Origin of the sequence: Phreatobacter sp. (assembly GCF_022843985.1) — a bacterium.
GTDB lineage: Bacteria > Pseudomonadota > Alphaproteobacteria > Rhizobiales > Phreatobacteraceae > Phreatobacter.
Map to the genome: position 1 here is coordinate 55294 of NZ_JALHMP010000014.1, position 53441 is coordinate 108734.

Consider the following 53441-nt stretch of genomic DNA (forward strand, 5'->3'; position numbering starts at 1 on the left):
GTCCCACGGCGCGGTCCCCGCTCATGTCTTCGGCGAGTAGTCGCGACCCTTGACCAGGCGCGTCGGGCTGTAGGTCATCACCGTCTCGCCGCGCTGGTTGACCACACGGTTGACCGTCTTGACGATGCCGCGACCCGGCTTGCGGGTGGCGCGGGACTCGACCACCTCGCATTCGACATGGATCGTGTCGCCGGCGAAGGTCGGAGCCTCGACATTGAGTTCCATGCCAAGGAAGGAGAGGCCGACGCCCTGGACCACGGTCTGCATCAGCAGGCCCTCGGCGAAGGAATAGACCAGCGCGCCGGGGCACAGGCGCTTGCCGGCGAAGAGCGATTCCTCCTCCAGATATTCGAGGTTGGTGAAGAGCACCTCGACCATGCCGGTGACGCCGACGAAGAGCGTGATGTCGGCTTCGGTGACCGTCCGCCCGATGGTGCGGAACTTCAAGCCGACCGGCGTGTCTTCCCAGCGCAGGCCCAGGCCCACCGTCTTCATCTCGTCCGCCATGGTCTTCTCCCGATCTTTCCCGGCTGTTGCCGAGGTGCTAGTTCACAGTCCAAATTTCGTCAATACGATTAACTTCATCGTATTTGTGATAATAAAGGTCCGCCATGCCCGCCTTCATCACCATCACCCGCGAAGGGCCGACGGCGATCCTCACGTTTGACCGGCCGGGCGCCCTCAATGCCTGGCATGCCCCGATGCGGGCGGAGATCGTGGACGGGCTCGCCGCTCTCGACGCCGATCCGGATGTCAGGGTGGTCATCGTCACGGGTGCGGGCCCCCGCGCCTTCGGTGCCGGCCAGGATCGCGACGAGCCCACCCCCGCCGATGCGGAGATCGAGGCCTGGGTCGCCGGCTGGGGCAGGTTTTTCGTGACCTTCCGGGCCCTGTCCAAGCCGACAATCGCGGCGCTGAACGGCGTCGCCGCGGGCTCCGCCTTCCAGGTGGCGCTGCTCTGCGACTTCCGCGTCGGCCATGATGGCGTTCGCATGGGACAACCCGAGATCCGCGCGGGGATCGCGTCGAGTTCGGGCCCCTGGATCATCGGCTCCGCCCTCGGTCTGGCCGTTGCGACCGACCTCTGCCTTACCGGCCGCATGATGGCGGCGGCGGAATGCCGGCGCCTCGGCCTGTTCAACCGCGAGGCCGAACCCGGCCTGGTGGTGGCAGAGGCGCTGCGCCTCGCCGAAGACCTCGCCGGGCTGTCGCCGCTGGCGCTGGCACTGACGCGCCAGCGGCTGAAGCGCTTCGACGAAGCGGCCTTCGTCGAGACGCTCGCGCTGTGGCCGGCCATGCTTCGCCGCATACGGCAGGCGGGCGGCTGAGCCCGTCTCGGGAGTGCCCCGGCCGTGCCGCGCCATTTCCGACAGTCTCGCGGGACCATCAGCCCATGGTGATGCCGTTGTCCTTCACCACCTTGTCCCAGCGGGCGAGCTCGGCGAGGATATACTGGCCGTAGGCCTCGGGTGTGCTGCCGAGCGGTGTCGTCTGCTGGTCGGCGAGGCGCGACAGGAATTCCGGGTTCTGCAACGCCTTCATCATGGCGCCATTGACCTTCTGCACCACGTCGCGCGGCGTGCCGGCCGGACCGACGATTCCCTGCCAGGCGCCGATCTCGAGATCCTGCAGGCCGAGTTCGGTGAGGGTCGGGATGTTAGGCAGCGCATCCAGACGCTTGGCGCTGGTGACGGCGAGCGGCTTGAGGCGTCCGTCCCTGATGAAGGGCAGCGAGGAATTGATCGTGTCGGTCATGAAGTGGACGCGGCCGCCGGCGAGGTCGACGAGAGCCGGGGCACTGCCGCGATAGGGCACATGGGTGACCTTGGCGCCGATACGGCCGAGGAGGAGCGCCGATCCGAGATGGGTGATCGAGCCATTGCCGGTCGAGGCATAGGACAGTTTGTCGGCGTTGGCCTTCACATAGTCCATGAACTCCTTGACGTTGTTCACCGGCATCTGCGGATGAACCTCGAGGACCATCGGCACCGTGGCGGTCAGTCCGATCGGTACGAAAGACTTCACATCGTAGTTGAGGCGCGGATAGAGGGCCGGGCTGATGGCGATCGCCGAGGTGTTGTAGAAGAGATTGTAGCCGTCCGGCGCCGAGGTGGCGATTTCCTGCGCCGCGATGTTGCTGTTGGCGCCGCCGCGGTTCTCGATGACGATGGACTGGCCGAGATGCTCGGCCATGTACTGGGCGAGCTGGCGCGCCACGATGTCGGTCGGGCCGCCGGCGGCGAAGCCGACCACCATGCGCACCGGCCGGGTCGGATAGGCGCCCTGGGCGACGGCGGGTGCGGCGAGCGACAGGCCGAGGCCGGCCGTTCCGAAGGCGAATGTGCGGCGATCAATCATGGGGTTCCTCCCGTTGGATTGGTGACTGGGATGCCGTTGGCGCTGGTCATCCGGTGGCTTTGGGGGTGGAGGCCATGTCGTGCACGCGGGCATCGACATAGGCGATCTTGTGGCGCTGGACCTTCTCGGTCTCGGTCTTGGGGATAGTCGCGGCGAATTCGACAAAGCGCGGGATCATGAAGGCCGGCAGGCGGCCGTCGAGAAAGGCGAGGATATCGGCCGGCGCGGGCGGCGCGGCCTCGGGGACGACGAGGATCTTGATCTCCTGGCCGAGGACCGCATCCTCGATGCCGACGACGGCGCAGTCGGCGACGCCCGGCATCTTGCGCAGCACCGTCTCGATCTCGACGGGCGACACCATCTCCCCGCCGCGGCGGATCAGTTCCTTGATGCGGCCATGAAAGTGCAGATAGCCGTCGGCGTCGATATGGCCGCGGTCGCCGGTATGGAACCACAGGTTGCGGCAGGCCTCTGCCATCTTGTCCGGCTGGCGCCAGTAGCCACTCAGGATGATTCCGGGCGCCCGCGGGCGCACCACGATCTCACCCTGGGCGCCGGCCGGCACTTCCTGGTCCTCGGCGTCGACGATGCGCACGTCCATGTCCGGGCGCAGACGGCCGCAGGATCCGATGCGGGTCGCGCCTTCCGTGTTGATCGAGACGAAGCCGCCGATCTCGGTCATGCCGTAGAGCTCGCGCACCGCAAAACCGAAGCGCTGCTCGACCTCGCGCCAGACTTTTTCCGGGGCGCCGCCACCGGTGCAGAAGCGCAGGCCATGGTCGCGGTCCTCGCCATGGCGCGATGCCAGGATCGACAGGATCGTGCCGACATAGGTGAAGCAGGTGGCGCGGAAGCGCCGGGCGTCGGCGAAGAAGGACGAAGCGGAGAATTTCTCGCGCAGGATCAGGGCATAGCCGACCTCGAGCGCCGACATCACCGCATACATCTGCGGGTTGGCGTGGAACAGCGGCAGGACCACCATGCAGCGGTCCCCGGGGCGAAAGCCGAGGGCCGACACGATCTCGGCACCGGCGGCCAGATAGGCGGCATGGCTGTTGACGACGCCCTTGGGCAGGCCCGTGGTCCCCGACGTGTACATCATCGTCGCGGGCGCCAGCGGCGGCAGGCTGACCGCGACCAGTGCGGATCCCGGCCTGTTCGCCATAAGCGCGGCATCGTCGGCGAGTTCCAGCAGCGGGATGCCGAGAAAGGCGCCCTGCCCCGCCGCCCCCCTGGCGGCGAGAAAGGCGCGGTCGGCGACGACGAGCTTCGCCTCCGATTGCGCGACGACATAGGCGAGGCCGTCGCCGACCAACTGGATGTTGATCGTCACCGCCACCGCCCCGGCGAGGTTGATGCCGAACCAGGCGACCAGGAAGCCGGCGCTGTTGCCGGCGATCAGCGCCACATGGTCGCCGGGCGCGATGCCACGGGCCTGCAGCGCCGCGCCGAAATGGCGGGCCGCGGCATGCACGTCGCCGAAGGACCAGTCGCCCGCATCCGTGACCACGAAGACGCGGTCGGGATGGGCTGCGGCGTTGCGGGCAAGGAGGTCGGTGATCATGGGGCGGCGAGGAAACGGGTCAGGTATTTGCCGATGGTGTTCTTGAGGATTTCCGCCGAGCCGCCGGCGATCTCATAGGCCTTGGCATCGCGCAGGAAGCGGCCGAAGGGGGCGTTCTCCATGACCCCATAGGCGCCGCAGACCTGCACGGCGAGGGAGGCGACGTCGGTGGCGACCTTGGCCGCCTTGAGCTTGGCGGCGCTGGCATAGCGGTCCTGGTCGATCCCGGCATCGAGCGCCTCGGCGGCACGGTAGACGAGAAGGCGTGCCGCCTCGATCTCGGCCAGCATGTCGGCGAAATACCACTGGATCCCCTGGAACTCGATGACGCGCTGGTCGAAGGCCTTGCGCTTGCCAACGAAGGCGAGCGCCGCGTCGAAGGCGGCCCGCGCGATGCCGATGCTGATGGCGCCGGCCAGGGTGCGCGAATAGTTGAGCGTGCCGACGGCCTGGCGGACGCCCTTGCCCTCGACGCCGATCAGCGCGTGATCGGGCAGCCGCACCCGGTCGAGCACCAGGTTGACATGCGGGCCGTTGCGCAGGCCGAAGGTCGCCGAATTGGTGCCGATATAGGACGACAGGCCATCGAGCCCCGCCGGCACGGCGAAGGTCGACACCCCGACCGGCGTCTCGGCGAGGATGATGAAGAATTCGGCGGCCGAGCCCGAAGTGATGAAGGACTTCTCGCCGGTCAGCAGCCAGCCCTCGCCGTCGCGCACCGCCTTGGTGTCGAGGCTGCGGATGTCGCTGCCGTGGTTGGCCTCGGTCAGCGCATAGGAGGACAGGAGCCCCCGGCCGAACTGCGGCAACCACTCCTCCTTCAGCGTCTCGTTGCCGAAGGTGCGGATGATGGTCTGGGCCTGGAAGATGGTGATCAGCGAGATGCCGACGGCGGCGCTGGCATAGGACACCTCCTCGAAGACCGCGGCCGCATGGCCATAGGTGAGGCCGGCGCCGCCACGCTCGACCGGCAGGGCGACGGCATTGTAGCCGGCCTTCGCCATGGCCTTCAGGATATCGCGCGGATAGACGTCGCGGCGGTCGATGTCATCGGCCTGGGGGACGATCTCCCGGCGCGCGAAATCGCGGATTCCCGCCACGTAATCCGCATCGATAGTGGCCGGCCAGAGGTCCATCCGCTCCCGTTTCCCCGATTTTTCTTGTTGCGGGCAAACTGGCAGGCCGGGAAATATTCGTCAATTTGATTTTGTTCATCACATATGCGATTTACTGCGGCGAGAGGTGCCCATGCCGAGGCCGCGCAGAGCATTCGACACCGGAGGCGTGAAATCCGCGACGCGGGTGCTGGCGCTGTTCGAACTCTTCGACCGGCTGGAACGGCCGGCCAGCGTCACCGAGATCGCCCGTGCGCTCGCCATTCCGCAGTCGAGCACCTCGATGCTGGTCAACAGCCTCATCGACCTCGGCTATCTCACCGCCCTGCCCGACCGGCGCGTGCAGCCGACACCGCGGGTCTCGATGCTCGGCCGCTGGGTCGACGGGCGCATCACCGACGGCCGCGTGACGCGGCTGATGCGGGAACTGGGCGAGGAAACCGGCGAGACCATCCTGCTTGGCATCGCCAGCGACATCCATGTCGTCTACATCGCCGTCATCCCGGCGACGCGGGCCATGCGCCTGCACATTCCCGCCGGCACGCGCCGCCCGATCGCCGCGTCCGGCATGGGCCTGATGCTGCTCTCGGCCATGGACGAGGACGAGATCGCCCGCCGGATCGCCCGGGTGAACCGCGTCGCGGAGCCGGAAGCGCCGCAAGTCGACATGGCGGCGGCCCTGGCCGAGATCGGCGCCATCCGGACGAAGGGCCATGCCCTGTCGGCGAGCCGCATCGTGCCCGGCGCCGGCATCGTCTGCATGCTGCTGCCGACGGCCGACCGGTCGCAGCCCATGGCCATCGGCATTGGCGGCCAGGCCTTCGAGGTGGTGGAGAAGGAAGCGGCCTTCGCGGCGCTGCTGCGGGGCAAGATCGCCCGCCATTTCGGCGCGACGGAAAGCGCGTGAGTCCCTGGTCGACGGGGAACTGGTGCCGGCGGAGAGGATCGAACTCCCGACCTTCGGTTTACAAAACCGCTGCACTACCGCTGTGCTACGCCGGCATGGAAGGCGTCGGCGAGACGCGTCCCTGAAGCCCGCCTTCTAGCGCCAAGGCGCGGCGATTTCAAATCGTCCCTCGGGGTTTTGTGGACGGTGGGACCGACACCCGGAACCGGCGCCTTCACGCGCAATTAACCAATCCCGCGCCTTATGGTCGCCCAAGTTCTTTGGCTTAAGCTTCCCGATCATTCGGTCGGTTCGCCTGCGCCGCGCCCCCGGGGGTTGCGCGAGACAGGCCTGCCGGCGCATTTTCGGGGGACCATGTGCCCAGGCATTTCGAGGCCCCTGCGTATGCGTAACCCGACCCGCGACCCATCCGGCCCGCCAGCCGACCGCGTCAAGCCGGGCGGGCCGCGTTTCCCGTGGCTGACAGTGCTCGCCCTGTCCGCCGGCGTCGCAGGCCTGGCCACCCTCTCGCTGCGCGGCGACAAGGGCGATGTCGCCAAGGCGGCGATCGCAACGATCGAAACCGCCGGCCTCGCCGATCCCCGCCCGGCCTTCGCCGCCCTCGGCGCCTTCGCGCCGCTCCTCGACCCGTCGCTGTCGCTCGGCGGCAAGCCGGCGACCCTTGGGCAGAACCAGCCCCTCCCCGGCCATTGGCAGCCCGCCGCTCCCGCCGTCGTGGCGCGGGCCGGTTCGGCCGAGGCGGCGCAGCCGAATGTCCTCGCCCTCGCCAGCCTGCCGGGCCGCGATGCCGGTCTTCCCACGGTCAGCAGCCTCATCCAGCCGGCACCGCTGCCGCCGGCCCGGCCGGACCCGCAGGCCGCCATCGGCCTCGACGGTCCGGACACGACCATGGTCGCGCCGCTGCCGCTACGCCGCCCCACCCAGGCGCCCGCCGCCGGCACGCCGGAGACACCGCGCACCGCCGCCCGGCGCGGCGAGCGCGAAACGGCCGCCGCCCCGGCCGCGCAGCCGGACGGACGGAACTTCTTCGAGCGCATCTTCGGCGCCCGCCGCGAGGCCGATGGCCCGCAGCTCGCCTATGCCCCGTCCAGCGGCGGCGCCGTGGACAGCGGCACCGGCCATGGATCTTTCGGTGGTAATCTCGGCCTGAGCTTCCCTGGCCTGTCGGCCCCGAAGCCGCCGATGGGCGTCGCGATCTATGATATCGGCTCGCGCATGGTCTACCTGCCCAATGGCGAGCGGCTGGAGGCGCAGTCCGGCCTCGGCGAGATGCGCAACGACGTGCGCTTCGCCCATGTGCGAATGCGCGGCCCCACCCCGCCTCATACCTATGACCTTGTCGAGCGCGAGGCGCTTTTCCACGGCGTGCGCGCCATCCGCCTCCACCCGGTCGGCGGCAGCCAGGCGATCCACGGCCGTGCCGGTCTCCTCGCCCACAATTACCTGCTCGGACCCAGCGGCGATTCCAACGGCTGCGTCTCGATCAAGGACTATGACCGCTTCCTGCAGGCCTATCTGCGCGGCGAGATCCGCCGGCTGGTGGTGGTTCGCAACCGTTCCGAGGCGGTGCAGGCGGTGGCGCGGGCCAACCTCCAGGTCTCCCAGCGCTGAGCGAAAGGCCAGCGGTCACATTGATGTGACAAGGGCTGGACGCCTGCGACATTCTGGCAATGTAATCGCGGGCGCATGATGGCTGCCGTGGCTGTCGTTCGACCTGCTGCCGGAGGAAAACCCATGACCAGAATCAACCGCCGCACCGCCCTCGCCGCGGGTGCCGCGACGCTCGCCGCCCCCGCCTTCCTGAGCGCGTCGACCGTGCCGCTCTTCGCCCAGGCCGCCGCTGCCGCGGCCCAGGCGCCCGGGTTCTACAAGTACAAGGTCGGCGACATCACTGTCACCGCCATCAATGACGGCTTCTTCGCCCGCCCGGTCGAGGGCTTCGTCCGCAATGCCGAACTGCCCGCCGTCCAGGAGGCCCTGGGCGCCGCCTTCCTGCCGACCAATGCCGTGCCGATCCCCTTCAATACCCTGGTGGTTGAGACCGGCGGACGACTGGTCCTGCTCGACACCGGCAACGGCAATGTCGGCGCCCCGACCTCCGGCACCTGGATGGCGAATTTCCGCGCCGCGGGCTTTGATCCCGCCAATGTCAATGCGGTGGTCATCAGCCATTTCCACGGCGACCACATCAACGGCCTCCGCCTGCGGGACGGCACCGCCGTGTTCCCCAATGCCGAGATCTCGGTCCCGGCCCCGGAATGGGCCTTCTGGATGTCGGACGAGCGCATGAATGCCGCGCCCGAGGCCATGCGCGGCGGCTTCCAGAACGCCCGCCGCGTCTTCGCGCCGATCGCCGCCAATGTGAAGCGCTTCGAGCCGGGCGCGGAAGTCGCCCCGGGCATCACCTCGGTGGCGGCCTTCGGCCATTCCCCGGGCCATACGGTCTTCGTGGTCGCGTCGGGCACGGCCAAGCTGACCTATATGGCGGATACCAGCAACCACCCCGCCCTCTTCGTGCGCAATCCCGACTGGTCGGCGGTCTTCGACATGGACGCCGATGCGGCGCGGGCCACCCGTCGGCGCCTGCTCGATATGGCGGCGAGCGAGAAGAGCCGCGTGCATTTCTATCACGCGCCCTTCCCCTCCAACGGCTTCATCGCCAAGGACGGCAACGGCTTCCAGCTCGTCCCGGCGCAGTGGACGCCGTCGATCTGACAGCGGCTCGGCTTATCAGACCTGGAGAGGCCCGCCCGACCGGCGGGCCTCTTTCGTTCGGGCGGTCCTCGCCTTCCTTGACAGCGCGCGCCGCGACAGCGCATTCATGAGGCTTCGCGACGGCGGCCGTTCCAATACGGGGCGGCCACGGGAATGCGGTGAGCGGCGAGCCGAGAGGCGCTCCGCAAGGCCGCAGCTGCCCCCGCAACTGTAAGCGGCGAGCCCTTCCCCAGATGCCACTGAGGCCGCCGGCCTCGGGAAGGCGGGACCGGGCGACGACCCGCGAGCCAGGAGACCGGCTGCCGCGACGTCACTGTCCGACCGTGCGGGATGGCGCGTTCGGGAGCGGTTCTCTCCGCTTGATCCGTGACACCGAATGTCGCGGATTCCCACGAGGTCCCTCCCCGGACTTGGTGTCTCCGCGACCCACGTGGTCCCGCGCGGAGTACCGCCATGTCGTTCTCGTCCCGTCCCTCGGCGATCCAGCGCGGTCTGCGCTCCGGCCTCCTCGCCGCCGGCGCCGTCGCCTTCTCCCTGCCCGCCCTGGCCCAGCAGCGGCCGGCGGAACTGCCGGAAATCACCGTCTTCGGCGCCAGCAACGTGCCGCTGGAGGCCCCGCGCGTCGGCGCCTCGGTCAGCGTCGTCACCGCCGAGGACATCGCCAACCAGGGTGCCGCCTCGGTTCCCGACGTGCTGCGCCTGGTGCCGGGCGTCGCCGTCAGCCAGAGCGGCACCCCGGGCGGTCTCACGCAGGTGCGCATCCGCGGCGCCGAGGCCCGCCACACCCTCGTCGTCATTGACGGCGTCGCGGTGAACGATGTGGGCAACGGGGACTTCAACTACGCCGACTTCCCCGTCGCTGACATCAAGCGCATCGAGGTCATTCGCGGCCCGCAATCAGGCCTGTACGGCTCCAACGCCCATTCCGGCGTCATCAACATCATTACGAAGTCCGGCCGCGGCCTCGCCACGCCGGAGGCCACCGTGCAGATCGAGGGCGGCTTGCTCAGAACTGCGCGCGGCTCGGCTTCAGTGCGTGGCCAGCGTGGCAACGTCTATGGCGCCCTCAACATCCAAGGCACCCTCACAGACGGCTACAATCCCTCCCGGACCGGCACCGAGCGCGATGGGTCGCATGCCGTGACGGCCAGCGGCCGCTTCGGCGCCATCCTCAGCGACATCCTCGAGGTGGACGCTAACTTCCGCGTGGCAAACCGTTCCGCCCGCTATGACGGGTTCGGCTTCCCCGCCGGCGCCGTCTTCTCGGAGCTCGTCGACCAGCCGAACCGCGCCTTCTCCGACTCGATCCAAGGGCGGATCGGCGCCACACTGAAGCTGATCGGGGGGCGCTGGACCCACAGCTTCGCGGTTACAGGCTTCCAGCAACGGCAGCGGGATTTCGATCAGTTCGGCCCCTCGTTCTCATCGACGGGCGAACGCCTCGGCGCAACCTACCGCAACGCCCTGCGCTTCGACACGCCGGGCTTTCTCGGCGCCAGCCATACGGTCGTGGCCGGCATCGACTTCCAGCGCGAGACCTACCGCTACACCGACACGTCCAACGCCGAGTGGGTCGACGGTCGGAGTCGCCAGCGCGTTGGTGTCCTCGGCGAATGGCTGATCGACCTGCCGACGGGAACATCGCTCTCCAACGCCGTGCGGCACGACTGGAACAACGCCTTCGCCAATGCCTTCACCTGGCGCAGCACCGTCTCCCAGCGCTTCGAGACGGGAACGCGGCTGCACGCGTCGGTCGGTCGCGGCTTCACCGCGCCCACCTTCTTCCAGCTCTACGGCTACACGCCTTCCTCCTTCGTGGGCAATACGAACCTGAAGCCCGAGAGTTCGCTGGGTTGGGATGCGGGCGTCGAACAGACGCTCCTGGGCGGCAAGCTGGTCGCCGACGTTACCTATTACGACACGCGGCTCAGCAACGAGTTCACGACGCTCTACCTTTCCGGGGGACGCAGCAGCTCAGTCAACGCACTGACCTCGACGCGGCGCAACGGCGTCGAGGTCACCGTGACCGCCAAGCCCGTCGGCTGGCTGTCGCTTTCCGGGACCTACACCTATTTCACCGGGCTCGACGGCAACGGCCTGCTTCCCATCCGCCGGCCGAACCACGCGGGAAGCCTCTCGGCGACCGCGCACTTCCTGGACAACAAGGCGCGGCTGACCGTCTCGGTCGTCCACAACGGCCGGATGCGCGACAGCCGCTTTGACGTAAGCTACAACCCGAGTTCGGTTTATCTCGGGTCCTATACACTCGTGGGCGCGCAACTGACTTACGACGTAAACACGAGGACCACCGTTTTCGCACGGGCCGAGAACATCCTCGGGCAGCGTTATGAAGAGATCTGGTCCTATCGCGGCGGACCGTTCCAGGCCCTCGCCGGCATGCGGGTGAAGCTCGGCGAATAGCGGGGATCTAAACCGTTTCGCATCGCAGCCTTGCCGCGCCCCCGTCGACAGGGGCGTGGCTTTCGGCCAGTCTCCGGACCTCAAGAGCGGGCGGCAAGGCCCGACATATCGGGAGGATGACATGTCGCAGCGGATCGCAATCGTCACGGGCGCCGGATCGGGCATCGGCCGGGCCTCGGCGCTGGGCCTCGCCAAGGCCGGCTATGCGGTGGCGGTGGCCGGACGGCGCCGGGACGAGCTGGAGAAGACCGTGGCCATGGCCGCCGGCGCCACGGTCATCGCCGTGCCGACCGACGTGTCGGACGAGGCCTCCGTCGCCGCCCTGTTCCAGACGGTGAAGGAGCGCTTCGGCCGTCTCGACGTGCTGTTCAACAATGCCGGCATGGGCGCCCCGGCGATCCCGATGGACCAGCTCTCGGTCGCCCAGTGGAAACAGGTCGTCGACGTCAACCTTACGGGGTCCTTCCTCTGCGCCCGCGCCGCCATGGCGATGATGCGCGCCCAGAACCCCAAGGGCGGCCGCATCATCAACAACGGCTCGATCTCGGCCTATGCGCCGCGCCCCTATTCGGCGCCCTATACCGCCACCAAACACGCCGTGCTCGGCCTCACCAAGGCGATCTCGCTGGACGGGCGCGCCGACCGCATTTCCTGCTCGCAGATCGACGTCGGCAATGCCGCCACCGAGATGACCGAGCGCATGACGGCGGGCGTGCTGCAGGCCGATTTCTCGGTGAAAGTCGAGCCGCGCATGGACGTTCGCCATGTCGCCGAGGCGGTCGTCCATATCGCCAACCTGCCGCTGGACGTGAACATCCTGACCATGACGGTGATGGCCAACGACATGCCCTTCGTCGGCCGCGGCTGAGGCGAGCGGAGGCGCAGGAAGAGCCTCACCCGCGTCAGGCCGTCTCCGCCCTCAGCCAGGCGAGATAGTCGGCGTCCCCGCCGGGGACGTCGATGACGAGGAAGGCCGGCGTGTCGTAGGAATGGGTCGCGCGGAAGTGCCGGCGCGCCGGCTCCAGCAAAGCCCGGACGGTCTTGATGATCATCACCACCTCGTCCGCCCGCTCCACCCGGCCCTGCCAGCGGTAGACCGAGCGCATCGCCGGCAGGATGTTGACGCAGGCCGCCAGCCGCCGCTCGACGAGATCGGAGCCGATCGTCTCAGCCTCGACAAGGCTTGCCGCCGTCGTATAGACCAGCACCACGTCGTCCGGCCCTTCGGTCCGCGTCATATCCACATCCCCGTTCCGATCGGTCGCCCGTCATGCCGGATCATCGACCCGACCCGAAGAAGATCGCCTTCGTCGCCTCGCCGGCGGCGGAAGCGCAGGAGGCCTGCCAGCGCCTCATCGCCCGCTACGGCAGCGTGCCGGGCGACGAGGCCGAAATGGTCGTCGCCCTCGGCGGCGACGGTCTGATGCTGCAGACGCTGCATAAATACATCTCCACCGGCAAGCCGATCTACGGGATGAACCGCGGCTCGGTCGGCTTCCTGATGAACGAATATGCCGAGGATGGCCTCGTCGAGCGCATCTGGAACGCCGAGCGCTCGTTGATCCACCCGCTGATCATGACGACCGTCGACATCCATGGCGAAAGGCAGGATGCGCTGGCGATCAACGAGGTCTCGCTGCTGCGCCAGACCTCGCAGGTGGCGAAGCTTCGCATCAGCGTCGACGGGCACGCCCGCATGGACGAGCTGATCGCCGACGGCGTGCTGATCGCCACCCCAGCCGGGTCGACGGCCTATAACCTCTCCGCCAACGGCCCGATCCTGCCGCTCAACGCCACCCTGCTCGCCCTCACGCCGATCTCGCCGTTCCGGCCCCGCCGCTGGCGCGGCGCCCTGCTGCCCGACCGGGTGGCGATGACGATCGAGGTGCTGGAATCGGCCAAGCGACCGGTCAGTGCCACGGCCGACCATTACGAGGTGCGCGACGTCGCAACGGTATCGGTGGCCATGGACCGCACCCGATCCATGATCCTGCTGCACGATCCCGGCCATTCGCTGGACGAACGGATCCTGCGCGAACAATTCGGCGCCTGAGGCGGCTGCCTGCCATCAGCCTTAACGGGGCGCTAACGCCCGTCCCGTACAGTGGTTGGCGATGATCCGCATCGACTTCAACCGGCTGCGATTCCTGGTGATCGACGACAACGCGCATATGCGCCGGATCGTCAGAACCCTGCTGCACGGCTTCGGTGCCCGCGAGGTCTACGAGGCGGAAGACGGTGCGGCCGGCCTCGAGGCCTTCACCCATTACATGCCCGATATCGTCATCACCGACTGGTCGATGCCGATCTTCGACGGCCTGGAACTGACCAGCATGATCCGCCAGCCGGGGGCCAATGCGAACCCCTATGTGGCGATCATCATGCTCACCGGCCACTCCGAGAAGAAGCGGGTGCTGGAATCGCGCGATGCCGGCGTCACCGAGTTCCTCGCCAAGCCGATCTCGGCCAAGGCGCTGTATCAGCGCATCCTCAATGTGGTGGTGAATCCGAGACCATTCATCAAAACCAAAACTTTTTTCGGACCGGACCGCCGCCGCAACCACGGTTCGAGCTATGTAGGCCCCGAGCGCCGCAAGGGCGAGAAGGCCGAGATGATCAAGGTCCAGCCGCTGCTGGACAAGACCAAGAGCTCGATGTGAGGAGGGCGGCATGACGAAGACACCAACGAAAAGCCCTGCCCGCATCGGGGCCAAGGGCGGCCTCGACGAGGCTACCGTCTCCGCCTTCGCCGACCACGAGATCGTCACCCCGAAACGCAACCTGAAGGCTTTCGGCCGCAAGGCGAAGATCAAGGTCGACGAGTTCGGCTTCGACATGGAGGCGATCGAGCGCGCCGAGGCGGCGCTGGCCGATCTTTCCTCCGAGTTCGAAGACTGGATGGCCAAGGAGGTCGAGCGGCTGTCGCGGGCCCGCGACGCGGTGGCGGCCGAGGGTCTCCATGCGGGGACGCGGGGCACCATCTATATCGCTTCCCACGACATCAAGGGCGAGGCGGCGACCTTCGGCTATCCGCTCGCCGGCCGGGTGGCGGAAAGCCTGTGTCACCTGCTCGACGGCATCGCTGACGATGCCCGCGTGCCAGCCGATCTCGTGATGCAGCATGCCGATGCGATCCGCGCCATCGTCCGCGAGAACGCCAAGGGCCACGATCACCCGCTGGCGATGGCGCTGTCGGAGCGTCTCGGCGAGGCAACGACGCAGATGCTCGTCACCATCAACGGCGCGCCGTCCATCGCGCCATAAGGCCCCTGCCCCCCGCCCCGATGAGGCCGTCCTCAGGCCGCGGCCACCATGGGGAAGGCGACGGCCTCATCCTCCAGAGCCTCGTTGCCGGCGATCAGATCGCGGGTGAAGGCGCGGGCCTCGTCGCGGGCCGCCTCGGCAGCGAAGCGGCGGAGCTGGGCGAGAAGCTGGTCGAGATCGCCGTCGGCGAGCGGCGCATAGGCCGTCAGGACCCGCTCGACCATGCGGCGGCGCAACTGGGGATGACCGCCGCGCTGGGCGCTGCCACCATCCTCGTGCCAAGCGTCGAGGGCGGCGCGGAAGGCCTGCCAGGTCGAAGCAGGCAAGCCTGCCTTGTCGTAGAGAGCACGGAAGCCGGCGCCGCGGCGGTCGTGGACGAGGCCGGAAGCCTGGCGGAGCGACAGCCCGGCGAGTTCGGCCAGCGCCTCTTCGAACAGCCGGACATTGCCAGACAGCAGCGCCCGCAGCACGAGGCCCGTGGAGAGCTGGCCGGACTGGCGCAGGTGGCGCACCAGCGGGCTCAGCCCGTCGCTGCGGCAGGCGGCAGCAATGGCCACGGTGGCCTTGTCGGAGGCTTCGCGGGCGACGCGGTTGGCGCGATCCTCCGGCAGCCAGGCACGGCCGGCGACGAAGGCGGACAGGGCCGAGGAGAGCTTGACCACCAGGGCCTGGCGCGCGCCGGGAGAGAGGTCTTCGCGGGCGAACAGCGCCTCGCGGATGTCCGGGTCCTCGCCGAAGCGCTCGATGATACGGTCGATGGAGAAGGCCGGCAGGTCGGCATTGTCGAGGGCGACCACGGCGAGGCAGGCCTCGAGGCAGCCGACCTCGGCGATGGCGGCCGCCACCGGCGCCGGCACGTGAGCGCGGCGGGCGACAGCATATTGAACCTGCGGCTCGCCGCCGCCGACGAGGTCGACCAGTTCGGCGTCGAACAGCAGGGGCGAATGGCGGGCGACGATGGCGGCGATTTCCGGCTGGTCCTGCAGCAGTCCGACGATGACCGTGTGCGGCGCCTCCTCGGAAGTGGCCAGGGCGTCGGCGAGAGCCCGGCGCACCAGCGGCGAGGGATCGTCCATGAGCATGATCATGGCGGCCTCGATCGCCGCCCTGTCATTCCCCGTGAGGTCGGAATGAAGGTAGGCCCGGGCCAGAGCCGAGGTCGCATCAGCCCGGTCGCCGGCGGCGGCAGTCTGGATCCAACGCAGGAAGTGACGAACGATCATCGGGCGCGCCTGAACCGAGGCAAGAAACTGAAAGAGGGAAGCTTTTTGCTTCCTGCCAGCAGACTAGGGCGCCCCGCTTAACAAAGCGTTCACCATGGACCTTAAGTGAAAATTGAGCCGTCGGTGTTGCTAGCGGCGCACGTCCGGGCGCAGAAACCCGGCGAGGTCAAGCGGCTGACCGCGACGCGGCTGCTGCTCCTGGAGCGGGACGAAGGGACCGCCGAGGGCAGCGCGCGCGGTGCCGGCGGGCAGGCCAACGGGGCCGTTACCCGCCGCTGGCGAGGTAAGCGCGGTGGTCAGTTGGACCTGGCGCGAGGCGCTCGCCGCATCGCGCCCGAGCGCAGTCCAGGTGGCTGCCACGAAGGCGTTGATCGGCCCGTTGCCGCCGGAGAACAGCGAGTGGAAGGGCCGTGTCGGATCGGCATTGATGCGCGGGACCGCCGACCAGGAACTCGCCTGCTCCTGGGCGCTGGTCGCCGCCGCAAGGGTCGTCTGCCCCGCGGCCGTTGCAGCCGGGGGTGCACCGGCGACCGCCGTTGACTGGCCCGAAGCCAGCACCTGATAGACCTCGGCGACCGTGCGCGGCCGGCCCTGGTCGAAGAAGATGCGGCGGTTGGCGCCAGCCGCATCCGGGAACATCAGCGCGGCGCTCGCCTGCGGATTGGCCTGGTTGGCGTTGATCAGCCGCGCCGCGCCGCCGGAACCGAGGAAATGCGCCATATAGAGTTCGCCCTCGGTGGGGTCCCGGCCCGTGGCGCTGCGCAGATCGGCGGCATTGCGGTTGGTGAAGGCGCCAGCCATCAGGGCGGCGACGGCGGGATCGTCACGCAGGGCCAGGATCTGCTGGCGCGCCGTGGGGTCAGCGACCGTCGGGCGGCCGCTGGCGTCACGGCCGATCTGCTCGGCGAAGCGGCCGAGGCCGAGATTGCGCCCCTCGTCCCGGACCATGGTGAGCCAGGTCGAATCGATGAACTGGTAGAGACCGCGGGCGCTGGAGGTCGAGGCCTGGGCGGTCGGCTGAAGGCTCGATTCGCGGCGCGCTGTGCGCAACAGGTAGTCGAAACCGGCGCCGGTCTTCTGCGCCGCCGCCTGGATGGCCGAGACAACACGGCTCACGCCGGCCTCGGTCGCCGAGGTCGGGCGGCTCTGCGGTTCGGCGGATGAGCGGAAGAGAAACATCTCGGCTATGTCCCCTGTCGGGAGGAGTCACCGGGCAGCGTCCTCCATTATGGTAAACGAATTCGTAACGACATGACCCAAGGGGATGCCTCATGACGGCCACGACCCTCATCACCGACGACAGGCGCCATCCGCGCGGCGGCATCTATTTCGACGATTTCGCCGTCGGCCAGCTCATCCGGCACCGCATCACGCGCTCGGTCACGCAGATGGACAACGTGCTGTTCTCGACGCTGACCATGAACCCGCAGCCCCTGCATATCGACCGGCAGTTCGCGGAGGCCTCCGAATGGGGCCAGCCGCTGATGAATTCGCTGTTCACCCTCGGCCTGCTCATCGGCATTTCGGTGCCGGACACGACCAATGGCACGCTCTTCGCCAATCTCGGCATGACCGACGTCAAGTTCCCCCATCCGCTCTTCGAGAACGACACGATCCATTGCGAGAGCACGGTGACGGCGACGCGCGAATCCAAATCGCGCCCGACCATGGGCGTCGTCGAGTTCCATCACCGCGCCTATAACCAGCACGACAAGCTGGTGGCGGAATGCACAAGGCAGTCCCTCGTGCTGAAGCGCGGGGCTTGAGGCCATGCGCTCGCTGCTGTTCGTGCCGGCCGATTCGGAGAAGAAGCTCGCCAAGGGGCTGGAGAGCGGCGCCGATACGCTGATCCTCGACCTTGAGGATTCTGTCGCGGCCGCCAACAAGCCGCTGGCGCGGGAGACAGCGCGCGCTTTCCTCGCAGCCCACGCGCCGCGCAAGGACCGGCCGCGACTCATGGTCAGGATCAATGCGCTCGACACCGGCCTGACCGATGCCGATCTCGACGCCGTGGTCGCGGTGCGGCCCGACGCCGTCATGCTGCCGAAATCCGAATCCGGCCGCGATGTCGCCCATCTCGACGCCAAGCTGACGGCGCGCGAGGCGCTGGCCGGCCTGCCCGAAGGCGGCATCACCATCACGGTCGTGGCGACCGAGACGGCGAAGGCGATCTTCACCCTCGGCACCTACCAGGGGGCCAGCCCCCGGCTGACCGGGCTCACCTGGGGCGCGGAGGACCTGTCGGCGGATATCGGCGCCGAGACCAACCGGGCCGAGGACGGACGCCATACCGAGCCGTTCCGACTCGCCCGCGCGCTCTGCCTGATGGGGGCCGTCGCCGCCGAGGCGCAGCCCATCGATACGGTCTTTCCCGCCTTCCGCGATCTCGACGGTCTCCGGCGTGAATGCGAGGAGGCGCGCCGCGACGGGTTCACCGCCAAGATGGCGATCCATCCGGCGCAGGTGCCGGTAATCAATGCCGTCTTCACCCCGACAGAGGCGGCCATCGCCGCGGCACGGGCGGTGGTCGCCGCCTTTGCCGCCCAGCCGGCGGCCGGCGTGGTCAATATCGGCGGCGAGATGTTCGACCGGCCGCACCTCACCCGCGCCGAGCGGCTGCTGAAACGCGCGGGGCAGTAAGCGCGGATACTGTCGCAACACTCGCAGGAATGCCCCACCCGTACCCTCGCGGCACGGGCAAAGCCCTCACTCCGCCGCCAGCACCAGATCGTCGCGGTGGATCATCTCGGCGCGGCCCTTGTAGCCGAGCACGGCCTCGATCGCCCCCGAACTCTTGCCGATGATCTGGACCGCCGCCACCGCGTCATAGGCGACGAGGCCGCGGCCGATCTCGGCGCCATCGGGCCCGCGGACCACGACGCAGTCGCCGCGCTCGAAGACACCGTCCACCCGGGCGACGCCGGCCGGCAGCAGGCTGCGTCCGAGCCGTAGCGCCCCGACCGCTCCCGCATCCAGCCAGAGGATGCCGCGCGGCTCCAGCGAACCGGCGATCCATTTCTTGCGGCTGGTGACCGGATGGGTGGGGGTGAGGAACCAGGTGCAGGGCCCGCCCGCCTCGATGCGCGCCAGCGGCGCGTCATGCTTGCCGGAGGCGATGACCATGGTGGTGCCGGCGGTGGTGGCGATCTTGCCGGCCTCGACCTTGGTGGTCATGCCGCCGCGCGACAGTTCGGAGGCCGCGCCGCCCGCCATGGCCTCGATCTCCGGCGTGATGCGCGGCACGACGGGTATCAGGACCGCGGACGGGTCCTTCTGCGGCGGGGCGGTATAGAGCCCGTCGATGTCGGAGAGCAGCACGAGACAGTCGGCGCCGACCATGGTGGCGACGCGGGCGGCAAGGCGGTCATTGTCGCCGTAGCGGATCTCGTCGGTGGCCACGGTGTCGTTCTCGTTGACCACGGGCACGGCACGCACCGCGAAGAGCGTCTCCATCGTGTTGCGGGCATTGAGGTAGCGGCGGCGTTCCTCGGTGTCGTGCAGGGTGACGAGGATCTGACCGGCGACGATGCCGTGGCGGCCGAGCACCTCCGACCAGGCCCGGGCGAGCGCGATCTGGCCGACCGAGGCCGCCGCCTGGCTCTTCTCCAGTTCCAGCGGCCCCTTGGGCAGTTTCAGGATGGTGCGCCCCAGGGCGATAGCCCCGGAGGAGACGACCAGGATGTCGGCGCCGCGGGCGGCGTGGCGGGCGAGATCGGCACCGAGCGTGTCCAGCCAGGCCTGGCGCAGCGCGCCCTTCTCCCCGTCGACGAGCAACGAGGATCCGACCTTCACGACGATGCGGCGGAAGGCAGCGAGCGCGGGCGTTGCGGCAGGAGCAGTCATCGGACCAGAAGGCAAGATCCGCCGCGGGCTACGGCGGGTCCGGGTTCTTAGACGAGGAGGACGGGGCGAGGCAATCGGGACGGCCATCAGAGCCCTTGTCCAGGCCTGTCATCCACCACGAGCCCCCACACCCGGCCTTAGGCCGACCTCTCCCCGCCGCCGGGGAGAGGTGAAGGGGGAGACGCCGCCCGTGCCCGCTCAGTTGCCGGTCGGCACCCGCTCCTCGATGCCGCGGATGTAGAAGTTCATGCCGAGGATCTGCTGGTCGGTCAGGACCCCGTTGCCGCCGCACTCCACCGTCTGGCCGTCCTGGCGCACGACCGGGCACCGGAAGGGATGCAGCGTGCCGGCCTTGATGGCGGCCTCGGTGGCCTCCGCCATGGCCTTCACGTCGGGCGGCATGTTCGTGTAGGGGGCCATCTGGACCATGCCGGTGTTCAACCCGCCCCAGACGTCGCCGGAGGCCCAATTGCCATCCAGCATGGCCTGGACCCGCTGGACGTAATAGGGGCCCCAGTCGGCGATGATCGCGGTGAGCTGCGCCTTGCCACCGAAACGGATCATGTTGGAGTTCTGGCCGAAGGCGAAGATGCCGCGCTGTTCGGCGATCTGCATGGCGGCAGGGGAATCGGTGTGCTGGGCGATGATGTCGGCGCCCTGGTCGGCGAGCGCCCGCGCGGCATCGGCCTCCCGGCCCGGATCGAACCAGGCATTGGCCCAGACGATGCGGATCTTCATGTCGGGGCGGACCGACTGGGCGCCGAGCATGAAGGAGTTGATGCCGGAGAGCACTTCGGGGATCGGGAAGGCGCCGATATAGCCGATCGTGCCGGTCTTCGACATGCGCGCGGCGATCTGGCCGAGAATGTAGCGGCCCTCGTAGAAACGGCCGGCATAGGTGGCGAGGTTGGCGGCGCGCTTGAAACCGGTGGCGTGCTCGAAGCGGACATTGGGATGGCGGCGGGCGACGCGCTCGGTCGGGTCCATGAAGCCGAAGGATGTGGTGAAGATCAGCCGGTGGCCAGTGCGGGCGAGCTGCTCGATGACACGCTCGGCGTCGGCACTGGCCACACGCTCGACGAAGGTGGTCTCGACCCTGTTGCCGAAATGGCGTTCCACCGCCTGGCGGCCGATGTCGTGCTGATAGGTCCAGCCGTGGTCGCCGACCGGACCGACATAGACGAAGCCGATCTTCAGCCGCTCCTGGGCCATGGCGATGCCGGCGCTGAAGGTGGCGCCGATGGCGGCAAGTGCGACTGCGAACAAGGTCCTGCGATTGATCCGTCGATGCATGAAGACGCCCCTTGCGACCATGGCCCATGCGGCCGTGAAAAATGAATGGTGACGCGGCCTGTTGCAGCGATCAAGCCTTTCGGGCGACATGCGACGAAACGGCTCGCGGACTCACGCCATGACTCTTTCGGCCAGCCCTGCAGACCCGCCCAGGCCCGACCGGTTCAAAGACCGGATCCGGGCTCTCTATGAAGACGAGACCGCGCAGGCCCAGCGCTTCCGCTACGGTCTCCTGGCCTTCGACGTGACCACCATCGCCTTCGTCGTGGCCACCAGTTTCCTGCCGCGCCAGGCCGCCATCGAGGTGATCGATTTCGTCATCGGCCTCGCCCTGCTGACTGATTTCAGCGCCAGACTGTGGATCGCCCGCCGGCCCTGGCGCGAGCTGTCCCACCCGCTGACCTGGGCCGACCTGATCGCCATCGTCTCCTTCCTCGCGCCGATCGTCGGCGAGGGCGGCGGCTTCCTGCGGGTGCTGCGGACGCTGCGCCTGATGCGGACCTACCAGCTGGTCAAGCAGCTGCGCGGCGACAGTGCCTTCTTCCGCAAGAACCAGGAGATCATCTTCGCGGCGACCAACCTCTGCGTCTTCATCTTCGTCATGACCGGCATCGTCTACGAGACGCAGCACCGGACCAACCCTGGCATCGCCAATTATGTGGACGCGCTCTATTTCACCGTCACCTCGCTGACGACTACAGGCTATGGCGACATCACCCTGCCGGGCACGACCGGGCGGCTGATCTCCGTGCTGATCATGATCTTCGGCGTGACGCTGTTCCTGCGCCTCGCGCAGGTGCTGTTCCGGCCGACAAAGGTGCGCTTCCCCTGCCCCACCTGCGGCCTGCAGCGGCACGAACCCGATGCCGTCCACTGCAAGGCCTGCGGCACGGTGCTGAACATCCCGAACGAGGATTGATGGCGCCTTCGTGGCGCCCCCCTGTCAGCGGCGCTCGTTGAAATTGCCGCCGCCGGGCGGGCGGGTCATCTTGAACATCTGCTCGGAGCCGACATGGAAATACTGGTCGTAGCCGCCGCGCATGACCGGATGCATCCGACCCGTGTCGACGATCCCGTCCTTGATGAAATCGTCGTTGATATAGATGCCGACGACCTGGCCGATCACCAGGTTGTAGCTGGTGACGCCTTCGAGCGAGGTCAGCGGCACGGTCTGAAGCCACTTGCATTCGAGCGCGGCGGGCGAGGCCTTGACCCGCGGCGCCTTGACATAGACCGAGGGCGCCGCCTCGATTCCGGCGAATTCCATCTCGTTCTCACCGCGTGGCAGCGGCGCCGAGGTGGCGTTCATCGCGTCGCGCAGCTCCCAGGAGACGAAGGAGCAGGTGAACTCGCCGGTCTCCTCGGCGAAGGCCAGGGCATCCTTGCGGCCGCCCGACCCGAAACAGACCATGTGCGGCTTGTCGGAAATGGCGTTGAAGAAGGAATAGGGCGAGCAATTGACCCGCCCGTCCTTGTCGATCGCGGTGATCCAGCCGATCGGACGCGGCGAGACAATGGCCTTGAAGGGATCGAAGGGCAGACCGTGATCGGCGGCGGTGACGTTGTAATGCATGGTCCTCAGCCCTCAGAGATGGGAGACGATGGCGGCCATGTCCGGCCGCGGGCGGTCGTCCGCCTTCGCTGCCGGCATGCCGATATGGACGAAGCCGGCGATCTTCTCCTCCGGCGCCAGGCCCAGATGGTCGAGGACGCGGCGGTCATAGGCCGGCCATTCGGTGACCCAGTTGCCACCGAAGCCGTGGGCCGTCGCCGCATGGAGCAGGTTGAGGCAGACGGCGCCGGCCGACAGGATCTGTTCCCATTCGGGGATCTTCGGATGCGGCGCGGCACGCGCCACCACGGCGATGCAGAGCGGCGCGCGGGTGAAGCGGCCGCGGTCGATCTCAACTTTCTTGGCCTCGACCTCGGCATCGTCGGAACGGACGAGCCGCTCGAGCACCGCGCCGAGGGCCTCGCCGGCGGCACGGTCGATGACAATGAAACGCCAGGGCGCCAGCTTGCCGTGATCGGGCACCCGTGCCGCCATCGTCAGCATGGCATGCAGGGTCGCGGAATCCGGACCCGGCGCCTGCATCAGCGCGAAGGGCGTCGAACGGCGGGTCTTGAGGTGATCGACGAGAACGGTTTCAACGGGCATGCTGATCCTCGCGGGGGGCTCGCGGCTCCCAACTAGGCACATTCCCGGCTTTCGCCAAGGGGACAAAGCGCAGGACTTGACCGCGCGCCGGCCGCGGCCCTAGCTCCCGGAGCCCGGGCGCAGCAAAAAGGCCATAATCGGACGCGAGATGAAGGACGCATGACCCTGGGCCCGAGATCCCTCCCCGCCATCATGGCCCGCGCCGCCGTAGGAGGCCTCGCGGCTGCCGGCGTTCTGGCCTTTGCCGGGGACGCCGCGGCGCAGGGATTCGAGCGCCCGCCGCTGCCGCGCATCTCGGCCTCGCCCCATTCCGACCTGCCACCGATCGTCACCGAGCCGCAGCAGCGGCGGCGGCGACACATGCCGGGCGGCGCGGCGACACCCTTCTTCACCCTGCCCGACGGGGCAACGCCCTTCGCCCCGCAACTGGGCACCTCGCCCGCCCTGATCCCGACCATGCCCGGCCTGCCCGGCAGTCCCGGCCTGCCGCCGCAATTCGCCGACCGCACCGCGGTGGCACTCGACGCCCGCTTCCGCCAGGGCGGGCAATATGTCCGCGACGGCCTGCACTGGCGCATCTTCGCCGACACGCCGGAGGCCAGCGGCGCCTTCGCGCTGGTTGCCGAATCGCGCGACCCGGCGCCGGTCTTCGCGCTGCGGCAGGGCACCTACATCCTGCATGTCGCCTTCGGGACCTTCGCCCAGACCCGCCGGCTGCGCATTGGCAGCGATCCTTATCGCGAGAGCATCGTCATCAATGCCGGGGCCGTCCGCCTCGTCGGCAAGGTCGGAGACAGCCAAATCCGCAATGCCCGGCTGTCCTTCGACATTTTCGCCGGTGGGCTGTTCGAGGGCGGCGAGCCGCGCCTGGTGCTCCGCCAGGCTCCGGCCGGCGATCTCATCGCGCTGCCCGAGGGCACCTATCACGTCGTGTCGATCTATGGCGACGCCAATGCCACGATCCGCGCCGACCTGCGCATCCGCGCCGGCCAGGTGACGGATGCGACGATCCAGCACCGGGCGGCCAATGTCAGCCTCAAGCTGGTGCAGCAGCGTCAGGGCGGCGAAGCCATCGGCAATGCCGCCTGGACAGTGCTCACCCCCGGCGGCGACGTCATCAAGGAATCGATCGGCGCCTTCCCCTCGATGGTGCTGCAGGAGGGCGAGTATCTCGCCATCGCCCGCCACGAGGGCCGCGTCTTCAACCGGCGCTTCAACGTCGAGGCTGGCAAGGATTTGAACGTCGAGGTCGTGGCACGCTGAAGCTGGGCTCTGGCCGCGCTCGCGGTTATGCCGGCCAGAGCGGCGATCCCGGCTAGACCGACCTTTCCAATCGACGCTCCTTGCGCAAAGCCTTGTCCCGGTACATGGCCTGATCGGCATTCTGGGCGGTGACAGAAAGACCCGCCTCGGGGGTGCGCATCGCCATACCGATGGACGCTCGGATGCCTGCCGCTGCCAAGGCACCGCGGACCCGCTCCACGACCGCGCCGGCGCTCTTTGCGTCGCATTCGATGCAGAGGACCATGAACTCATCGCCGCCCGTGCGCGCGACGATGTCAATGCCGCGCACGGCCGCGGAGAGGGCCCGGGCTGCAGTGCGCAGGGCGTCGTCGCCGGCGGCATGACCGGCGAGATCGTTGATGCGTTTGAGGTCGTCAAGATCGACCGCGATGACGCAGGCCGGATGGCCATATCGCCGGCAGCGGCGCTCTTCGAACTCCAGAAACTCCACCCATCCCCGGCGATTGTAGAGGGACGTCAGTTCGTCACGCCGTGCTTGATCCACCGCCCGCTCCAGACGGCGGTCCACGTCCACGGCCTTGAGTTCGGCACGGAGAAGCTCGGAGAGCAGATCAGCGACAAGGCGGATGAACTCGACCTGATCCGTGAGTCCTGGTGATTGGGGCTGCGGATCGATCGCGCAAAGGGTACCGAACAAGACGCCGTCGGAGCTCACCAGGGGGAATCCGACATAAGCGCCGATCGGAATTTGCCGTCCGACTGGCGCTCCGGCATAGGCGTCAACCGCGCTGGACTCCGGGGCGATATTCGGACCAAGTCCCTCCACCATCCGCGAACAGAAGGAGTCCGACCATTTCAGAACGGTGCCTTCTGAGAATCCGTAAGCCCGGTCTTCCGCCGTCAGGACGACCCAGTTATCACCATCGACCCGGGTGACCATCCAGAGGCCCAACCCGAACCGCTCTTGCAGGAACTGCAAGGCGCGACGGGATGCGGAGGCAAAATTCCCAGTGGTGACGTCACTTGTTTGCATGACCATACCCGCGCTCCCAAGCCCCCAGTGGCATGGCAGGATTTCGGTAATTCCTCTCCGTCGCGAAACGAGGAAACTCGTGTCTCGACGAAACTGGCCCGCCTCATTTAGTGAACTGCCGTAGCGGCAGCAACGGACATGACGGTGCCACCTTCATGGCGGCCACCATCGTCAGGAGCGACACCTTTTACGTCCCCCGCGGGGCGGCCGGGTCGGCAGCTTCCGTTGGATGGCGCAGATCCCTGAGCAGTGGCTGACCGCCCTAAGCCGCCGCATGCGCCCGCCGCACGTCCGGCGGCGTCGCCTCGTCCCTCAGTTGCGCCACCAGCGCGTCGAGGCCGAGGGTCTCCTGCGCCTGACTGCCGAAGCGGCGGACCGAGACGGTGCGCTCGGCCGCCTCCTTCTTCCCGACGGCGAGAATGACCGGGATCTTCTGCAGCGAGTGCTCGCGCACCTTGTAGGAGATCTTCTCGTTGCGGAGGTCGGCATCGCCCCTGAGCCCCGCCTTGCGGCAGGCGGCCAGGACCTCGCGGGCATAGTCGTCAGCCTCCGAGGTGATCGGGCAGACGACGACCTGTTTCGGCGCGAACCAGAACGGGAAAGCCCCGGCATAGTTCTCGATGAGGATGCCGATGAACCGCTCCATCGAGCCGCAGATGGCGCGGTGGACCATGACCGGAGGCGTCTTCTCGCCGTCGGCGCCGATATAGAAGGCGCCGAAGCGATCCGGCAGGTTGAAATCGACCTGGGTGGTGCCGCACTGCCAGTCGCGACCGATGGCGTCACGCAGCACATACTCGAATTTCGGCCCGTAAAAGGCGCCCTCGCCCGGATTGATGGCGGTCTTGATGCGGCCGCCCGACTGGTTGGCGATCTTGGCCAGCACCTTCTCCATGACGCTCTCGGCGCGGTCCCACAGCGCATCGGCGCCGACGCGCTTCTCCGGCCGGGTGGAGAGCTTCACGACGATCTCGTCGAAGCCGAAATCGGCATAGGTGGTCAGGATCAGCTCGTTGATCCGGATGCATTCCGCCTCGAGCTGGGCATCGGTGCAGAAGACGTGGGCGTCGTCCTGGGTGAAGCCGCGCACGCGCATCAGGCCATGGAGCGCGCCGGAGGGTTCGTAGCGGTGAACTGCGCCAAATTCCGCAAGTTTCATAGGGAGATCACGGTAGGACTTCAGACCGTGCTTGAAGATCTGCACGTGGCCCGGGCAGTTCATCGGCTTGATGGCGAACCAGCGCTTGTCCTCGGCATCGTCGCCGGCCGACTGCGCCGTAAACATGTTTTCTCGGTACCAGCCCCAGTGGCCGGACGTCTCCCACAGCGACTTGTCGAGGAGCTGCGGCGCATTGACCTCGTCATAGCCGTGTTCGGCGAGGCGACGGCGCATATAGGCTACCAGGGTCTGGAACATCGACCAGCCCTTGGGGTGCCAGAACACGACACCGGGGCCCTCCTCCTGGAAGTGGAAGAGGTCCATCTCCCGGCCGAGGCGGCGATGGTCGCGCTTCTCGGCCTCCTCGAGCATGGTCAGATAGGTCTTCAGCTCCTCGTCGGTGCGGAAGGCTGTGGCATAGATGCGGGTCAGCATGGGATTGCTGGAATCGCCGCGCCAATAGGCCCCGGCGACCTTCATGAGCTTGAAGGAATTGCCGATCTGGCCGGTCGAGGCCATGTGCGGGCCGCGGCAGAGGTCGAACCAGCCGCCCTGGTCATAGAGCCTGATCTGCTGGTCGGCGGGAATAGCCTCGACCAGCTCGACCTTGAAGGCTTCGCCCTTGTCGCGGAAGATCTGCTTGGCCTCGTCGCGGGAGACGATGCGCTTGGTGAAGGGCCGGTTGGCCGCGATGATCTTGCGCATCTCGGCTTCGATCGCCGCGAAATCCTCCGGGGTGAAGGGCTCGTTGCGGAAGAAATCGTAATAGAAGCCGTTCTCGATGACCGGGCCGATGGTCACCTGGGTGCCCGGCCAGAGCTTCTGCACCGCCTCGGCCATGACGTGGGCAGCGTCATGGCGGATGAGCTCCAGCGCCTCGGGGCTGTCACGGGTGACGAATTCGATGCGCGCGTCGCCGCCGATCGGATCGGACAGATCCGTCACCACGCCGTCGAGCTTCACAGCGATCGACCGCTTGGCGAGCGAGGGGGCGATGGCTTTCGCGACATCGAGGCCGGTGACGCCGGCGTCATAGGCGCGCGCGGCGCCATCGGGGAAGGTCAGAACGGGCATATCGGGTCTCTCCGCTCACTCCTGCCGACAGAGCAGGTAAGGGGCCGGTGATCAGGGTTTTGGCATGCCGGGCGGACTTGCCGTCACGGGGCGGCATCGGGCTGGCACGGAACGGGGATAGCCGAGCCGCGCCACGATTGCAAAGCGTTCTGTGCCAGAGCCGGTTCGGCGGTGAGCGGACCGACAGGCCGGTGCCGTGCAAGGAACAAGCCGGTGGAATGGCGTGTTGATACCGGCAACACGGAGACAAGGTCCATGACACTTGGCACCATCCTGCTCATCGTCCTGATTGTCGCGCTGCTCGGCGGCTTCAGCGGCATCGGCGGCGGCCCCTTCTACGGCACCGGCTATTACGGCGGCGGCGGCATCGGCATCATTCTGCTGATCGTGCTGGTCCTCGTGCTCAGCGGCAGGCTCTAGGCTGCCGCCGCGTCCGCCGACGGGCCGGTCATGCATCCCCGCCGGGCCCGACCTTCTCGCAGACCGGGGCGCCCCGCCGCCACCGCCAGGCGCCATAGCGCCAGGGCAGGAACCAGCGGGCGCCGGCGGGCAAGGCGACGGGCGGGTTGTCGATGCCCGACGTGCCATAGGGATGACAGCGGCAGAGCCGCGCCAGACCCATCCAGCCGCCGGCCCAGAAGCCGTGGCGCATCATCGCCTCGTCCATATAGGCCGAACAGCTCGGCAGGTGCCGGCACCAGCGGCCGACGAGCATCGAGATGGACAGCTGATAGGCCCGCAGCAGGCCATGGCCGGCGAGCCGCGGCCAGCGTTGCGGCCGCCAGTCGTCGAAGAGGCGGTCGAGATCGCGATCCCGGCTCATTCCGCCGCGGCGGTGGTACGGGCATCCTCGGCGCGGGCGATGGCCTCGACCACGGCATCGAAGGTCAACAGGGTGGAGGCGTGGCGGGCCTTGAAGGCGCGCACCGGCTCAAGCACCGCGATATCGGCCCATTTGCCCGCGGGCGCCGGGCCGTTCTCGCGCAGCATGCGCCGCACCGTGTCGCGCAGATCGCGCAGTTCCGCCGTGGTCGACCCGACCACATGACGCGCCATGAGCGAGGAGGAGGCCTGTCCCAGGGCGCAGGCCTTCACATCGTGGCCGAAATCGACCACCACATCGCCGGCGAGGGCGAGGTCGACCGTCACGGTCGAGCCGCAGAGTTTCGAATGGGCCGTGGCCGAACCTTGCGGCGAGGCGAGGCGGCCAAGCCGCGGAATGGTCGCTGCCAGTTCGAGAATGCGCTTGTTATAGACGTCGTCCAGCACGGCGGGCGCTCCAGGGGGGCCTAGATGAACGGTCGTTCATGGCGCGTTCAGGCCTTCTCATCATATATGCGTCGCATCGAGGCATTAAAGCCCGGCGCGAGATCGGGTTATCGAAGGACGGCACCAGAGCGTGGCAATCTGTCGCATCCTGATCATGGTCGCGGATGTCCGATCCAAGCGTTCTCAAGAGGCGCAGCAGGAAACGTTTCCACATTGGAGTTGAGTCCATGGATGCCGTCGTAACGACCCTTCCCGTCCAGAAGGGCCCGGAGGCACAGCGCCGCCGCCGTCCCACGCGGGAGGAGGCAGAGGCCGCCGTCCGCACCCTGATCGAATGGGTCGGCGACGATCCCGACCGGGAGGGTCTGGTCGCCACGCCGCGCCGCATGGTGAAGGCCTGGGAAGACCTGTTCCGCGGCTATGGCCAGTCTGCCGCCAAGGAACTCGGTACGATCTTCGAGGAGGTCGGCGGCTACGGCGACATCGTGCTGGTGCGCGACATCCCCTTCTTCTCCCATTGCGAACACCATATCGTGCCGATCAGCGGGCGGGCCCACATCGCCTATTACCCGCGCGAGGGTGTTGTCGGACTGTCGAAACTCGCCAAGGTGGTGGACATCTATGCCCGCCGCCTGCAGACGCAGGAGAACATGACCGCCGAGATCGTCGGCGCCATCGAGGAGAGCCTCAGGCCGCGCGGCCTCGCCGTCTTGGTCGAAGCCGAACACATGTGCATGTCGATGCGCGGCGTGCAGAAACAGGGCGTCTCGACCATCACCACCGGCTTCACCGGCCTGTTCAAGGACGATGCGTCCGAGCAGGCGCGCTTCATGCAGATGATCCGCGGCTTCCGCTGAGGGTGCTGACTGGCCCCTTCGCGTCATGCCCGGCCTTGTGCCGGGCATCCACGACTTGATCACCGCATACGAGGGAATTCGTGGATGCCCGGGCCGAGCCCGGGCATGACGCGGTGCTTATTCTGCTGCGGGCCTCCGTCAGAAAGTCACGCTCTCGCCCGATGCCGGCACCGCCACCTTCGTCTTCGAGCCCGCCATGCCGGCGACGAACTTGTCGGCCGTCGGGTCGAGCAGGCCGAAGGTCGCGTAGTGGCACGGGATCACCGTGTCGAACTGGAAGAACTTCCTGCAGGCGAAGGCGGCGGCATCGCCGCCCATGGTGAAGCGGTCGCCGACCGGCACCAGCGCATGGGTCGGCCGGTGGTATTCGGCGATGAGGCCCATGTCCGGCATCATGTCGGTGTCGCCCATGGCATAGAGCACCGCCCCGCCCTTCTGCTTGATGATGAGGCCGTTCGGGTTGCCGAGCGCATGGCTGACGCCGTCATGGAAGTCGCAGGACGAGTGCAGCGCATTGGTCAGGGTCACGGTGAAGTCGCCCTGGTCGGTGGTCCCGCCGCAATTCATCGGGTCGAAGGCCTTGAGGCCCTTGTTGGCCAGAACCATGCACAGGTCGTAGTTGGTGACGACCTTGGCGCCGGTCTCCGCCGCGATGGCGAGCGTATCGCCGACATGGTCGGCATGGCCGTGGGTGATGAGGATATGGGTCGCTCCGGCCATGGCCTCGGCCCGGTCCCCGGTGAAGGACGGATTGCCGGTCAGGAACGGGTCGATCAGCACGACTGACGAACCGAAATCGAGGCGGAAGGCCGAATGGCCGAACCAGGTGAGCTTCATGGGGATCCTCCTTGAGGGACCGGATGGGAGTGGTGGTCGAAGCGGAGTATAGGCTGGCGCGTGACACCCTCAATGCAACCCCAGGGATTCGGGCACGGATGGCCATTGTCGAACCGAACGCGCTGCGTGACCAGGTCGCAAGCGGCCGGCGCCTGCTCGGGGTCGACCTCGGCACCAAGACCATCGGCCTCGCCCTTTGCGACGTGAACTGGACCATTGCGACGCCGCTGGAGACGATCCGGCGGGTGAAATTCACCCCCGACGTGGCGGCGCTGCTGGCGCTCGCGGCGAAGCATGATGCCGGGGCGCTGGTCATCGGCCTGCCGAAGAACATGGACGGTACCGAGGGCCCGCGCGCCCAGTCGACCCGCGCCTTCGTCCGCAACCTCGTGCCGAAGACGGAGTTGCCGATCGTGTTCTGGGACGAGCGCATGTCGACGGCGGCGGTGACGCGGACCCTGCTCGAGGCCGATGCCTCGCGGGCGCGGCGGGCCGAGCTCGTCGACAAGATGGCCGCCGCCTATATCCTTCAGGGGTTCCTCGACCGGCTGGGATACGGGGATTTCGAGGGGCGGTAGGGCACGAAGGGACCGACACCGTTCTGGCTCCGACTTTTCGTCATGCCCGGGCTCGTCCCGGGCATCCACGACTTGACCACCGCGCCGACAGGAATTCGTGGATGCCCGGGACGAGCCCGGGCATGACGACGCAGGTTCGCGAGCCGTGCCGTGAACGCCAGTGGCCGCTCACATCCTCCTGAAATCCAGCGTCCAGTTCTGGCCAACGAGGTCGACACCGAAGGAATGGTGCTGCTCCTCCGCCGCCAGCACGAAGCCTTCGGCGACATAGATGCGCCGGGCGGCGGCGAGGCAGTCATTGGTCCAGAGCGTCATTCCCGCGTAGCCGGCATCCTTCGCGAAGGCGATGCATTCCCGGACCAGCCGGCGGCCGAGGCCGGTGCCGCGCTGGGAGGCGTCGACATAGAGCATCCTGAGCTTGGCGATTCCCTCACCGCCATCGACACAGAACACCGACCCCACCACCTCGCCGGCCCTGTCCGCAATGAAGGCACGCTCCCTCGCCGGGTCATTGTCCTTGAGAAAGGCCGCGCCGATCTCCGCCACCAGCGCCTCGAACTCGTCGTTCCAGCCATATTCCTCCGTGTAGACGCGCGCCTGGCCGGCTGCGATGGCGCCGATATCGCCGGGGCGGTGGCGGCGGATCACGACCTCCGGCCCCTCCCCCGCCATGAGGCCTGCGAGCGTCGCCATGGCACCGACGAGGCGGTCGCGGTCTCCGGAACCAAGGCGGGCAAGCATGGTGGCCACCTCCTCGCGGGAGGCTCTGTCATAGGGCGCGAAAGCCAGGCGGCCGGCTTGCGTCAGCGCCAGGACCTGACAACGGCCATCCGCCGGTGACACGGTGCGGACGAGATAGCCGTCGGCCTCGAAGCGCCTGAGGATCCGGGACAGATAGCCGGCATCGAGCCCCAGGTCCTGGCCGAGATCCCGGGCCGTCAGGCCATCGCGGGTAAAGAGCTCGTAGAGGACCCGCGCCTCGGTGAGCGACCATGGGCCGCCGAGATAGCGGCCGAGAAGCCCGATGGCGCGGGTGTAGAAACGGTTGAAGCCGCGGATGGCGGCGATCTGGTCGTCGAGGTCGGCAGCCATGGCATGAGCCCTCCCGGAAGAAGGCTCGGCGTTTTAGTTGACGGAGTCAATTATCAGCGCAGCTCGATGGGGCGCGGCAGCATTTCGGTGATCTGGACGCCGATCCGGTTGCCGTTGATGACGACCTGGCCGCGGGCGATCGGCATGTTGTTGGCGAGGATTTGCACCTCGTCGTCCTCCGTGGCATCGAGTTCGATGATGGCGCCGCGGGCCATGCGCAGCATCTGGTGAATCGGCATCACCGTCGTGCCGAGGACCACCGAGATGTCGAGGGAAACGGTTTCGAGCTGGGCCATGTCGCCTTTTGCCAAACGCACGTCGCGGGTTCCTGACCACCCTGACCCAACATGGTGAACGAGTGGTAAACGATCGTGCCAATCTGGTGCTTCATCTCGGCGCGCCTGCCGGTGCGCCGCCGGTCGAGTGGGTCATCCGCGAGGGTTTCGTGCCCTATGCGGAGGCTCTCGCGGCGATGGAGGCCCATGTCGCCGCCATCACGGCGGGGACCGCCCGCGAGCGCGTCTGGCTCCTCGAACACCCGCCGCTCTACACATCCGGCACCTCGACAGGTGCCGACGGCGTCGTCGATGCGCGATTCCCGGTCTTCGAGGCCGGCCGCGGCGGGCAGATGACCTATCACGGCCCGGGCCAGCGGGTGGCCTATGTCATGCTCGACCTCAACCGGCGCAAGCGCGACCTGCGGGTCTTCGTGGCGGCGCTGGAGGACTGGATCATCGGCACCCTCGCCGCCTTCAACATCCGCAGCGAGCGGCGCGAGGACCGCGTCGGCGTCTGGGTGAAGCGGCCGGACAAGGGCGAAGGCTGCGAGGACAAGATCGCCGCCATCGGCATCCGCGTGAAGCGCTGGGTGACGCTGCACGGCATCTCGCTCAACGTCGAGCCGGACCTCAGCCATTTCGACGGCATCGTGCCCTGCGGGATCGCTGATCCGCGCTATGGCGTCACCAGCCTGGTCGATCTCGGCCTGCCGGTGACCATGCCCGAGGTTGATGCCATCTTGCGGACCACGTTCGAGCAACGTTTCGGGCCGACGGTGCCGGGGGTTGGCGCCACCACCTGAGGGAGCACCCGCCATGCCCGCGTCGCATGTCCAGACCTTCCGCGCCATGGCCTACAACAACGCCTGGGCCAACCATCGCCTGCTGACCGCCTGCGCCGGGCTGACGCCTGAGGACTTCGCCGCGACGCGGACCAGCTTCTTCCCCAGCCTCCAGGCGACGCTGAACCACAACCTCGTCATCGACTGGTTCTATGTCGATGCGCTGGAGGGCGGCGATCTCGGGCCGAAGGCCTGGGAGAACGAGGTGCCCTTCCCCGCCCTTGCGGACCTCCGGCGTGAACAGGCGGCGGTGGACCGGCGGCTCGTTGCCGTTTGCGAGGGACTGACGGAGGAGGCGCTGGACGGCGAGGTGCGCGTGAACCGCATCAGCCGCTGGCAGGTGGAGCGGCGCGACCGGCTCCTGCTGCACCTCTTCCAGCACCAGGTGCACCATCGCGGCCAGGCTCATGCCATGCTGGCGGGAACGGCGGTGAAGCCGCCGCAGCTCGACGAATTCTTCTCCATCGGCGAGGCGCCGCTCCGGGCCGCGGAGTTCGCGGAGTTGGGGTGGACGGAGGAGAGGGTCTGGGGGAAGGACAGTGCATAGGCTGCGCTAGCGCTGCCGCAGGGCCTCCATTCCCACGGAAGGCCCCACCCGCACCCTCCCCTCGCTTCCGCGAGGAGAGGGGGACTTCGACCGCCCGCCGTGTTGTCGGCCGCCGCGCCAGGCACCACCGTTTCAACATTGCGAGACCGTCGAAGTCCCCTCCCCGCGCAGCGGGGAGGGTGCGGGTGGGGCCTTCAACCCGGAAATGACACTCACACCGTCGGCAGGATGACCAGGCTTCCGGGAGTGTTACCCGCCGCCTCATCCGCCGTCGCCGCCCGCCGTGCGATGGCGTCCACCTTGGCCCCGGCCGGCCCGTTCATGGCCTCGCGCACCAGCGCCTCCACGGCCTCGGCGGCACCGTCGATGACCGCCTCGACGCTGTCGTCCGACCTGTTCCGCACCCAGCCGGAGAGGCCGAGCGCCTCCGCCCGGCGACGGAACCACTGGCGGTAGCCGACGCCCTGGACGATGCCTTCGATCCTCAGGTGGAGCGCCACGGCAGCCCACCCTCCCGCGTCGCCAGTTCCGCCTCCCTGGCGGTGATGAAGTCACGCGTGACCGGCACCGCATCGCGTTTCTCGGACAGCAGGAGCTGGTAGACCATGTTGGAGCCGTCGCGGAAGCCGAGTTCGACGGCGGCGAGATAGAATTCCCACATGCGGGCGAAGCGCTCGCCCTGCATGGCGACGACCTCGTCCCGCACGCCTTCAAAATTCTCGCGCCAGGCCCTGATGGTCCAGTAATAGTGGAGGCGCAGCACCTCGCAATCGTCCACCCACAGGCCGCAGCGCTCGGTGGAGGCGAAGACCTCCGAGAGCGCCGGCACATAGCCGCCGGGGAAGATGTACTTGCGGATGAAGGGCGCCGTGGTGCCGGGTGGCGACATGCGGCCGATGGCGTGGATCATCGCATAGCCGTCCGGTCCGCAGAGCCGCTTCACGGTGGCGAAATAGTCGTCGAAATGGCTGACCCCGACATGTTCCATCATACCGACCGAGACGACGCGGTCGAAGCTGCCGGTGAGCTCGCGGTAGTCCTTCTCGAAGAAGGTCACGCGCTCGGCGACGCCGGCCTGGGCGACCCGGTCCTTCGAGGCCGCGAGCTGGTCGGGCGAGACGTTGATGGCGGTGACCCTCGCCCCGCAGACCACGGCGAGATAGGTCGCGAGCCCGCCCCAGCCGGACCCGATCTCGGCGACCGTCATGCCGGGCGCGATGGCGAGCTTGGCCGCGATGTGCCGCATCTTGGCGATCTGGGCCGCCTTCAGGCTCATGCCGGGTTCGGCGAAATAGGCGCAGGAATAGCTCATCGTCTCGTCGAGCCAGAGCTCGTAGAAGGCGCGGGGGTGATCGTAGTGGCTCGACACATTGGCCGCCGCTTGCCCCACCCTGTTCGACTGGTGGCGCCGCTTCAGGGCCCGCCAGACCTTGCGCAGCATCTGCTGGACGGGATGGGAGCCGAGGCCGGCGCGGTTCACAGAGAACAGGGTGAGCAGGTCCAGCACCTTGCCGCCGTTCTCGAAGGTGAGGCGGCCGTCCATATAGGCCTCGGCCGCCGCCAGTTCGGGATTGAAGAAGAGGTCGCGCTGCACCTTCGCGTCATGCAGCTTCACCGTGACGTCAGGGCCGTCGACGCCCGAGCCGAAGCTTTCGCGGCTGTCGTCGTGGTGGATGACGGTCAGGCGACCGTTCCGGACGAAGCGCGACAGGAGATGGGCCAGCAAGCTCATGGGGGTCAGCTCCGGAAACCATGCCGTGCAAAACGGCCGAAGCCTGCCGTATAGCGGGCGGGAAGATTCCAGGCGAGCGCCGACCCGACGACAGCCTCGTGGTAGTAGCGCCGCCGGGGCCTCAGGCCCTCGCGGACATCGCTGCCGTGATAGACGAGGCAGGAGACCGTGCCGGTCGCCATGCGGACGGGGACGACGCGCTTCACGTACCAGCCCTCATCGACCCCCTCGTAGCGGTCGAGCACCGCGACATCGCGCGCCGCAATGTGCCAGACGACGCCCCAGACATGCGCCCCGCGCCGCCCGCGCACGGCGGCATAGCCGTCCGAGGTGAAGAAGAAGCGGTGGTGGTCCAGCCGGCCAATGCCGAGCGGCCGCGCTTTCGGCACCCGCCGCGCCATTTGCGGGACATGCATGTTGGAGCCATAGGCGAAATAGAGCATCAGGCGACCCTAGCCTGCCAAGCCGCGGGTTGCACACTATACGGCCATGCCGTATATTTGCCGCATGCACGGCGTGCTGGCGACCCCCACTTTCGAGAGCGACGCGAAACGCGCCGGCCTCACGGATGAGGAGCTTCAGCACATCGCCACGGTCATTGCGGCCGACCCTCTCGCCGGCGACCTGATCGCCGGCACCGGCGGCGCGAGAAAGATGCGGTTTGCACGCCCGGGAAGCGGCAAGAGCGGCGGCTACCGCACCATCCATTATTTCGGCGGGGACGACGTGCCGGTTTTTCTGCTCGCGATCTACGGCAAGGGGGAGAAGGCCAATCTCTCGAAGGCGGAGCGGAACGAACTGGCCACGATCCTACCGATGATCGCGCGGGATTACAGAGCAAGACGGAGATAGGACGACATGGCGAAACTTGGATCACGGCTTGTCCAGAGCGCGAGGGAGGCGCACGCCATCGCTCGGGGAGATGCCGCGCCGGCACGCGTCTTTGCGGCCGAAGAGATTGACGTCGCCGCGATCCGCAAGAGGCTCAACCTGTCGCAGGACCGTTTCGCCAAGCGGTTCGGACTTTCCCCGGCAACGGTCCGTGACTGGGAACAGAAGAGGCGCAGGCCCGACCGCATTGCGACCAATCTCTTGAGGGTCATCGACCACGCGCCCGAGACCGTCGAACGGGCCCTCGCGGCCGAACAGGGCACCTGACGCGCAGTCCCTGATCGCCTGCGCGACTGACCTTCGCGCGGGCCCCTCCCCCTTCGACCGGCCCCGTGCTTTGGTGCGCTGACAGGGAGAGAACAACCATGGCGAAAAGCCCGACATCGAAGACGAGCAAGGGAACCAAGGCCCCGCGCGGCATGCGCAAGGGGCTCACCGCCTATGGCGATGCCGGCTTTTCCCTGTTCCTGCGCAAGGCCTTCATCAAGGCAGCGGGTTTTTCCGACGATGCGCTGGACAGGCCGATCATCGCCATCACCGACACGTTCTCCGACTACAATCCCTGCCACGGCAATGTCCGCCAGCTCATCGAGGCGGTGAAGCGCGGCGTCATGCTGTCGGGCGGCCTGCCCTTCGCCTTCCCCACCGTGTCGATCCACGAGAGCTTCTCCAACCCGACGTCGATGTTCCTGCGGAACCTCATGGCCATCGACACCGAGGAGATGATCCGCGCCCAGCCGATGGACGCGGTGGTGCTGATCGGCGGCTGCGACAAGACCGTTCCGGCGCAGCTGATGGGCGCCGCCTCCGCCGATGTCCCCGCCATCCAGCTCATCACCGGGCCGATGCTGGTCGGCCATTACAAGGGCGAGGTGCTCGGCGCCTGCACCGATTGCCGCCGGCTCTGGGCCATGCATCGCGCCGGCACGATCGACGAGGCGGAGATCGAGGCGGTCTCGGGGCGTCTGGCGCCGACCGTCGGCACCTGCATGGTCATGGGCACAGCCTCGACCATGGGCTGCCTCACCGAGGCGATGGGCATGGCCCTCCCCCATACCGGCACGATTCCGGCGACCCACGCCGACCGCATCCGCGCTGCCGAGGCCTCCGGCCGCGCGGCGGTGACGATGGCCGCCGCCGGGCGCCGGCCGAAGGACGTCATCACCCAGGCCTCGCTGCGCAACGCCATGGTGGTGCTGCAGGCCATCGGCGGCTCCACCAATGCGGTGGTGCATCTCGCCGCCATTGCCGGCAGGCTCGGCCTCACCTGGGACCTCGAGGAGCTCGACCGGCTCGGCCGCGAGGTCCCGGTCCTGCTCGACCTCAAGCCCGCCGGCTCCCATTACATGGAGCATTTCCACTGGTCGGGCGGCGTGCCGCGCCTGCTGCGCGAGCTGAGGGACCATCTCGACCTCGACGCGCCGACCGTCACCGGCGAGCGGCTCGGCGACTGGGTCGACCGCGCCGAGGATGTCCCCGGCCAGACCATCATCCGCTCGCTTGGCCAGCCCTTGAAAAAGACCGGCGCCCACGCCGTGCTGCGCGGCTCGCTGGCGCCGGGCGGCGCGGTGATCAAGGCGGCGGCCGCAACCCCGAAGCTGATGGTCCATACCGGCCGCGCCGTCGTCTTCGAGGATGTCGAGGACATGACCAACCGCATCGACGACCCGGACCTTGACGTCACCGCCGACGACATCCTGGTCATGCGCAATGCCGGGCCGAAGGGCCATCCCGGCATGCCCGAGGCGGGCCTCCTGCCGATCCCGAAGAAGCTCGCCCAGAAGGGCGTCACCGACATGATCCGCATCTCGGACGCGCGCATGTCCGGCACCGCCTATGGCACCATCGTGCTGCATGTGACGCCGGAGGCCGCCGAGGGCTCGCCGCTGGCGCTGGTGCGCTCCGGCGACCGGATCAGCCTCGACGTGCCGAACCGGCGGGTCGACCTGCTGGTCGACGAGGCGGAGCTCGCCCTGCGGCGCAAGGCGTGGAAGAAGCCCAAGCACATGCGGCAGCGCCAGCGCGGCTATCGCAAGCTCTACCTCGACCACGTGACCCAGGCGGACAAGGGCTGCGACTTCGACTTCCTGGAGAAGTGAGGGGCGGGTCCTCCCCCTTTTGCGCACCCCGTCATGCGCGGCGCGGCTTGCCCCCCGCTGCCGCGCGTGATCGAAGACGCTCCCCGCCCTCACCGGTCCCGCCATGTTCGCCATCATCGCCAGCCTCACCCCGGTCTTTCTCATCATCGTGCTTGGCGCCTGGCTGAAGGCGATGCCGCTGATGGAGGAGGCCGGCTGGCGCGGCCTTGAGCGCGCGACCTACTATGTCTTCTTCCCGGCCATGATCATCATGACCATGGCCAAGGCCGACCTGCGCGCCGTCCCGGTGCTGGCCATGGGCTTCGCGCTGATCGCCGGCATCCTCTGCATGACCGTCATCCTGCTGGCCCTGCGCCCGCTGCTGGCGCGCGCGCTCGCCATGGACGGCCCGGCCTTCACCTCGGTCTTCCAGGGCGCGACGCGGTGGAACTCCTTCGTCGCCATCGCCACGGCCGGCGCGCTCTACGGCCAGCTCGGCCTGACGCTTACTGCCATCTCGGTGGCGGCGATGATCCCGCTGCTCAACGTCCTGGCGGTGGTGATGCTGCAGCGCTATGGGCAGGACAAGCCGATCGTCCTCGGCCCGACGCTGAAGGCGATCATCACCAATCCCTTCGTCTGGTCGTCCGGGATCGGCATCATCATCAACATGATGGGCATTCCCGTGCCGGTCATTGCCATGCGCTTCGGCGACATTCTGGGCGCCGCGGCGCTCGGCACCGGGCTGCTGCTGGTCGGCGCCGGCCTCGATGTCCGCGCGGCGCTGAAGCCGCGCGCCATCACCTGGATCTCAACGGGCCTGAAACTGCTGCTGATGCCGGCCATGGCCGGCGGCATCGCCATGGCGCTCGGTGTCACCGGCGTCGCCCTGCAGGTGGCGATCCTGTCGGCGGCCATGCCGACCGCCTCGGGCTCCTATATCCTCGCCCGGCAGATGGGCGGCGACGCGCCGCTCATGGCCGAGATCCTCACCGTCCAGACGCTGATCGCGGTGATCACCATCCCGCTGGTCCTGACCCTGGCCAGCTGACGCGAAAACGGCCCCGCAAGGGGGCCGCCTTCACGCATCCGGTTGGCTTCCGCTCACTGATAGTGGCGGAACGTGTGGGGGTAGCGCTCGTCCACCGCCGGCGGCCGGCGATAGCCGCGATGCGGCACCTCGCGGTAATAGACCCGCGGCGGCGCCTCGTAATAGACGCGCGGCGGCGCCTCGTAATAGACCGGGCCGGGATAGGACCGATAGCGCGGCGCATAATAGTAGCGCTGCTCATAGGCCTGGCGGCGCTGGTCGGCGGCGATGGCCGCGGCACCGAGGCCGATAATGCCGAGCGCGATGCCGGCACCGATGGCGGCGCCCTGGTTGCCCCGGTAGTGGCGGCGGTGCTGCGCCTCGGCGGGGGCTGCGAGGGTGGCGACACCGGCGGCGACGACGACGGCGGCGACGGTCGCCTTGAAGGAACGGGAAAGCATGAGGATGCCCCTTTCTGTCCGCCCTGGATCTCGTGGCGCGACGCGCCTCGCTGCGGACCCCTGAAGAACGTGGGAGGGGGTTTAGCGGTTCCGCGGTGAACCCTGGCTGAACGCAAAGAGGCGGCATCGTGGCACCGCCTGAACAGGCGTTCAGCCCGCCGCGGCGGGGCTCTCCGGCAGCGCCTCGAGGATGACGAAGGCCTGCGCCATGGGAAAATCGTCGGTAATGGTCAGGTGGATGACCAGGCGGTGGCCGGCGGGCGTCAGCGCCTGCGCCCGCGCCAGCGCGCCGCCGGTGAGCACCATGGTAGGCGCGCCGGAGGGCAGGTTCGCCACGCCCATATCCTTCCAGAAGACGCCGCGGCGGATGCCGGTGCCGAGCGCCTTGGCGCAGGCTTCCTTGGCCGCGAAGCGCTTGGCATAGGTGGCGGCGCGGTGCGCCCGGCCCTCGGCCTTCGCCCGCTCGCCATCGGTGAAGAGCCGGTGGGTGAAGCGCTCGCCGTGCCGCTCCAGCGACTTCTCGATGCGGCGGATGTCGCAGAGATCGGAGCCGATGCCGAGGATCACGCCTGCCGCCTCCGCCGCGACAGCAGGGTCAGCCACAGCCCGCCGGCGAGCACGGCAAGGCCGAGCAGGATCAGCGGCAGCCGCTCGCGCGGCGGATCGTTCAGCACCACCAGATCCTCGCAGCGCGTGCCGGGCACCACCTGCAGGGTCTCGTGCAGCGGCCGGCCGCCCGGCGCGTGGCGGTACTGCACCAGCGGCACGCGGCATTCCTGCACCATGGGGCCGATGCGCCGCTCGAAGACGAAAAGGGGGATGCCCACCGTGTCGCGGGTCGAGGTCGCGGTCTCCGATCCGGCCCAGCGGGCGGTGACCGCCTCCTGGCGGGTCGCCTGCCAGTAGGCCAGGACCGGCAGGGCATTGGGCACCAGCACGACGAGGCCGATGAGCACGACGAAGAGCCCGACCAGCAGCCGGGTGCCCGCGGGCGACAGTTCACCGGCCGGTGCCGGCGTCGTCACGATGTCGCCTCCTGGATGCCGCGCGAACCGGGTTTGACGGCCGGCAGGGCCGCCAGTTCCGGCGGCAGGGCATCGGCGGCATAGTCCGGCACATACCAGGAGAGCAGCGAGACCAGCGGCACGCCGACATCGGCCTTGCCGCCGGAGCGGTCGACCAGCACCGCCGCCCCCACCGTCTCGCCGGGATGGCCGGCAATGGCGGCGAGGCATTCGCGGGTGGACAGGCCGGTGGTGACGATGTCCTCGACCACCAGCACGCGGGCGCCCTTCGGAATCTCGAAGCCGCGGCGCAGCTTGAACTCGCCGTTCTCGCGCTCGACGAAAATGGCCTTGGCGCCGAGCTGGCGGGCGGTCTCGTAGCCCGGCACGATGCCGCCGACGGCGGGCGAGACGACATAGTCGATGGTGCCGAACTGCGCCTTCACCTTGACGGCCAGCGCGGCGCAGAGCCGCGCCGTGCGCTCGGGGTCCATGAAGACGAACATCTTCTGCAGGAAGACCGGGCTCCGCCGGCCCGAGGAGAGGATGAAATGGCCTTCCAGGAGGGCGCCCGCGGCGCGGAATTCGGCGAGCACGTCGTCAGGGGTCATGGGTCAGGTGTCCGTCTGGGGTCGACGGGAGAGACGACGAATGGGGGGGAGAGTCAATGAGGGGGAGTAAACATCTGGACGCGCCAAGGCATCGCGGCCCAACCGACGAGCAGGATCAAGGAGGCAAGAGCGCATCCACGAGCCGCTCTATTTCCTCCGCCACGCCGTCGGCCATCAGCGCATCCCGGATGAACCTCCGCTTGGTGGTGAAATGCGCCGCGCCGGACAGGTCGGCGGCCATTGCAACAGCGTGGGCACGACGGGCCGCCGCCGCAAGATCGACATGGAGGGCCTCGGTGGCGTCGAATTCGGGGATCGGTAAGGTCCCGACCAGGTTATCGAAATGGCGCGGATCGCGTTGCCCGACCGGCTGAAGATCCTTCACACGATTTAAAACTATGCTCGTATTCAGGATAGCCGCAACGTAAGCCGCTTCGTCTACAGAACTTGCCTCGCACCAATATGCGTCCTTATCAACTATTACATGGTCGTCCTCTAGCCAGCATGCACTTAGCCGCGTCCCCGACGCGGGATAGATTATTCTTATAGGCAGCCGGCCGTCTTGCAGGGTCAACTTTTGCATATGATTGAGAGACTGCGACAGGGTTACCCGAGGGTCGCCGCCCGCCTGCTTATTGCTATGCTCGTTCCACTTCCCCTCAGCATCCCGCAACCAACCGGCAAGCCCGCGATGCCCGCGCGCGTCTGCGCTAGCCGCATTGAGGATGGCTCCGTCTTCCATCGGAACCACCCCCGTCGCGAGGTCCAACAGACGATAGGGCGCTACCGACTCGCCGAGCGCGATCCGGCGCAGGAAGGCCCTTTCGACGGGGCCTTCGGGCGGCTCGACGGTCGTCCATGGTCGCTTGTCTAGGTTTCCGACGCGCCCCCGCACCCGCGGCGCGTCGCGGCGACTGAGCAGACGGCCGGTCGACACCGGCTCGACCAGGAAGAAGCGTCGCGGCGTCAACGTTGCGACCTGTCGAAACCGCCGTCGATAGGGTGAGGCCGCAATCAGCGTCCGCGGCCTAGGCCACGGCGCAGGCACATGAACGAGGGCCTCCACCGCCTCGGCCTCGCTCGCGTCCCGCCGGGGTAGAACGCCCACCCAGCGGTCGTGCTCGGCCGGCAGCGGCGCCTCGCTGTCCCGTCGTCCGAACAGCACGCAGGTGCTGGTGGTGCTGCTGCCGGATTGGGCCCCGAAGATCGGCCAGACTCGCTCCAGCCCCCAGCCACCGGTGATCGCCACCTTGACGCGTAGCATGGTCCCATTGCGCATCGCCGCATAGACCGGCGCGTTGAGCGCGGCATAGGGCAAGACGAGCGCAAGGGTCCCTTCCTCGCGCAGATAACGTTCGGCGCCGCGCGCCCAAAACAGCGCGAACATATCTTGATGTGTCGCAAGGCTACCACCGACCCAGAGGCCATAGCTCTGCAAGGCCTCGCGCAGGCGGTCCTTCATCTCGGCGCTGAGATGGCGATAGACGATCCATGGCGGATTGCCGATCAGCACGTCGGCGCGATGGTCGGGGTGGGACAGCCAGACCGGGCGCAGGAGATTGCGCAGGACGAAGGTCCAGATGTGGTTACGCCCTTCGAGAAAGAGCTGCTTAAGCTGGGCGAAAGTGCGTCCGAGCAGCGCCGCATCTGCCTCGGTCGCCCCGGCGCGGGCGATGGCGTCGCGCACCGCCTCGGGCTCCGCCAGCGCGTCCAACCCGCGATTGAGCTCATCGAGTGCCAGCTCGAACAGCGTCAGGTCACTCGCAAGACCTGCAGGAATGCGAAGGGGCGGGTCATTGGGTGGCACGTCGACCAGCACCTCCGCCGAAGTGCCGAGGGGGCGTAGGTTCCACTGCATGGAATCGCCCATGAAGACCGGAACGGTAAGCGTCGCCGGCCGGTCCTGGAGCACATCCCCCAGGGCCAGCAGCCAGGTGACACGTGCGAGCGCCACCGCCACGGGATGGACGTCGATACCGAAGACGCGATCGGCACAGGTGGCGACGATGGCCGCTGGCGGCATGCCGGCATCATGGCCTGCGGCGATCAGACGGCGCAGCGCATGAAACAGGAAGGTGCCCGAGCCGCAGGACGGATCGAGCACGCGCTGCTCCAGCGGACGCGGGACCGCAGCCGCCACGACCCGCGCCGCCAGCCAGTCGGGCGTATAGTATTCCCCGAGGTCGTGACGCTCATCAGGGTCGATGAGGCTTTCGTACAGGCTCTTGAGAACGTCGACCTCGACATCGCGGAGACGAAAGCGGATCGTCTCGGCCGCGAGCATGCGCACGAGATCGTCGCCGCCGGTCGCAATCAGCGGCCAGTCGAAGAAGTCAGCCTCGACGGCGCCGACGATGCCTTCATCCCGCAGGAGCGCGCCCGATAGCATCCGCGCGGGATCATCGACATTCAGATCGAGCACGCGCGCGGCGATCGCCTTCACGAGGATCGTCAGATAGGTGTGCTGGAGAAAGAGCGCGTCGCTACCCACGTCGTCGCCATAAACTTGGCGCAGCAGCCCGTCCCACAGATTGCGCTTCAAGCGCACCTCGGGATGGTCTCCGACCTCCGACCACAGCCTCTCGAGCTGGGCAAAGGCGCGGCCGAAGGCGAGGCTGTAGCGACCGAAGGTCAGCGCGACCGCCGCCGGCGTGGGCAACACCTCAGGAACGGGCGCCAGCAGCGGCTCAAGCCAACTCAACAGCCGTTCGGGATGTTGGACGTCGACCTCGTAGCGGCCGATCCGTGCAAGCGTGCCATTGTCGAGCGTATAGGCGACCAGGGTCGCCCCATCCGTCGCGAGCCCGACGGTCGTGCGGCCGGGGCCACTGCTGCTGCTCGTATCGGCAAGATAGGCGGGCATCCGAGCGACGACGTCGCGCTCCTCGCGGCGAAGATCGCTCTTCAATTCGATGACGGTCGCGCCCCAGGCGACGTCGACACGCCCACTGTTGTCGACGAGATAGCGCTCGTGCTCCAGTTCGCTGAAAGGCGCGCCGAAGCCTTCCCGGAGCAGTTCCGTGATGAGGCCGCGCAACGCCTCGTGTCGTGGCCGGGAGGCCATTGACCGGACGATGTCGGGCAGGCGATCCCTGCGCCAACCTTGTGCCACTTGTCCCCTCCTGTGTGAGGCCGCCCCGTTGCCGCCCCATGCCCGAGAGCTTAGTTTGCCAGTATGAGATTCGCCCAAGCTGATTTGTTCGCGCAGGACGATGCCGCACGCAATTCGCTATCACAAGCGCAGCGTGCAACCATAAGGGCGCGCCTGGAAGCGACCCTGGCAAGGCTCGAAGCCACCGCGACGTTTCCGTGGCGCGATCCGCTGGACGCAGTGCACGAAGAAAACCGCTTTCAGCGCGAAACCGATGCCCTTGGCGAGGAAGGCAAGCCGCTCTGGGCCCGGTTCGACAGGGAAATGGACCGGTTGCACGCCACTCAACCTGTTGCTGACGGCGAGACGGACAGTTCATCGCACTGAGCGACGATCGGGGATCCATCGGATACCGGCTTCCGGCCGTCGATTGCTGTTGCTCGCCCTCTTTACGCCTCCGCCGTGATCGGCAGGTCGTCATTTGAGCGATGACTGCGCCATAGCCGTATGGTCACGGACCAAGAGTTCAAGTCACTGACTTCAAACTCGGCCCCCCCTCTAACACCCGTTATGCCGCTTCCACCGCTCCTCGTGCCCGATCGCCACGGCGAAGGCCGGGACGCGGCAGCGTTCGGCCTCCGCTTCGGCGGTGGCGGCGCGCATGCCCCGCGCCTGCGAGGCCGGCATCTGCCAGGCGACGAGGCCCACCACGAGCACGGCGGCGGCGAGGACGGCGAGCTGGGCGGGGACGAGGCGCTGGACCTCCTCGGGCCGGTGGATCTCGCAGGCGCCGCCGGGGCAGAGCTGCGCCTTCTCGCGGTTGAACAGGTTGTAGATGGAACAGCCGATGCAGATGCCGAAGGCCGCCTCGCAGAAGAGGAAGGTGATGCAGAGCAGGCAGACGAGGAGGATGAGCGGTCCGCGCATGTCGGCGTAGACCACCAGCCCCATCATCAGCACCGCCATGGCGAGGCCGATGCTCCAGGCGAAGCGCTTCTGCGGCGCGCCGACATAATCCGGCTTCTGGTGGCGGACGAAGATGCGGCCGAGGACGAGGCTCGGGGCATAGGCGGGATTGATGAGGACGCGGATGGTGAAGTCGATGAAGAAGGCGACCACGGTGATGCGGGTCAGGGTGAAGTCGCCGAGATACCAGGCCTGCAGGAAGGCGGTGCCGGCGAGCAGCAGGAGCAGGCCGGCGCCGGCGCGGGCCTCGCGCTCGTTGAGGACGCGGACGGGATAGGCCGGGTGGTCGAGCCCGAACTGGAAGAGCCTGGTCATGGTTGATGGTCCTGCTGGAAAGGTCGCTGCCGCCGGGGCGGGTCGCATAGGCTATTTTGAAATGTGAAATGCGCGAGTGACGCAGGCGCCCGTCGGCCGGTGGAGGCGCCCCCTACTCGAACACCCGCTGCGCCTCGGCCGTCATCGGCAGCGTCCTGATGCCCGCGATGATGGCGTTGAGGTGCTTGAGGTCCCAGACCTCGAGGTCGATGGCGACATTGGTGTAGTCGGCCGTAGTGCGCTGCATGCGCAAATTGTCGATGTTGCCGTCATTGTCGGCGATGACCTGCGTCACCGCCGCGAGCGAGCCCGGCGCGTTGCGCGACTTCACCGCGATGCGGGCGGGGTAGCGGGAGCGCTTGGCGCTGTCGACGTCCCAGCGCACGTCGAGCCAGCGCTCCGGCTCGTTGTCATAGGCGGCGAGCGCCGGCGACTGGATGGGGAAGATGGTGATCCCCTCCCCCGGCGTCATGATGCCGACGATGCGGTCGCCGGGCACGGCACCGCTCTCCCGCGAGAAGCGCACCGGCAGGTCGAGATTGATGCCGCGGATGGGGATGGCCCCCTCCGATTCCGGCACCTGGAACTTCAGCGCCGTCTCGCCGCCGACGCCGAACCAGTCGGCGGTGGGCTTGGGCCCGAGCGGGGTCTCGCTCTTGAAGTCGGGATAGACCGCCTTGAGCACGTCGGAGTCGGGGATCTCATTGCGGCCGACGGCCCAGTAGACGTCCTCGACGCCGGCGCGGGCGAGGCGCTTGAGGCCCTGGCGCAGGATGTCGTCGGAGAAGGGCTTGCCGGCGCGGGTGAACAGGGTCTGGACGATGTGGCGGCCGAGTTCGAGATATTGGGCGCGGGTCGCCATGCGGGTGGCGCGGCGGATGGCCGAGCGGGCGCGGCCGGTGACGACAATGCTCTCCCAGGCCGGCGAGGGGGTCGCCTTGGGATCGGTGGTGATCTCGACCTCGTCGCCGTTCTGCAGCTCGGTGACCAGCGGCCGCTCGACGCCGTTGATGCGGGCCCGGGCGCAGTGGTTGCCGATATCGGTGTGGACCGCATAGGCGAAGTCGATGCAATTGGCCTTGCGCGGCAGGGCGATGAGCCGGCCCTTGGGGGTGAAGCAATAGACCTGGTCGGAGAACAGCTCGAGCTTGGTATGTTCGAGGAACTCCTCGGGATTGTCGGCATGGGCGAGCATTTCCACCGTGCGGCGCAGCCAGGCATAGGCGGTGCTCTCCGCGTGTTCGGCGTCGTCCTTGTAGAGGGCGTGGGCGGCGATGCCGTATTCGGCGATGTCGTGCATCTGGCGGGTGCGGATCTGCATCTCGACGCGCTGGCTCTGCGGGCCGATGACGGTGGTGTGGATGGAGCGGTAGTCGTTGCCCTTCGGCGTCGAGATATAGTCCTTGAAGCGCAGCGGCACGGCCGGCCATGTCGTGTGGATGATGCCGACGGCGGCGTAGCAGGCGGCGATGTCGTCGACGAGGATGCGGAAGGCGACGATGTCGGAGAGCTGCTCGAAGGAGACCGACTTGCGCTCCATCTTGCGGTAGATCGAATAGGGTTTCTTCAGCCGGCCGTTGACCTCGGCGCTGATGCCCTCGCCGGCGAGCTTGCGGGCGAGCTGGGTCTCGATCTCCTCGATGACGGCGGCGGCGGCGTCGCGCTGCCGGCCGAGGCGCTGTTCCAGGGCCTCGTAGGCTTCCGGGTTGATCTGGCGGAAGGCCAGGTCCTCCAGTTCCTCGCGCATGTCGTGCATGCCCATGCGGCCGGCGAGCGGGGCATAGATGTCGAGCGTCTCCTGGGCGACGCGGTCACGCTTGGGCGCCGGCACATAATGCAGCGTGCGCATGTTGTGCAGGCGGTCGGCGAGCTTGACCAGCAGCACGCGCACGTCGGAGGTGATGGCGAGGAGCAGCTTGCGCAGGTTCTCCGCCTGCACCGCCTGTTTCGACACCAGGTCGAGCTTCTTCAGCTTGGTCAGGCCGTCGACCAGTTCGGCGATGGCGGCGCCGAACTTCTCGCGGATGTCGTCCTTGGTGGCGGCGGTGTCCTCGATCGTGTCGTGCAGCAGGGCCGAGACGATGGTGGCGTCATCGACCTTGAGGTCGGTGAGGATGGCCGCGACCTCGAGGGGATGGGAGAAATAGGGGTCGCCGGAGGCGCGCTTCTGCGTGCCGTGGGCAAGCATGGCATAGACATAGGCGCGGTCGAGCAGGGCCTCGTCGGCCTTGGGGTTGTAGCGCTTGACGCGCTCCACCAGCTCGTATTGACGCATCATGGGATCAGGAACACCGGCGCAAGGTCGATCGGGGCCGGTCAGGATAGCATCCGCCGGGGGGAAAGCCGCAAGCGCGGCGGCGGTCCAGGTCTGCGAAACGCAAAAGGGCGGCCCGCGGGCCGCCCTGAACGCTGACAGGCGCAACGGCTCACATGCCGTCGTCGTCGTCGGTGTCCTCCGGCGGCTTCAGCCCTTCCAGGCCGCGCAGCAGGTCTTCCTCGCTCATGCGGTCCATGGTCACGTCGGCATCGTCGGCGGTGGCGCCGGGCGCGGCGATCATCGGCACCATGTCCGGCTCGGGCTCGTCGACCTCGACATATTTCTGCAGCGAGTGGATCAGGTCCTCGCGCAGGTCGTCGGGCGAGACGGTCGCATCGGCGATCTCGCGCAGGGCGACGACCGGGTTCTTGTCGCGGTCGCGGTCGATGGTGATCGGCGAGCCGGCGGCGAGCATGCGTGCCCGGTGGCTGGCGACGAGCACGAGCTCAAAGCGGTTATCGACCTTGTCGATGCAATCCTCGACGGTGACGCGAGCCATCGCTAGTCCTTGAAAACGTGGGGATGGAGCCTGGGGACAGGCATCTGTCCGGCAAGCTGGGCTGTATAGCCATTGATGCGCCGCGATACAAGGCTCTTGGGCGCCGCAACCGGCGCCGGGCGCTTTCCACCCGCAGACCGGCGCCACAGCCGCATGGGAACCTTGCGGAACCCAGGCGGATTATCAGATTGTCCCCGGAGAATGAACTTGCTATCCAAAGGACGAACAGGCTACGACCATTCTAAAGGCGTCGTTCGCTTTCCGTTTTTTTCACCGAAGTCGCCCGTCCCGCCCATTTCGCGCCGGTTGTACCGTATTCTTCACTGAATTGACTGCTCAAGGACGCTACGTCATGTCGCCAGGAACCGAGCGGATTGCCCTCTTCATCGATGGCGCCAACCTTTACGCTACCGCGAAGACCCTCGGCTTCGACATCGACTACAAACGTCTGCTGGGAGAGTTCCGCAGCCGCGGCTACCTGCTGCGCGCCTATTATTACACCGCGCTGGTCGAGGACCAGGAATATTCGTCCATCCGGCCGCTGATCGACTGGCTGGACTATAACGGCTTCACCGTCGTCACCAAGGCGGCCAAGGAGTTCACCGATTCCCTCGGCCGCCGGAAGGTGAAGGGGAACATGGACATCGAACTCGCCGTCGACGCCATGGAACTGGCCCCCCGCATCGACCATATCGTCCTGTTCTCCGGCGACGGCGACTTCCGCTCGCTGGTCGAGGCCCTGCAGCGCCGCGGCGTCAAGGTGTCGGTCGTTTCCACCGTCTCGGTGCAGCCGGCCATGATCGCCGACGAGTTGCGCCGCCAGGCCGACGAGTTCATCGACCTTGCCCATCTGGCCCAGCGGGTCGGCCGCGATCCGGCCGAGCGGCCCCTCCGGGCGCCGGGCACCGAGGTGCCGGGGTTCGTGCGCGACCGGCCGCGGCCGCCGCGGCCAGCCTCGCCCTCGACCCCCGGTGCCGGCGACGATTTCGCCGATCGCTGACCGGCCATGGCCCGTCCGGACCAGCCGGGGCGCGACTGCCCCCTCTGCCCGCGCCTCGTCGCCTTCCGCCAGCGCCAGCGCGGGGCCCATGCCGACTGGCACAATGCGCCGGTCCCCTCCTTCGGCAGCGCCGAGGCGCGCCTGCTCATCGTCGGCCTCGCTCCCGGCCTGCAGGGTGCCAACCGCACCGGACGGCCCTTCACCGGCGACTGGGCCGGAGACCTGCTCTACGAGACGCTGATCGGCTTCGGCTTCGCCCGCGGCACCTATGACGAGCGGCCCGACGACGGCCTCACCCTCATCGACACCCGCATCACCAATGCGGTGCGCTGCGTCCCGCCGGAGAACAAGCCGACGACGGAGGAGATCGCCACGTGCCGGGCTTTCCTCACCGCCACCATCGCCGCCATGCCCCGCCTTGCCGCCGTCGTCACCCTCGGCAAGATCGGCCATGACAGTGCCGTGCGGGCGCTCGGCCTGAAACCGGCACGGGTGCCGTTCAGCCATGGCGGGGTCCATGCGCTCGACGCCGTCACGCTGTTCTCCAGCTATCATTGCTCGCGCTACAACACGAATACCGGTGTGCTGACGCCGCAGATGTTCAGGGACGTGTTCGCCGCCGTCAGACGCCATCTCGACGCGTGAGTTCACGGCTTCGTGACAGCACCTCCGCCTCCACTGGGCGCATGAGTCGGGTTCCAGGAAGGACCGCACCGACAAGCCGGTCCGCGATCACGGGAGAGAATCATGAACCGACGCCACGCCCTCAAGCTGTTCGGCACCGCCGCCGCCATCGGCACGATGATGGCCATTCCGGCCAGCCACAAGGTCTATGCCCAGGCCGCCAGTGGCCCCTTCACCCTGCCGCCGCTCGGCTATGCCTATGACGCGCTCGAGCCGCATATCGACAAGATGACGATGGAGGTCCATCACACCCGCCATCACGCGGCCTTCCTCGGCGGCCTCAACACCGCTTCCCAGAGTTATGCCGAACTGACCCCCGCCAATACCGAAAAGGTGCTGCGCAAGCTGTCCGACGTGCCGCAGAACCTGCGCACCGGCGTGCGCAACCAGCTCGGCGGCCATTGGAACCACGCCCATTTCTGGGATGTCATGACGCCCGGCGGCGCCAGGCAGCCCGGCGGCGCGCTGCTCCAGGCGATCAATGCCACTTTCGGCGATGTCGACAAGATGCGCCAGCAGTTCAACCAGACCTCGGTCGGCCGCTTCGGCTCAGGCTGGGGCTGGCTGGTGGTCGGCAGCGACGGCAAGCTCGCCATCGTCTCGACGCCCAACCAGGACAACCCGCTGATGGACGGCGTCAAGGGCGTGGTCATGGGCATCGACGTGTGGGAACACGCCTATTACCTCAAGTACCAGAACCGCCGGGCCGACTACGTCACCACCTGGTGGAACGTCGTGAACTGGGACAAGGCCGCCGCCAACCTCCAGAAGGCGATGGGCTGACGATCCGGCTGAGGACGGCGCCGGCGGGCCTGCCCCCACCTGCCGGCCGCCGCCTGACGCCGCATCGGCGAATCCCCGGTTGCTGTCGCAGCCATGGTTTTGCCGGCGGTCGCGGCCTCAGGCCGAGACCTGGCCGTGATAGCTGAGGAATTCCAGCAGCGAGCCGTCGGGATCACGGAAATAGACGGATATGGCCGGTCCCCTCACCCCGTTGGTCGCCACCGGGCCGAGTTCGACGGCGACGCCGCAAGCGGCAAGATGCGCCGCCGCGCCGGCGATCGGGCCCTCCCATTCGAAACAGATGTCGGAATTGCCCGGCATGACCGGCACGCGGGCGACCGCATTGACATGGCCGATGCCCGGCCCGTGGCAGTTCAGGCGGATGTCGCCGATGCGGTAGGCGAACCCGGCGCCGCGCGGCACGACCTCCGCCCCCAGCACGTCGCGGTAGAAGGCGTTGGACCGCGCCCAGTCGCTGACATGAATGACCACGTGGTCGAGCTTGTAGGCCATGACGGTTCTCCTCAGGCGAGATGAGCGAAGGCAGGGCGCTGGATCAAGGGGTACGGGGGATCGAATGAAACTGCGCACGGGTGCCGGACAGCCCCCGGTGAGGACCTCCACACCCCTCACCGCGTCATGCCCGGCCTCGTGCCGGGCATCCACGACTTCCTTCAGCGACGGTCGTGTTCAAGTCGTGGATGGCCGGGACAAGCCCGGCCATGACCGATGGGTCGGTGCTTCGCGGCCTTCTGCCGTGACAGCCGCGCCCTACCCCCGGTCCCTCATGATCCGCGCCTGGTCGCGCTGCCAGTCGCGCTTCTTCTCGGTGTCGCGCTTGTCGTGCAGCTTCTTGCCGCGGGCCAGCGCCAGCTGCAGCTTGGCGCGGCCCTGCTCGTTGAAATAGAGCTTGAGCGGCACGACGGTGAGCCCGTCGCGCTGCACGGCGCCGGTCAGCTTGGCGATCTCGCGCTTGTGCAGGAGCAGGCGGCGCGGCCGCTTCGGCTCGTGGTTGAAGCGGTTGGCCTGCAGATATTCGGGAATGTTGCAGTTGAAGAGAAAGAACTCGTTGCCCGAGGGGCCGGCATAGCTTTCCCCGATCGTCGCCTTGGCGGCGCGCAGCGACTTGACCTCGGTGCCGGTGAGCTGGAGGCCGGCCTCGAACGTGTCGAGGATCTCGTAGTCGAAGCGTCCGCGCCGGTTCTCGGCGATGACCTTGATCTTGGGGTCCGGCTTGGCCGCCATGGCGTGTGCTCTGCCTCCCCCGTCAGTTCATCAGCCCGGCATGGACGAGGGCCTTCTTCAAGGTCTCGCGGGTGGCCGGGGACGCCGCCACCATGGGCAGGCGCACCTCGTCCGCCATGCGGCCGAGCAGGCTGAGCGCCGCCTTGGAGGGAGCCGGGTTCGGCTCGACGAAGAGGGCCTGGTGCAGCGGGAACAGCTTGTCCTGGATCTCCAGCGCCTTGGCAAAGTCGCCGGCGAGGCAGGCGTTCTGGAAGGCGGCGCAGAGGCGCGGCGCGACATTCGCAGTCACCGAAATGCAGCCATGGCCGCCATGGGCCATGTGGGCGAGCGCGGTGCCATCCTCGCCGGAGAGCTGGATGAAGTCCTTGCCGCAGGCCTGGCGCTGGGCCGAGACGCGGTCGAGCTTCATCGTCGCGTCCTTGACGCCGACGATATTGGGGATTTCGGCGAGACGCGCCATGGTCTCCACGCTCATCTCCACCACCGAGCGCGGCGGGATGTTGTAGATGAAGATCGGCAGCGCGGTGGCTTCGGCGATGGCCTTGAAGTGCCGGTAGAGGCCCTCCTGGCTCGGCTTGTTGTAATAGGGCGTGACGTGCAGCAGGCCCTGGGCGCCGGCCTTCTCCGCATGGCGCGAGAAGTCGATGGCCTCGGCCGTATTGTTGGAGCCGGCACCGGCCATGACCGGCACGCGGCCCCGGGCCTCGTCGATGGCCCATTCGACGACGCGCTTATGCTCGTCATGGCTCAGCGTCGGGCTCTCGCCGGTGGTGCCGACCGGGACGATGCCGTGGGAGCCCTCGGTGATCACCCAGTCCACATGGGCGCGGAACGCCTTCTCGTCCACCTTGCCGTCCTTGAACGGGGTGACGAGGGCAGGCAGCGATCCCTTGAACAGGCTGGACATGGAGCACTCTCCGGACAACGAGGCGACAGGCGGCGCAAGGCCGCGAAAGGCCGGCCACAAAGCCTTGTGACGGCCGCAACGTCAAGGGTGGCGGGCGGCGGCGCGGGTACGGTAAGGCCATGGCGACGCGCGTCGTTTCGTCCAACCATCGGCGA

Annotated in this window: 59 protein-coding genes, 1 tRNA gene and 1 riboswitch (1 of these 61 running past the window's edge); of the genes, 26 read left to right on the plus strand and 34 right to left on the minus strand. The window is 67.8% G+C overall.

Going from position 1 to position 53441, the window contains the following annotated elements; all coding sequences use genetic code 11:
• Both Q0C57_RS11555 and Q0C57_RS11560 read right to left on the minus strand, forming a co-directional pair.
• Window positions 1-7: the beginning of a CoA transferase gene (locus tag Q0C57_RS11555; RefSeq protein ID WP_296576631.1), read on the minus strand. 1202 nt of this gene lie to the left of the window's left edge; only the first 7 of its 1209 coding nucleotides appear in the window; the start codon lies at window positions 5-7; its stop codon lies beyond the left edge, outside the window.
• A gap of 14 nt (window positions 8-21) precedes the next feature.
• Entirely contained in the window at window positions 22-507 is a 486-nt protein-coding gene (locus Q0C57_RS11560; RefSeq protein ID WP_296576525.1) for a MaoC/PaaZ C-terminal domain-containing protein, read from the minus strand.
• A 104-nt stretch (window positions 508-611) separates the two neighbouring features.
• Between Q0C57_RS11560 and Q0C57_RS11565 the strand changes: the two genes are divergently transcribed.
• Window positions 612-1328 carry an enoyl-CoA hydratase/isomerase family protein gene (locus tag Q0C57_RS11565; protein WP_296576527.1) on the plus strand — a complete coding sequence of 239 codons (717 nt, stop codon included), beginning with the start codon at window positions 612-614 and terminating at the stop codon, window positions 1326-1328.
• Between the two features lie 58 nt (window positions 1329-1386).
• Here Q0C57_RS11565 and Q0C57_RS11570 read toward each other — a convergent pair whose 3' ends face one another.
• From Q0C57_RS11570 to Q0C57_RS11580, 3 genes are read right to left on the minus strand one after another with little or no spacing between them, the layout of a single operon-like run.
• Window positions 1387-2358, minus strand: coding sequence for a tripartite tricarboxylate transporter substrate binding protein (locus Q0C57_RS11570; protein ID WP_296576529.1), 972 nt, complete (start codon window positions 2356-2358; stop codon window positions 1387-1389).
• 46 nt (window positions 2359-2404) lie between these two features.
• Window positions 2405-3922 (minus strand): AMP-binding protein, encoded by a 1518-nt coding sequence (locus tag Q0C57_RS11575; protein ID WP_296576531.1) that lies wholly within the window; start codon window positions 3920-3922, stop codon window positions 2405-2407.
• Window positions 3919-5058: an acyl-CoA dehydrogenase family protein gene (locus Q0C57_RS11580; protein WP_296576533.1), complete on the minus strand. Its 1140-nt coding sequence runs from the start codon at window positions 5056-5058 to the stop codon at window positions 3919-3921. Before Q0C57_RS11580 ends, Q0C57_RS11575 begins: the two co-directional genes overlap by 4 nt.
• A 148-nt stretch (window positions 5059-5206) precedes the next feature.
• Between Q0C57_RS11580 and Q0C57_RS11585 the strand changes: the two genes are divergently transcribed.
• The gene (locus Q0C57_RS11585) at window positions 5207-5944 is read left to right on the plus strand and encodes a helix-turn-helix domain-containing protein (RefSeq protein ID WP_296576535.1); all 738 of its coding nucleotides are present in this window, start codon (window positions 5207-5209) and stop codon (window positions 5942-5944) included.
• 20 nt (window positions 5945-5964) lie between these two features.
• Here Q0C57_RS11585 and Q0C57_RS11590 read toward each other — a convergent pair.
• A tRNA-Thr gene (locus tag Q0C57_RS11590) sits at window positions 5965-6039 on the minus strand.
• Between the two features lie 289 nt (window positions 6040-6328).
• On the opposite strand from Q0C57_RS11590, the gene Q0C57_RS11595 reads away from it, so the two are divergent.
• The 4 genes from Q0C57_RS11595 to Q0C57_RS11610 all read left to right on the plus strand — a co-directional run bounded on the left by Q0C57_RS11595 (window position 6329) and on the right by Q0C57_RS11610 (window position 11948).
• Entirely contained in the window at window positions 6329-7555 is a 1227-nt protein-coding gene (locus Q0C57_RS11595) for a tlde1 domain-containing protein (protein ID WP_296576537.1), read from the plus strand.
• 123 nt (window positions 7556-7678) lie between these two features.
• Window positions 7679-8659: an MBL fold metallo-hydrolase gene (locus Q0C57_RS11600; protein ID WP_296576539.1), complete on the plus strand. Its 981-nt coding sequence runs from the start codon at window positions 7679-7681 to the stop codon at window positions 8657-8659.
• 103 nt (window positions 8660-8762) lie between these two features.
• Window positions 8763-8978, plus strand: a riboswitch (cobalamin riboswitch).
• 134 nt (window positions 8979-9112) lie between these two features.
• The gene (locus Q0C57_RS11605) at window positions 9113-11080 is read left to right on the plus strand and encodes a TonB-dependent siderophore receptor (RefSeq protein ID WP_296576541.1); all 1968 of its coding nucleotides are present in this window, start codon (window positions 9113-9115) and stop codon (window positions 11078-11080) included.
• Between the two features lie 121 nt (window positions 11081-11201).
• Window positions 11202-11948, plus strand: a complete 747-nt coding sequence (locus tag Q0C57_RS11610) for an SDR family oxidoreductase (RefSeq protein WP_296576542.1) — start codon at window positions 11202-11204, stop codon at window positions 11946-11948.
• Between the two features lie 34 nt (window positions 11949-11982).
• Here Q0C57_RS11610 and cutA read toward each other — a convergent pair whose 3' ends face one another.
• The gene (cutA, locus tag Q0C57_RS11615) at window positions 11983-12318 is read right to left on the minus strand and encodes a divalent-cation tolerance protein CutA (RefSeq protein ID WP_296576544.1); all 336 of its coding nucleotides are present in this window, start codon (window positions 12316-12318) and stop codon (window positions 11983-11985) included.
• A 32-nt stretch (window positions 12319-12350) separates the two neighbouring features.
• Between cutA and Q0C57_RS11620 the strand changes: the two genes are divergently transcribed.
• The 3 genes from Q0C57_RS11620 to Q0C57_RS11630 all read left to right on the plus strand — a co-directional run bounded on the left by Q0C57_RS11620 (window position 12351) and on the right by Q0C57_RS11630 (window position 14344).
• Complete coding sequence (locus Q0C57_RS11620; protein ID WP_296576546.1) at window positions 12351-13133, plus strand: NAD kinase; 783 nt, start codon at window positions 12351-12353, stop codon at window positions 13131-13133.
• A gap of 61 nt (window positions 13134-13194) precedes the next feature.
• Window positions 13195-13740, plus strand: a complete 546-nt coding sequence (locus Q0C57_RS11625) for a response regulator (RefSeq protein WP_099084394.1) — start codon at window positions 13195-13197, stop codon at window positions 13738-13740.
• 10 nt (window positions 13741-13750) lie between these two features.
• On the plus strand, window positions 13751-14344 hold the full coding sequence (locus Q0C57_RS11630; RefSeq protein ID WP_296576549.1) for an Hpt domain-containing protein: 594 nt from the start codon (window positions 13751-13753) through the stop codon (window positions 14342-14344).
• 32 nt (window positions 14345-14376) lie between these two features.
• Here the strand turns inward: Q0C57_RS11630 and Q0C57_RS11635 are convergent, their stop codons facing one another.
• Both Q0C57_RS11635 and Q0C57_RS11640 read right to left on the minus strand, forming a co-directional pair.
• Window positions 14377-15567 (minus strand): DUF2336 domain-containing protein, encoded by a 1191-nt coding sequence (locus tag Q0C57_RS11635; protein ID WP_296576551.1) that lies wholly within the window; start codon window positions 15565-15567, stop codon window positions 14377-14379.
• Between the two features lie 129 nt (window positions 15568-15696).
• A complete protein-coding gene (locus tag Q0C57_RS11640) occupies window positions 15697-16746 on the minus strand; it encodes a lytic transglycosylase domain-containing protein (protein WP_296576553.1) in 1050 nt (349 codons plus the stop codon).
• A 92-nt stretch (window positions 16747-16838) separates the two neighbouring features.
• On the opposite strand from Q0C57_RS11640, the gene Q0C57_RS11645 reads away from it, so the two are divergent.
• Window positions 16839-17333 (plus strand): MaoC family dehydratase, encoded by a 495-nt coding sequence (locus Q0C57_RS11645; protein ID WP_296576555.1) that lies wholly within the window; start codon window positions 16839-16841, stop codon window positions 17331-17333.
• Window positions 17334-17337: 4 nt separating this feature from the next.
• A complete protein-coding gene (locus tag Q0C57_RS11650; RefSeq protein WP_296576558.1) occupies window positions 17338-18207 on the plus strand; it encodes a CoA ester lyase in 870 nt (289 codons plus the stop codon).
• A gap of 66 nt (window positions 18208-18273) precedes the next feature.
• Here Q0C57_RS11650 and proB read toward each other — a convergent pair whose 3' ends face one another.
• Both proB and Q0C57_RS11660 read right to left on the minus strand, forming a co-directional pair.
• Window positions 18274-19410: a glutamate 5-kinase gene (proB, locus tag Q0C57_RS11655; RefSeq protein ID WP_296576560.1), complete on the minus strand. Its 1137-nt coding sequence runs from the start codon at window positions 19408-19410 to the stop codon at window positions 18274-18276.
• A gap of 198 nt (window positions 19411-19608) precedes the next feature.
• A complete protein-coding gene (locus Q0C57_RS11660) occupies window positions 19609-20622 on the minus strand; it encodes a BMP family ABC transporter substrate-binding protein (protein WP_296576633.1) in 1014 nt (337 codons plus the stop codon).
• Between the two features lie 199 nt (window positions 20623-20821).
• Between Q0C57_RS11660 and Q0C57_RS11665 the strand changes: the two genes are divergently transcribed.
• Entirely contained in the window at window positions 20822-21622 is an 801-nt protein-coding gene (locus tag Q0C57_RS11665; protein WP_296576561.1) for a potassium channel family protein, read from the plus strand.
• A 24-nt stretch (window positions 21623-21646) separates the two neighbouring features.
• Here the strand turns inward: Q0C57_RS11665 and Q0C57_RS11670 are convergent, their stop codons facing one another.
• Window positions 21647-22276 carry a flavin reductase family protein gene (locus tag Q0C57_RS11670; RefSeq protein ID WP_296576563.1) on the minus strand — a complete coding sequence of 210 codons (630 nt, stop codon included), beginning with the start codon at window positions 22274-22276 and terminating at the stop codon, window positions 21647-21649.
• 12 nt (window positions 22277-22288) lie between these two features.
• Window positions 22289-22861 carry a nitroreductase gene (locus Q0C57_RS11675; RefSeq protein WP_296576565.1) on the minus strand — a complete coding sequence of 191 codons (573 nt, stop codon included), beginning with the start codon at window positions 22859-22861 and terminating at the stop codon, window positions 22289-22291.
• Window positions 22862-23020: 159 nt separating this feature from the next.
• Between Q0C57_RS11675 and Q0C57_RS11680 the strand changes: the two genes are divergently transcribed.
• Entirely contained in the window at window positions 23021-24124 is a 1104-nt protein-coding gene (locus tag Q0C57_RS11680; protein ID WP_296576567.1) for a hypothetical protein, read from the plus strand.
• A 52-nt stretch (window positions 24125-24176) separates the two neighbouring features.
• Here Q0C57_RS11680 and Q0C57_RS11685 read toward each other — a convergent pair whose 3' ends face one another.
• Window positions 24177-25145, minus strand: a complete 969-nt coding sequence (locus Q0C57_RS11685; protein WP_296576569.1) for a sensor domain-containing diguanylate cyclase — start codon at window positions 25143-25145, stop codon at window positions 24177-24179.
• A 256-nt stretch (window positions 25146-25401) separates the two neighbouring features.
• On the minus strand, window positions 25402-27372 hold the full coding sequence (gene thrS / locus Q0C57_RS11690) for a threonine--tRNA ligase (RefSeq protein ID WP_296576571.1): 1971 nt from the start codon (window positions 27370-27372) through the stop codon (window positions 25402-25404).
• A gap of 255 nt (window positions 27373-27627) precedes the next feature.
• On the opposite strand from thrS, the gene Q0C57_RS11695 reads away from it, so the two are divergent.
• A complete protein-coding gene (locus Q0C57_RS11695; RefSeq protein WP_296576573.1) occupies window positions 27628-27792 on the plus strand; it encodes a DUF3309 family protein in 165 nt (54 codons plus the stop codon).
• A 28-nt stretch (window positions 27793-27820) separates the two neighbouring features.
• On the opposite strand, the gene yidD is transcribed toward Q0C57_RS11695, so the two are convergent.
• Both yidD and Q0C57_RS11705 read right to left on the minus strand, forming a co-directional pair.
• On the minus strand, window positions 27821-28195 hold the full coding sequence (yidD, locus tag Q0C57_RS11700) for a membrane protein insertion efficiency factor YidD (RefSeq protein WP_296576575.1): 375 nt from the start codon (window positions 28193-28195) through the stop codon (window positions 27821-27823).
• Window positions 28192-28641: an iron-sulfur cluster assembly scaffold protein gene (locus Q0C57_RS11705; protein WP_296576577.1), complete on the minus strand. Its 450-nt coding sequence runs from the start codon at window positions 28639-28641 to the stop codon at window positions 28192-28194. The genes yidD and Q0C57_RS11705 overlap by 4 nt, the downstream gene beginning before the upstream one ends.
• A gap of 227 nt (window positions 28642-28868) precedes the next feature.
• On the opposite strand from Q0C57_RS11705, the gene folE reads away from it, so the two are divergent.
• Window positions 28869-29498 (plus strand): GTP cyclohydrolase I FolE, encoded by a 630-nt coding sequence (folE, locus tag Q0C57_RS11710; RefSeq protein WP_296576580.1) that lies wholly within the window; start codon window positions 28869-28871, stop codon window positions 29496-29498.
• Window positions 29499-29636: 138 nt separating this feature from the next.
• Here the strand turns inward: folE and Q0C57_RS11715 are convergent, their stop codons facing one another.
• Complete coding sequence (locus Q0C57_RS11715; protein WP_296576581.1) at window positions 29637-30335, minus strand: metal-dependent hydrolase; 699 nt, start codon at window positions 30333-30335, stop codon at window positions 29637-29639.
• A 98-nt stretch (window positions 30336-30433) separates the two neighbouring features.
• Here Q0C57_RS11715 and ruvX point away from each other — a divergent pair, with 98 nt between their 5' ends.
• Entirely contained in the window at window positions 30434-30913 is a 480-nt protein-coding gene (gene ruvX, locus Q0C57_RS11720) for a Holliday junction resolvase RuvX (RefSeq protein ID WP_296576582.1), read from the plus strand.
• Between the two features lie 168 nt (window positions 30914-31081).
• Here ruvX and Q0C57_RS11725 read toward each other — a convergent pair whose 3' ends face one another.
• Both Q0C57_RS11725 and Q0C57_RS11730 read right to left on the minus strand, forming a co-directional pair.
• Complete coding sequence (locus tag Q0C57_RS11725) at window positions 31082-32005, minus strand: helix-turn-helix domain-containing GNAT family N-acetyltransferase (protein ID WP_296576583.1); 924 nt, start codon at window positions 32003-32005, stop codon at window positions 31082-31084.
• A gap of 53 nt (window positions 32006-32058) precedes the next feature.
• On the minus strand, window positions 32059-32301 hold the full coding sequence (locus tag Q0C57_RS11730; protein ID WP_296576584.1) for a FliM/FliN family flagellar motor switch protein: 243 nt from the start codon (window positions 32299-32301) through the stop codon (window positions 32059-32061).
• Between the two features lie 62 nt (window positions 32302-32363).
• Between Q0C57_RS11730 and lipB the strand changes: the two genes are divergently transcribed.
• Window positions 32364-33086 (plus strand): lipoyl(octanoyl) transferase LipB, encoded by a 723-nt coding sequence (lipB, locus tag Q0C57_RS11735; RefSeq protein WP_296576585.1) that lies wholly within the window; start codon window positions 32364-32366, stop codon window positions 33084-33086.
• 13 nt (window positions 33087-33099) lie between these two features.
• Window positions 33100-33672, plus strand: coding sequence for a DinB family protein (locus Q0C57_RS11740; protein WP_296576586.1), 573 nt, complete (start codon window positions 33100-33102; stop codon window positions 33670-33672).
• Between the two features lie 212 nt (window positions 33673-33884).
• On the opposite strand, the gene Q0C57_RS11745 is transcribed toward Q0C57_RS11740, so the two are convergent.
• From Q0C57_RS11745 to Q0C57_RS11755, 3 genes are read right to left on the minus strand one after another with little or no spacing between them, the layout of a single operon-like run.
• On the minus strand, window positions 33885-34172 hold the full coding sequence (locus Q0C57_RS11745) for an acylphosphatase (protein ID WP_296576587.1): 288 nt from the start codon (window positions 34170-34172) through the stop codon (window positions 33885-33887).
• Window positions 34157-35404 (minus strand): cyclopropane-fatty-acyl-phospholipid synthase family protein, encoded by a 1248-nt coding sequence (locus Q0C57_RS11750; protein ID WP_296576588.1) that lies wholly within the window; start codon window positions 35402-35404, stop codon window positions 34157-34159. Before Q0C57_RS11750 ends, Q0C57_RS11745 begins: the two co-directional genes overlap by 16 nt.
• Before the next feature lie 5 nt (window positions 35405-35409).
• Window positions 35410-35847, minus strand: a complete 438-nt coding sequence (locus Q0C57_RS11755) for a gamma-glutamylcyclotransferase family protein (RefSeq protein ID WP_296576589.1) — start codon at window positions 35845-35847, stop codon at window positions 35410-35412.
• 64 nt (window positions 35848-35911) lie between these two features.
• Here Q0C57_RS11755 and Q0C57_RS11760 point away from each other — a divergent pair, with 64 nt between their 5' ends.
• From Q0C57_RS11760 to Q0C57_RS11775, 4 genes are all read left to right on the plus strand, one after another.
• On the plus strand, window positions 35912-36256 hold the full coding sequence (locus tag Q0C57_RS11760) for a type II toxin-antitoxin system RelE/ParE family toxin (protein ID WP_296576590.1): 345 nt from the start codon (window positions 35912-35914) through the stop codon (window positions 36254-36256).
• A 6-nt stretch (window positions 36257-36262) separates the two neighbouring features.
• Window positions 36263-36562: a NadS family protein gene (gene nadS / locus Q0C57_RS11765; RefSeq protein WP_296576591.1), complete on the plus strand. Its 300-nt coding sequence runs from the start codon at window positions 36263-36265 to the stop codon at window positions 36560-36562.
• A 98-nt stretch (window positions 36563-36660) separates the two neighbouring features.
• Window positions 36661-38394 carry an IlvD/Edd family dehydratase gene (locus Q0C57_RS11770; RefSeq protein WP_296576592.1) on the plus strand — a complete coding sequence of 578 codons (1734 nt, stop codon included), beginning with the start codon at window positions 36661-36663 and terminating at the stop codon, window positions 38392-38394.
• A gap of 103 nt (window positions 38395-38497) precedes the next feature.
• Entirely contained in the window at window positions 38498-39424 is a 927-nt protein-coding gene (locus Q0C57_RS11775; protein WP_296576594.1) for an AEC family transporter, read from the plus strand.
• 53 nt (window positions 39425-39477) lie between these two features.
• Here Q0C57_RS11775 and Q0C57_RS11780 read toward each other — a convergent pair whose 3' ends face one another.
• The 5 genes from Q0C57_RS11780 to Q0C57_RS11800 form a co-directional block, all read right to left on the minus strand.
• Window positions 39478-39864: a hypothetical protein gene (locus tag Q0C57_RS11780; RefSeq protein WP_296576595.1), complete on the minus strand. Its 387-nt coding sequence runs from the start codon at window positions 39862-39864 to the stop codon at window positions 39478-39480.
• 150 nt (window positions 39865-40014) lie between these two features.
• Window positions 40015-40431: a holo-ACP synthase gene (gene acpS, locus Q0C57_RS11785; protein WP_296576598.1), complete on the minus strand. Its 417-nt coding sequence runs from the start codon at window positions 40429-40431 to the stop codon at window positions 40015-40017.
• Window positions 40428-40889, minus strand: a complete 462-nt coding sequence (locus Q0C57_RS11790; protein WP_296576600.1) for a hypothetical protein — start codon at window positions 40887-40889, stop codon at window positions 40428-40430. The genes acpS and Q0C57_RS11790 overlap by 4 nt, the downstream gene beginning before the upstream one ends.
• Window positions 40886-41479, minus strand: coding sequence for an orotate phosphoribosyltransferase (pyrE, locus tag Q0C57_RS11795; RefSeq protein ID WP_296576602.1), 594 nt, complete (start codon window positions 41477-41479; stop codon window positions 40886-40888). Before pyrE ends, Q0C57_RS11790 begins: the two co-directional genes overlap by 4 nt.
• Before the next feature lie 115 nt (window positions 41480-41594).
• Entirely contained in the window at window positions 41595-44591 is a 2997-nt protein-coding gene (locus Q0C57_RS11800; protein ID WP_296576604.1) for an N-6 DNA methylase, read from the minus strand.
• A gap of 63 nt (window positions 44592-44654) precedes the next feature.
• On the opposite strand from Q0C57_RS11800, the gene Q0C57_RS11805 reads away from it, so the two are divergent.
• Window positions 44655-44957 (plus strand): hypothetical protein, encoded by a 303-nt coding sequence (locus tag Q0C57_RS11805; protein ID WP_296576606.1) that lies wholly within the window; start codon window positions 44655-44657, stop codon window positions 44955-44957.
• 171 nt (window positions 44958-45128) lie between these two features.
• Here Q0C57_RS11805 and Q0C57_RS11810 read toward each other — a convergent pair whose 3' ends face one another.
• The 3 genes from Q0C57_RS11810 to rpoZ all read right to left on the minus strand — a co-directional run bounded on the left by Q0C57_RS11810 (window position 45129) and on the right by rpoZ (window position 48667).
• Window positions 45129-45851 carry a DUF4395 domain-containing protein gene (locus Q0C57_RS11810; protein ID WP_296576608.1) on the minus strand — a complete coding sequence of 241 codons (723 nt, stop codon included), beginning with the start codon at window positions 45849-45851 and terminating at the stop codon, window positions 45129-45131.
• A 112-nt stretch (window positions 45852-45963) separates the two neighbouring features.
• On the minus strand, window positions 45964-48129 hold the full coding sequence (locus Q0C57_RS11815) for a bifunctional (p)ppGpp synthetase/guanosine-3',5'-bis(diphosphate) 3'-pyrophosphohydrolase (RefSeq protein ID WP_296576610.1): 2166 nt from the start codon (window positions 48127-48129) through the stop codon (window positions 45964-45966).
• Window positions 48130-48277: 148 nt separating this feature from the next.
• Window positions 48278-48667, minus strand: a complete 390-nt coding sequence (rpoZ, locus tag Q0C57_RS11820; RefSeq protein ID WP_296576612.1) for a DNA-directed RNA polymerase subunit omega — start codon at window positions 48665-48667, stop codon at window positions 48278-48280.
• A 352-nt stretch (window positions 48668-49019) separates the two neighbouring features.
• Between rpoZ and Q0C57_RS11825 the strand changes: the two genes are divergently transcribed.
• From Q0C57_RS11825 to Q0C57_RS11835, 3 genes are all read left to right on the plus strand, one after another.
• Window positions 49020-49667: an NYN domain-containing protein gene (locus Q0C57_RS11825; RefSeq protein WP_296576613.1), complete on the plus strand. Its 648-nt coding sequence runs from the start codon at window positions 49020-49022 to the stop codon at window positions 49665-49667.
• A 6-nt stretch (window positions 49668-49673) separates the two neighbouring features.
• Window positions 49674-50312, plus strand: coding sequence for a uracil-DNA glycosylase (locus Q0C57_RS11830; RefSeq protein WP_296576615.1), 639 nt, complete (start codon window positions 49674-49676; stop codon window positions 50310-50312).
• Between the two features lie 102 nt (window positions 50313-50414).
• Window positions 50415-51134 (plus strand): superoxide dismutase, encoded by a 720-nt coding sequence (locus Q0C57_RS11835; RefSeq protein WP_296576617.1) that lies wholly within the window; start codon window positions 50415-50417, stop codon window positions 51132-51134.
• Between the two features lie 117 nt (window positions 51135-51251).
• On the opposite strand, the gene Q0C57_RS11840 is transcribed toward Q0C57_RS11835, so the two are convergent.
• From Q0C57_RS11840 to dapA, 3 genes are all read right to left on the minus strand, one after another.
• The gene (locus Q0C57_RS11840) at window positions 51252-51647 is read right to left on the minus strand and encodes a VOC family protein (RefSeq protein WP_296576619.1); all 396 of its coding nucleotides are present in this window, start codon (window positions 51645-51647) and stop codon (window positions 51252-51254) included.
• 258 nt (window positions 51648-51905) lie between these two features.
• Window positions 51906-52379 (minus strand): SsrA-binding protein SmpB, encoded by a 474-nt coding sequence (smpB, locus tag Q0C57_RS11845; protein WP_296576621.1) that lies wholly within the window; start codon window positions 52377-52379, stop codon window positions 51906-51908.
• 22 nt (window positions 52380-52401) lie between these two features.
• Window positions 52402-53286 carry a 4-hydroxy-tetrahydrodipicolinate synthase gene (dapA, locus tag Q0C57_RS11850; protein ID WP_296576623.1) on the minus strand — a complete coding sequence of 295 codons (885 nt, stop codon included), beginning with the start codon at window positions 53284-53286 and terminating at the stop codon, window positions 52402-52404.
• Between the last annotated feature and the right edge of the window lie 155 nt (window positions 53287-53441).

Excerpts from the sequence above, each read along its gene's own strand:
- Q0C57_RS11570 (WP_296576529.1), bottom strand. The coding sequence starts at position 2,358 with ATGATTGATCGCCGCACATTCGCCTTCGGAACGGCCGGCCTCGGCCTG.
- rpoZ (WP_296576612.1), bottom strand. The coding sequence starts at position 48,667 with ATGGCTCGCGTCACCGTCGAGGATTGCATCGACAAGGTCGATAACCGC.
- Q0C57_RS11595 (WP_296576537.1), top strand. The coding sequence starts at position 6,329 with ATGCGTAACCCGACCCGCGACCCATCCGGCCCGCCAGCCGACCGCGTC.
- smpB (WP_296576621.1), bottom strand. The coding sequence starts at position 52,379 with ATGGCGGCCAAGCCGGACCCCAAGATCAAGGTCATCGCCGAGAACCGG.
- Q0C57_RS11565 (WP_296576527.1), top strand. The coding sequence starts at position 612 with ATGCCCGCCTTCATCACCATCACCCGCGAAGGGCCGACGGCGATCCTC.
- Q0C57_RS11560 (WP_296576525.1), bottom strand. The coding sequence starts at position 507 with ATGGCGGACGAGATGAAGACGGTGGGCCTGGGCCTGCGCTGGGAAGAC.
- Q0C57_RS11770 (WP_296576592.1), top strand. The coding sequence starts at position 36,661 with ATGGCGAAAAGCCCGACATCGAAGACGAGCAAGGGAACCAAGGCCCCG.
- Q0C57_RS11815 (WP_296576610.1), bottom strand. The coding sequence starts at position 48,129 with ATGATGCGTCAATACGAGCTGGTGGAGCGCGTCAAGCGCTACAACCCC.
- Q0C57_RS11680 (WP_296576567.1), top strand. The coding sequence starts at position 23,021 with ATGACCCTGGGCCCGAGATCCCTCCCCGCCATCATGGCCCGCGCCGCC.
- nadS (WP_296576591.1), top strand. The coding sequence starts at position 36,263 with ATGGCGAAACTTGGATCACGGCTTGTCCAGAGCGCGAGGGAGGCGCAC.
- Q0C57_RS11730 (WP_296576584.1), bottom strand. The coding sequence starts at position 32,301 with ATGGCCCAGCTCGAAACCGTTTCCCTCGACATCTCGGTGGTCCTCGGC.
- Q0C57_RS11805 (WP_296576606.1), top strand. The coding sequence starts at position 44,655 with ATGAGATTCGCCCAAGCTGATTTGTTCGCGCAGGACGATGCCGCACGC.
- thrS (WP_296576571.1), bottom strand. The coding sequence starts at position 27,372 with ATGCCCGTTCTGACCTTCCCCGATGGCGCCGCGCGCGCCTATGACGCC.
- Q0C57_RS11780 (WP_296576595.1), bottom strand. The coding sequence starts at position 39,864 with ATGCTTTCCCGTTCCTTCAAGGCGACCGTCGCCGCCGTCGTCGTCGCC.
- Q0C57_RS11575 (WP_296576531.1), bottom strand. The coding sequence starts at position 3,922 with ATGATCACCGACCTCCTTGCCCGCAACGCCGCAGCCCATCCCGACCGC.
- Q0C57_RS11725 (WP_296576583.1), bottom strand. The coding sequence starts at position 32,005 with ATGGCTGCCGACCTCGACGACCAGATCGCCGCCATCCGCGGCTTCAAC.
- Q0C57_RS11605 (WP_296576541.1), top strand. The coding sequence starts at position 9,113 with ATGTCGTTCTCGTCCCGTCCCTCGGCGATCCAGCGCGGTCTGCGCTCC.
- Q0C57_RS11825 (WP_296576613.1), top strand. The coding sequence starts at position 49,020 with ATGTCGCCAGGAACCGAGCGGATTGCCCTCTTCATCGATGGCGCCAAC.
- cutA (WP_296576544.1), bottom strand. The coding sequence starts at position 12,318 with ATGACGCGGACCGAAGGGCCGGACGACGTGGTGCTGGTCTATACGACG.
- dapA (WP_296576623.1), bottom strand. The coding sequence starts at position 53,286 with ATGTCCAGCCTGTTCAAGGGATCGCTGCCTGCCCTCGTCACCCCGTTC.
- Q0C57_RS11750 (WP_296576588.1), bottom strand. The coding sequence starts at position 35,404 with ATGAGCTTGCTGGCCCATCTCCTGTCGCGCTTCGTCCGGAACGGTCGC.
- Q0C57_RS11620 (WP_296576546.1), top strand. The coding sequence starts at position 12,351 with ATGCCGGATCATCGACCCGACCCGAAGAAGATCGCCTTCGTCGCCTCG.
- Q0C57_RS11645 (WP_296576555.1), top strand. The coding sequence starts at position 16,839 with ATGACGGCCACGACCCTCATCACCGACGACAGGCGCCATCCGCGCGGC.
- pyrE (WP_296576602.1), bottom strand. The coding sequence starts at position 41,479 with ATGACCCCTGACGACGTGCTCGCCGAATTCCGCGCCGCGGGCGCCCTC.
- Q0C57_RS11635 (WP_296576551.1), bottom strand. The coding sequence starts at position 15,567 with ATGATCGTTCGTCACTTCCTGCGTTGGATCCAGACTGCCGCCGCCGGC.
- Q0C57_RS11580 (WP_296576533.1), bottom strand. The coding sequence starts at position 5,058 with ATGGACCTCTGGCCGGCCACTATCGATGCGGATTACGTGGCGGGAATC.
- proB (WP_296576560.1), bottom strand. The coding sequence starts at position 19,410 with ATGACTGCTCCTGCCGCAACGCCCGCGCTCGCTGCCTTCCGCCGCATC.
- folE (WP_296576580.1), top strand. The coding sequence starts at position 28,869 with ATGGATGCCGTCGTAACGACCCTTCCCGTCCAGAAGGGCCCGGAGGCA.
- Q0C57_RS11740 (WP_296576586.1), top strand. The coding sequence starts at position 33,100 with ATGCCCGCGTCGCATGTCCAGACCTTCCGCGCCATGGCCTACAACAAC.
- Q0C57_RS11775 (WP_296576594.1), top strand. The coding sequence starts at position 38,498 with ATGTTCGCCATCATCGCCAGCCTCACCCCGGTCTTTCTCATCATCGTG.
- Q0C57_RS11665 (WP_296576561.1), top strand. The coding sequence starts at position 20,822 with ATGACTCTTTCGGCCAGCCCTGCAGACCCGCCCAGGCCCGACCGGTTC.
- Q0C57_RS11810 (WP_296576608.1), bottom strand. The coding sequence starts at position 45,851 with ATGACCAGGCTCTTCCAGTTCGGGCTCGACCACCCGGCCTATCCCGTC.
- Q0C57_RS11600 (WP_296576539.1), top strand. The coding sequence starts at position 7,679 with ATGACCAGAATCAACCGCCGCACCGCCCTCGCCGCGGGTGCCGCGACG.
- Q0C57_RS11695 (WP_296576573.1), top strand. The coding sequence starts at position 27,628 with ATGACACTTGGCACCATCCTGCTCATCGTCCTGATTGTCGCGCTGCTC.
- Q0C57_RS11650 (WP_296576558.1), top strand. The coding sequence starts at position 17,338 with ATGCGCTCGCTGCTGTTCGTGCCGGCCGATTCGGAGAAGAAGCTCGCC.
- ruvX (WP_296576582.1), top strand. The coding sequence starts at position 30,434 with ATGGCCATTGTCGAACCGAACGCGCTGCGTGACCAGGTCGCAAGCGGC.
- Q0C57_RS11685 (WP_296576569.1), bottom strand. The coding sequence starts at position 25,145 with ATGGTCATGCAAACAAGTGACGTCACCACTGGGAATTTTGCCTCCGCA.
- Q0C57_RS11760 (WP_296576590.1), top strand. The coding sequence starts at position 35,912 with ATGCACGGCGTGCTGGCGACCCCCACTTTCGAGAGCGACGCGAAACGC.
- Q0C57_RS11835 (WP_296576617.1), top strand. The coding sequence starts at position 50,415 with ATGAACCGACGCCACGCCCTCAAGCTGTTCGGCACCGCCGCCGCCATC.
- Q0C57_RS11630 (WP_296576549.1), top strand. The coding sequence starts at position 13,751 with ATGACGAAGACACCAACGAAAAGCCCTGCCCGCATCGGGGCCAAGGGC.
- Q0C57_RS11610 (WP_296576542.1), top strand. The coding sequence starts at position 11,202 with ATGTCGCAGCGGATCGCAATCGTCACGGGCGCCGGATCGGGCATCGGC.
- yidD (WP_296576575.1), bottom strand. The coding sequence starts at position 28,195 with ATGAGCCGGGATCGCGATCTCGACCGCCTCTTCGACGACTGGCGGCCG.
- Q0C57_RS11715 (WP_296576581.1), bottom strand. The coding sequence starts at position 30,335 with ATGAAGCTCACCTGGTTCGGCCATTCGGCCTTCCGCCTCGATTTCGGT.
- Q0C57_RS11830 (WP_296576615.1), top strand. The coding sequence starts at position 49,674 with ATGGCCCGTCCGGACCAGCCGGGGCGCGACTGCCCCCTCTGCCCGCGC.
- Q0C57_RS11640 (WP_296576553.1), bottom strand. The coding sequence starts at position 16,746 with ATGTTTCTCTTCCGCTCATCCGCCGAACCGCAGAGCCGCCCGACCTCG.
- Q0C57_RS11660 (WP_296576633.1), bottom strand. The coding sequence starts at position 20,622 with ATGGCCCAGGAGCGGCTGAAGATCGGCTTCGTCTATGTCGGTCCGGTC.
- Q0C57_RS11755 (WP_296576589.1), bottom strand. The coding sequence starts at position 35,847 with ATGCTCTATTTCGCCTATGGCTCCAACATGCATGTCCCGCAAATGGCG.
- Q0C57_RS11840 (WP_296576619.1), bottom strand. The coding sequence starts at position 51,647 with ATGGCCTACAAGCTCGACCACGTGGTCATTCATGTCAGCGACTGGGCG.
- Q0C57_RS11675 (WP_296576565.1), bottom strand. The coding sequence starts at position 22,861 with ATGCCCGTTGAAACCGTTCTCGTCGATCACCTCAAGACCCGCCGTTCG.
- Q0C57_RS11670 (WP_296576563.1), bottom strand. The coding sequence starts at position 22,276 with ATGCATTACAACGTCACCGCCGCCGATCACGGTCTGCCCTTCGATCCC.
- Q0C57_RS11625 (WP_099084394.1), top strand. The coding sequence starts at position 13,195 with ATGATCCGCATCGACTTCAACCGGCTGCGATTCCTGGTGATCGACGAC.